52 protein-coding genes and 13 pseudogenes (1 of these 65 only partly in view) are annotated in these 56,221 nt (G+C 58.0%); 41 read left to right on the forward strand and 24 right to left on the reverse strand.

Going from position 1 to position 56,221, the window contains the following annotated elements; all coding sequences use genetic code 11:
- The 8 genes and pseudogenes from istA to trbB all read right to left on the reverse strand — a co-directional run.
- Nucleotides 1–775, reverse strand: partial view of an IS21 family transposase gene (gene istA / locus WGT02_RS38910; protein WP_208180357.1) — the 5' portion only. 746 nt of this gene lie to the left of the window's left edge; only the first 775 of its 1,521 coding nucleotides appear in the window; it begins with the start codon at nt 773–775; its stop codon lies off the left edge, out of view.
- 112 nt (nt 776–887) lie between these two features.
- Nucleotides 888–1,301: pseudogene (locus WGT02_RS38915) on the reverse strand (type IV secretion system protein); the annotation flags it as partial.
- Entirely contained in the window at nt 1,295–1,498 is a 204-nt protein-coding gene (gene trbK / locus WGT02_RS38920) for an entry exclusion protein TrbK (protein WP_208245058.1), read from the reverse strand. The pseudogene WGT02_RS38915 and the gene trbK, both read right to left, overlap by 7 nt.
- On the reverse strand, nt 1,495–2,304 hold the full coding sequence (gene trbJ / locus WGT02_RS38925) for a P-type conjugative transfer protein TrbJ (RefSeq protein WP_208245055.1): 810 nt from the start codon (nt 2,302–2,304) through the stop codon (nt 1,495–1,497). The genes trbK and trbJ overlap by 4 nt, the downstream gene beginning before the upstream one ends.
- Entirely contained in the window at nt 2,297–4,732 is a 2,436-nt protein-coding gene (locus tag WGT02_RS38930; RefSeq protein ID WP_208245053.1) for a conjugal transfer protein TrbE, read from the reverse strand. The genes trbJ and WGT02_RS38930 overlap by 8 nt, the downstream gene beginning before the upstream one ends.
- A gap of 10 nt (nt 4,733–4,742) precedes the next feature.
- Nucleotides 4,743–5,042, reverse strand: a complete 300-nt coding sequence (locus WGT02_RS38935) for a conjugal transfer protein TrbD (RefSeq protein ID WP_208245051.1) — start codon at nt 5,040–5,042, stop codon at nt 4,743–4,745.
- The gene (locus tag WGT02_RS38940) at nt 5,035–5,427 is read right to left on the reverse strand and encodes a TrbC/VirB2 family protein (RefSeq protein ID WP_011654762.1); all 393 of its coding nucleotides are present in this window, start codon (nt 5,425–5,427) and stop codon (nt 5,035–5,037) included. Before WGT02_RS38940 ends, WGT02_RS38935 begins: the two co-directional genes overlap by 8 nt.
- Nucleotides 5,417–6,382 carry a P-type conjugative transfer ATPase TrbB gene (gene trbB, locus WGT02_RS38945; protein WP_208245049.1) on the reverse strand — a complete coding sequence of 322 codons (966 nt, stop codon included), beginning with the start codon at nt 6,380–6,382 and terminating at the stop codon, nt 5,417–5,419. Before trbB ends, WGT02_RS38940 begins: the two co-directional genes overlap by 11 nt.
- A gap of 379 nt (nt 6,383–6,761) precedes the next feature.
- Between trbB and repA the strand changes: the two genes are divergently transcribed.
- The 4 genes from repA (at nt 6,762) to serA (ending at nt 11,951) form a co-directional block, all read left to right on the forward strand.
- Nucleotides 6,762–7,952, forward strand: a complete 1,191-nt coding sequence (repA, locus tag WGT02_RS38950) for a plasmid partitioning protein RepA (RefSeq protein WP_018009855.1) — start codon at nt 6,762–6,764, stop codon at nt 7,950–7,952.
- Nucleotides 7,953–8,033: 81 nt separating this feature from the next.
- Nucleotides 8,034–9,026 (forward strand): plasmid partitioning protein RepB, encoded by a 993-nt coding sequence (repB, locus tag WGT02_RS38955; RefSeq protein ID WP_028744193.1) that lies wholly within the window; start codon nt 8,034–8,036, stop codon nt 9,024–9,026.
- Between the two features lie 157 nt (nt 9,027–9,183).
- On the forward strand, nt 9,184–10,428 hold the full coding sequence (repC, locus tag WGT02_RS38960) for a plasmid replication protein RepC (protein WP_208245040.1): 1,245 nt from the start codon (nt 9,184–9,186) through the stop codon (nt 10,426–10,428).
- Between the two features lie 284 nt (nt 10,429–10,712).
- Nucleotides 10,713–11,951, forward strand: coding sequence for a phosphoglycerate dehydrogenase (gene serA / locus WGT02_RS38965; protein WP_208245038.1), 1,239 nt, complete (start codon nt 10,713–10,715; stop codon nt 11,949–11,951).
- A gap of 100 nt (nt 11,952–12,051) precedes the next feature.
- Here serA and WGT02_RS38970 read toward each other — a convergent pair whose 3' ends face one another.
- A complete protein-coding gene (locus WGT02_RS38970) occupies nt 12,052–12,294 on the reverse strand; it encodes a hypothetical protein (protein ID WP_065284714.1) in 243 nt (80 codons plus the stop codon).
- Nucleotides 12,295–12,429: 135 nt separating this feature from the next.
- Nucleotides 12,430–13,581, reverse strand: coding sequence for a site-specific integrase (locus tag WGT02_RS38975; protein WP_208245036.1), 1,152 nt, complete (start codon nt 13,579–13,581; stop codon nt 12,430–12,432).
- 190 nt (nt 13,582–13,771) lie between these two features.
- Between WGT02_RS38975 and WGT02_RS38980 the strand changes: the two genes are divergently transcribed.
- On the forward strand, nt 13,772–14,902 hold the full coding sequence (locus WGT02_RS38980; protein ID WP_208245035.1) for an RHE_PE00001 family protein: 1,131 nt from the start codon (nt 13,772–13,774) through the stop codon (nt 14,900–14,902).
- Between the two features lie 285 nt (nt 14,903–15,187).
- Nucleotides 15,188–16,429: a hypothetical protein gene (locus tag WGT02_RS38985; RefSeq protein WP_208245034.1), complete on the forward strand. Its 1,242-nt coding sequence runs from the start codon at nt 15,188–15,190 to the stop codon at nt 16,427–16,429.
- Nucleotides 16,430–16,612: 183 nt separating this feature from the next.
- Here the strand turns inward: WGT02_RS38985 and WGT02_RS38990 are convergent, their stop codons facing one another.
- From WGT02_RS38990 to WGT02_RS39000, 3 genes are read right to left on the reverse strand one after another with little or no spacing between them, the layout of a single operon-like run.
- Nucleotides 16,613–17,230, reverse strand: coding sequence for a hypothetical protein (locus WGT02_RS38990; RefSeq protein ID WP_225040632.1), 618 nt, complete (start codon nt 17,228–17,230; stop codon nt 16,613–16,615).
- Nucleotides 17,227–17,409 carry a hypothetical protein gene (locus tag WGT02_RS38995; RefSeq protein ID WP_208245033.1) on the reverse strand — a complete coding sequence of 61 codons (183 nt, stop codon included), beginning with the start codon at nt 17,407–17,409 and terminating at the stop codon, nt 17,227–17,229. The genes WGT02_RS38990 and WGT02_RS38995 overlap by 4 nt, the downstream gene beginning before the upstream one ends.
- Nucleotides 17,410–17,424: 15 nt before the next feature.
- On the reverse strand, nt 17,425–17,790 hold the full coding sequence (locus WGT02_RS39000; protein WP_208245032.1) for a helix-turn-helix domain-containing protein: 366 nt from the start codon (nt 17,788–17,790) through the stop codon (nt 17,425–17,427).
- A 95-nt stretch (nt 17,791–17,885) separates the two neighbouring features.
- On the opposite strand from WGT02_RS39000, the gene WGT02_RS39005 reads away from it, so the two are divergent.
- The 5 genes from WGT02_RS39005 (at nt 17,886) to WGT02_RS39025 (ending at nt 21,671) form a co-directional block, all read left to right on the forward strand.
- Nucleotides 17,886–18,986, forward strand: coding sequence for a multiubiquitin domain-containing protein (locus WGT02_RS39005; protein WP_208245031.1), 1,101 nt, complete (start codon nt 17,886–17,888; stop codon nt 18,984–18,986).
- Nucleotides 18,983–20,374 (forward strand): ThiF family adenylyltransferase, encoded by a 1,392-nt coding sequence (locus WGT02_RS39010; protein ID WP_208245030.1) that lies wholly within the window; start codon nt 18,983–18,985, stop codon nt 20,372–20,374. Before WGT02_RS39005 ends, WGT02_RS39010 begins: the two co-directional genes overlap by 4 nt.
- A gap of 1 nt (nt 20,375) precedes the next feature.
- Nucleotides 20,376–20,711 carry a DUF6527 family protein gene (locus WGT02_RS39015; protein ID WP_225040635.1) on the forward strand — a complete coding sequence of 112 codons (336 nt, stop codon included), beginning with the start codon at nt 20,376–20,378 and terminating at the stop codon, nt 20,709–20,711.
- Between the two features lie 77 nt (nt 20,712–20,788).
- Nucleotides 20,789–21,397 carry an ATP-dependent Clp protease proteolytic subunit gene (locus WGT02_RS39020; RefSeq protein ID WP_208245029.1) on the forward strand — a complete coding sequence of 203 codons (609 nt, stop codon included), beginning with the start codon at nt 20,789–20,791 and terminating at the stop codon, nt 21,395–21,397.
- Nucleotides 21,390–21,671, forward strand: coding sequence for a hypothetical protein (locus WGT02_RS39025; protein ID WP_375680031.1), 282 nt, complete (start codon nt 21,390–21,392; stop codon nt 21,669–21,671). Before WGT02_RS39020 ends, WGT02_RS39025 begins: the two co-directional genes overlap by 8 nt.
- Nucleotides 21,672–22,007: 336 nt before the next feature.
- Here the strand turns inward: WGT02_RS39025 and WGT02_RS39030 are convergent, their stop codons facing one another.
- Nucleotides 22,008–23,636 carry a DUF4158 domain-containing protein gene (locus tag WGT02_RS39030; RefSeq protein WP_225040636.1) on the reverse strand — a complete coding sequence of 543 codons (1,629 nt, stop codon included), beginning with the start codon at nt 23,634–23,636 and terminating at the stop codon, nt 22,008–22,010.
- 364 nt (nt 23,637–24,000) lie between these two features.
- Nucleotides 24,001–25,033: pseudogene (locus tag WGT02_RS39035) on the reverse strand (IS110 family transposase).
- A 317-nt stretch (nt 25,034–25,350) separates the two neighbouring features.
- Here WGT02_RS39035 and WGT02_RS39040 point away from each other — a divergent pair.
- Nucleotides 25,351–26,460, forward strand: coding sequence for a calcium:proton antiporter (locus WGT02_RS39040; RefSeq protein ID WP_208245025.1), 1,110 nt, complete (start codon nt 25,351–25,353; stop codon nt 26,458–26,460).
- Nucleotides 26,461–26,507: 47 nt separating this feature from the next.
- Here the strand turns inward: WGT02_RS39040 and WGT02_RS39045 are convergent.
- A pseudogene (locus tag WGT02_RS39045) lies at nt 26,508–26,585 on the reverse strand (YecA family protein); the annotation flags it as partial.
- A 367-nt stretch (nt 26,586–26,952) separates the two neighbouring features.
- Here WGT02_RS39045 and WGT02_RS39050 point away from each other — a divergent pair.
- The gene (locus WGT02_RS39050; protein ID WP_208245023.1) at nt 26,953–27,978 is read left to right on the forward strand and encodes an IS110 family transposase; all 1,026 of its coding nucleotides are present in this window, start codon (nt 26,953–26,955) and stop codon (nt 27,976–27,978) included.
- 363 nt (nt 27,979–28,341) lie between these two features.
- Here WGT02_RS39050 and WGT02_RS39055 read toward each other — a convergent pair whose 3' ends face one another.
- On the reverse strand, nt 28,342–28,479 hold the full coding sequence (locus WGT02_RS39055) for a hypothetical protein (protein WP_225040695.1): 138 nt from the start codon (nt 28,477–28,479) through the stop codon (nt 28,342–28,344).
- Between WGT02_RS39055 and WGT02_RS39060 the strand changes: the two genes are divergently transcribed.
- The 4 genes and pseudogenes from WGT02_RS39060 to WGT02_RS39075 form a co-directional block, all read left to right on the forward strand.
- Nucleotides 28,441–28,659 carry a transposase gene (locus WGT02_RS39060; RefSeq protein ID WP_375680035.1) on the forward strand — a complete coding sequence of 73 codons (219 nt, stop codon included), beginning with the start codon at nt 28,441–28,443 and terminating at the stop codon, nt 28,657–28,659. The two genes, WGT02_RS39055 and WGT02_RS39060, sit on opposite strands and share 39 nt — an antisense overlap.
- A 29-nt stretch (nt 28,660–28,688) precedes the next feature.
- Nucleotides 28,689–29,081 (forward strand): annotated as a pseudogene (locus WGT02_RS39065) (sigma factor-like helix-turn-helix DNA-binding protein); the annotation flags it as partial.
- Between the two features lie 114 nt (nt 29,082–29,195).
- Entirely contained in the window at nt 29,196–30,692 is a 1,497-nt protein-coding gene (locus tag WGT02_RS39070) for a DDE-type integrase/transposase/recombinase (RefSeq protein ID WP_208245018.1), read from the forward strand.
- Between the two features lie 94 nt (nt 30,693–30,786).
- Nucleotides 30,787–31,194: pseudogene (locus WGT02_RS39075) on the forward strand (IS21 family transposase); the annotation flags it as partial.
- Here WGT02_RS39075 and WGT02_RS39080 read toward each other — a convergent pair.
- The gene (locus WGT02_RS39080; protein ID WP_225040638.1) at nt 31,195–31,713 is read right to left on the reverse strand and encodes a hypothetical protein; all 519 of its coding nucleotides are present in this window, start codon (nt 31,711–31,713) and stop codon (nt 31,195–31,197) included.
- Nucleotides 31,714–32,045: 332 nt separating this feature from the next.
- Here WGT02_RS39080 and WGT02_RS39085 point away from each other — a divergent pair.
- A protein-coding gene (locus WGT02_RS39085; RefSeq protein ID WP_112334086.1) for an IS630 family transposase occupies nt 32,046–33,003 on the forward strand; the annotation gives its coding sequence in 2 pieces (ribosomal slippage) (nt 32,046–32,396 and nt 32,398–33,003; 957 coding nt in all).
- Between the two features lie 58 nt (nt 33,004–33,061).
- Here the strand turns inward: WGT02_RS39085 and WGT02_RS39090 are convergent.
- Nucleotides 33,062–33,718, reverse strand: coding sequence for a hypothetical protein (locus WGT02_RS39090; RefSeq protein ID WP_208245175.1), 657 nt, complete (start codon nt 33,716–33,718; stop codon nt 33,062–33,064).
- 833 nt (nt 33,719–34,551) lie between these two features.
- Here WGT02_RS39090 and WGT02_RS39095 point away from each other — a divergent pair.
- The 3 genes and pseudogenes from WGT02_RS39095 to WGT02_RS39105 all read left to right on the forward strand — a co-directional run.
- Nucleotides 34,552–35,101, forward strand: a pseudogene (locus WGT02_RS39095) (IS5 family transposase); the annotation flags it as partial.
- 154 nt (nt 35,102–35,255) lie between these two features.
- Entirely contained in the window at nt 35,256–36,335 is a 1,080-nt protein-coding gene (locus tag WGT02_RS39100; protein ID WP_037069542.1) for an IS630 family transposase, read from the forward strand.
- A 123-nt stretch (nt 36,336–36,458) separates the two neighbouring features.
- Nucleotides 36,459–36,746: pseudogene (locus WGT02_RS39105) on the forward strand (adenine deaminase C-terminal domain-containing protein); the annotation flags it as partial.
- A gap of 94 nt (nt 36,747–36,840) precedes the next feature.
- Here the strand turns inward: WGT02_RS39105 and WGT02_RS39110 are convergent.
- Entirely contained in the window at nt 36,841–37,095 is a 255-nt protein-coding gene (locus tag WGT02_RS39110) for a CrpP-related protein (RefSeq protein ID WP_208245017.1), read from the reverse strand.
- Nucleotides 37,096–37,361: 266 nt separating this feature from the next.
- Nucleotides 37,362–37,541, reverse strand: a pseudogene (locus tag WGT02_RS39115) (hypothetical protein); the annotation flags it as partial.
- Between the two features lie 239 nt (nt 37,542–37,780).
- Between WGT02_RS39115 and WGT02_RS39120 the strand changes: the two are divergent.
- The 15 genes and pseudogenes from WGT02_RS39120 to WGT02_RS39190 all read left to right on the forward strand — a co-directional run bounded on the left by WGT02_RS39120 (nt 37,781) and on the right by WGT02_RS39190 (nt 51,596).
- A complete protein-coding gene (locus WGT02_RS39120) occupies nt 37,781–38,512 on the forward strand; it encodes a LuxR family transcriptional regulator (protein ID WP_208245016.1) in 732 nt (243 codons plus the stop codon).
- 99 nt (nt 38,513–38,611) lie between these two features.
- A complete protein-coding gene (locus WGT02_RS39125; protein ID WP_024318969.1) occupies nt 38,612–39,277 on the forward strand; it encodes an acyl-homoserine-lactone synthase in 666 nt (221 codons plus the stop codon).
- A 37-nt stretch (nt 39,278–39,314) separates the two neighbouring features.
- Entirely contained in the window at nt 39,315–39,578 is a 264-nt protein-coding gene (locus WGT02_RS39130) for a hypothetical protein (RefSeq protein WP_024318968.1), read from the forward strand.
- Between the two features lie 256 nt (nt 39,579–39,834).
- Nucleotides 39,835–40,260: a lipocalin-like domain-containing protein gene (locus WGT02_RS39135; RefSeq protein ID WP_208245015.1), complete on the forward strand. Its 426-nt coding sequence runs from the start codon at nt 39,835–39,837 to the stop codon at nt 40,258–40,260.
- A gap of 69 nt (nt 40,261–40,329) precedes the next feature.
- Nucleotides 40,330–41,753, forward strand: a pseudogene (locus tag WGT02_RS39140) (glycoside hydrolase family 15 protein).
- On the forward strand, nt 41,750–42,205 hold the full coding sequence (locus WGT02_RS39145; RefSeq protein ID WP_208245014.1) for a hypothetical protein: 456 nt from the start codon (nt 41,750–41,752) through the stop codon (nt 42,203–42,205). The pseudogene WGT02_RS39140 and the gene WGT02_RS39145 overlap by 4 nt, the downstream one beginning before the upstream one ends.
- Nucleotides 42,202–43,032: an NAD(P)-binding protein gene (locus WGT02_RS39150; RefSeq protein ID WP_208245013.1), complete on the forward strand. Its 831-nt coding sequence runs from the start codon at nt 42,202–42,204 to the stop codon at nt 43,030–43,032. Before WGT02_RS39145 ends, WGT02_RS39150 begins: the two co-directional genes overlap by 4 nt.
- On the forward strand, nt 42,975–43,991 hold the full coding sequence (locus tag WGT02_RS39155; RefSeq protein WP_208245012.1) for a GMC oxidoreductase: 1,017 nt from the start codon (nt 42,975–42,977) through the stop codon (nt 43,989–43,991). The genes WGT02_RS39150 and WGT02_RS39155 overlap by 58 nt, the downstream gene beginning before the upstream one ends.
- Nucleotides 43,992–44,179: 188 nt before the next feature.
- The gene (locus WGT02_RS39160) at nt 44,180–46,033 is read left to right on the forward strand and encodes a GMC oxidoreductase (protein ID WP_208245011.1); all 1,854 of its coding nucleotides are present in this window, start codon (nt 44,180–44,182) and stop codon (nt 46,031–46,033) included.
- A 43-nt stretch (nt 46,034–46,076) separates the two neighbouring features.
- Nucleotides 46,077–47,167, forward strand: a pseudogene (locus tag WGT02_RS39165) (ferritin-like protein).
- A 14-nt stretch (nt 47,168–47,181) separates the two neighbouring features.
- Nucleotides 47,182–47,703 (forward strand): hypothetical protein, encoded by a 522-nt coding sequence (locus WGT02_RS39170; RefSeq protein ID WP_208245009.1) that lies wholly within the window; start codon nt 47,182–47,184, stop codon nt 47,701–47,703.
- Between the two features lie 22 nt (nt 47,704–47,725).
- Complete coding sequence (iolE, locus tag WGT02_RS39175) at nt 47,726–48,664, forward strand: myo-inosose-2 dehydratase (RefSeq protein WP_208245007.1); 939 nt, start codon at nt 47,726–47,728, stop codon at nt 48,662–48,664.
- 2 nt (nt 48,665–48,666) lie between these two features.
- Nucleotides 48,667–49,689 carry a sugar phosphate isomerase/epimerase gene (locus WGT02_RS39180; protein ID WP_208245005.1) on the forward strand — a complete coding sequence of 341 codons (1,023 nt, stop codon included), beginning with the start codon at nt 48,667–48,669 and terminating at the stop codon, nt 49,687–49,689.
- A gap of 44 nt (nt 49,690–49,733) precedes the next feature.
- Nucleotides 49,734–50,294 carry a hypothetical protein gene (locus WGT02_RS39185; RefSeq protein ID WP_208245002.1) on the forward strand — a complete coding sequence of 187 codons (561 nt, stop codon included), beginning with the start codon at nt 49,734–49,736 and terminating at the stop codon, nt 50,292–50,294.
- A gap of 87 nt (nt 50,295–50,381) precedes the next feature.
- Nucleotides 50,382–51,596, forward strand: coding sequence for an IS701 family transposase (locus WGT02_RS39190; RefSeq protein ID WP_208244986.1), 1,215 nt, complete (start codon nt 50,382–50,384; stop codon nt 51,594–51,596).
- A 124-nt stretch (nt 51,597–51,720) separates the two neighbouring features.
- On the opposite strand, the gene WGT02_RS39195 is transcribed toward WGT02_RS39190, so the two are convergent.
- The 3 genes and pseudogenes from WGT02_RS39195 to WGT02_RS39205 all read right to left on the reverse strand — a co-directional run bounded on the left by WGT02_RS39195 (nt 51,721) and on the right by WGT02_RS39205 (nt 53,334).
- Complete coding sequence (locus WGT02_RS39195; RefSeq protein ID WP_339151196.1) at nt 51,721–51,909, reverse strand: hypothetical protein; 189 nt, start codon at nt 51,907–51,909, stop codon at nt 51,721–51,723.
- Nucleotides 51,910–52,179: 270 nt separating this feature from the next.
- Nucleotides 52,180–52,530 (reverse strand): annotated as a pseudogene (locus tag WGT02_RS39200) (transposase); the annotation flags it as partial.
- Between the two features lie 53 nt (nt 52,531–52,583).
- A pseudogene (locus WGT02_RS39205) lies at nt 52,584–53,334 on the reverse strand (IS6 family transposase).
- A 122-nt stretch (nt 53,335–53,456) separates the two neighbouring features.
- Between WGT02_RS39205 and WGT02_RS39210 the strand changes: the two are divergent.
- The 5 genes and pseudogenes from WGT02_RS39210 to WGT02_RS39230 all read left to right on the forward strand — a co-directional run.
- Nucleotides 53,457–53,888, forward strand: a complete 432-nt coding sequence (locus WGT02_RS39210) for an antitoxin Xre-like helix-turn-helix domain-containing protein (protein ID WP_208245000.1) — start codon at nt 53,457–53,459, stop codon at nt 53,886–53,888.
- Nucleotides 53,885–54,367 (forward strand): RES family NAD+ phosphorylase, encoded by a 483-nt coding sequence (locus WGT02_RS39215; RefSeq protein ID WP_208244998.1) that lies wholly within the window; start codon nt 53,885–53,887, stop codon nt 54,365–54,367. The genes WGT02_RS39210 and WGT02_RS39215 overlap by 4 nt, the downstream gene beginning before the upstream one ends.
- Before the next feature lie 405 nt (nt 54,368–54,772).
- The gene (locus WGT02_RS39220; protein WP_208244996.1) at nt 54,773–55,006 is read left to right on the forward strand and encodes an AbrB/MazE/SpoVT family DNA-binding domain-containing protein; all 234 of its coding nucleotides are present in this window, start codon (nt 54,773–54,775) and stop codon (nt 55,004–55,006) included.
- Nucleotides 55,003–55,407, forward strand: a complete 405-nt coding sequence (locus WGT02_RS39225; RefSeq protein ID WP_208244994.1) for a type II toxin-antitoxin system VapC family toxin — start codon at nt 55,003–55,005, stop codon at nt 55,405–55,407. The genes WGT02_RS39220 and WGT02_RS39225 overlap by 4 nt, the downstream gene beginning before the upstream one ends.
- A gap of 26 nt (nt 55,408–55,433) precedes the next feature.
- A pseudogene (locus WGT02_RS39230) lies at nt 55,434–55,722 on the forward strand (IS6 family transposase); the annotation flags it as partial.
- Nucleotides 55,723–56,221: the final 499 nt, after the last annotated feature.

Here is a 56,221-nt window from a genome sequence, read left to right on the forward strand (position 1 = left end):
CCGGGAAGTCAGGCATCTGTTGCCACAGTCGTGGGCGAGCATCCTGGACGTTCTTCTCGACCTGCCCCTTCTCCCAGCCGGCAGAGGGATTGCAGAACTCTGGCGCAAAGACGTAGTGGTTCGTCATCGCGAGGAAACGGATGTTGACCTGCCGCTCTTTGCCGCGACCGACACGATCGACCGCCGTCTTCATGTTATCGTAGATGCCGCGACCAGGTACGCCGCCGAACACACGGAAGCCGTGCCAGTGGGCGTCGAAGAGCATCTCGTGCGTTTGCAGCAGGTAGGCCCTGACCAGAAAGGCCCGACTGTGCGACAACTTGATATGTGCGACCTGAAGCTTCGTGCGCTCGCCGCCGATCACGGCATAGTCCTCACTCCAATCGAACTGGAATGCCTCGCCTGGGCGGAAAGACAGCGGAACGAATATGCCGCGGCCCGCTGTCAGCTGCTCAGCCCGCCAGTCGCGGGCGAACGCGGCGACCCGACCATAGGAGCCGGTAAAGCCGAGAACCACCAGATCCGCATGAAGCTGCTTCAGCGTTCGGCGCTGCTTGCGCGACCTCCCGGCCTCGGTCTTCAGCCAGCCAGCAAGTTTGTCGGCAAAAGGATCGAGCTTGCTCGGACGTTCCGGTACCGTGAACGTCGGCTCGATCGTACCAGCGCTCAAATACTTCGCGATCGTGTTGCGTGACAGCCCAGTGCGCCGGCTGATCTCGCGGATCGACTGCTTCTCGCGCAGCGCCATCCGACGGATGATGTTTAAAAGTCCCATGTGGATCACTCCGTGGCCCCCGTCGCTCACCGCGTTGGGGGGAAGGTTCACATGGCTCAATTCTCAATGGAAATTATGCGCCTAACCGGCTCAGTTCTGCGTGGAAACCAACAGCCACGCGAATACCAGCGTCGAAGACTTCGGCAGGCGACGCGGAGCCACCACCGCCGCCGATCTGGAAGAGGCTGTCGACGACGGCCTTGGCGAAGGTGGGCCCCTGCGTCAAAGCGAATGCGAAAAAGCCGATGAACATGATGCGACGGACGAGCTCGGCAAACCAGCTATCGAGCGATGCTGCCTGTATCGCTAGCCACACGGCGGCAATGCCAACCTCGATACCTGAGAGGATCCAGAACAGCGATTTAGCCGCATCCATGACGGCGGTCTCCCACCCTTTGGCGGCCGTCGAGACCTGATTTTCCAGCTCTGTCAGAGCTTGGCCTTGTTGGGCGAGAGCAGGCGCCACCAAAGCAAGGAAGGCGATACCCGCAACCAGGATGGTGCTTCTCCGACCGCGCTTCACCATCTCGGGCGCATCTCCTGACCCTTTTCGATCGGCGGCAGCGCCTTGCCCGTGCCAAAGAACTTCTCGCGTGTCGCTCGTTGCTCTTCACTCATCTGCGGCGCGGCGGAGCTCTCTCGGCGCATCAGAACGACTGTGGTGATCGCCGCAATCCCTGCCATCGCAACGCACGCAGAGACGATCAATACGGGGCGGGTCACCAGCGGGGCTCCATTTTCTGTCCGGAGGGAATGGCTTGGACGTCGGCATTGAAGAATTTCTCGCGACGCGCCTGTGCGAGATCCTTGTCCGTCTGTTCGCTTTGCAGCCAGGTCCCCATCATGGTGGTCTGCTGGGAGACGATACCGCGGAGCTTCTGCATCTGGGCGACCTGCTGAGCGGCGATCTGGTGACCGACCTGAAGTGCCTTCATCTGGCCGTCCGCCGATTGCGACATTGATCGCAGTTGGCCCATCGTATCCTCTTCGCTGTCGAACTGATCGGCGGTGAGGCTTGCGGCCTTGAGCGTGCTGGAAATCGTATCGCGATTCGTATTGGACCACGTCTGATAGGTGGACGAGAAGCTCTCGGCGTTCGGCAGGCTTGTCTTCAGGTCCGCATAGCTTTTGAAGCGTTGCTTCAGAAGATCGTCAGCGTTGCCCATGGAGAAGGCGATGCCCTGACCCTGATTGACGATATCGCTCAGCTGGTTCAGATCGCCTTCGACCTGGCCCCAGATATGGTTCGGAAGCTGGGCCGTATTCTGCAGCATGTTTTGATAGATATTGAGCTGGTTTTGGATCTGCTCGGCAAGCTGGGTAATCTGGGTGATCTGATTGGTGATCTGCTCGCTCGATTGCCCGACCAAAGATATCAATTCGCCGTTGTTCAAGAGCTGCGTCATCTCGGTCGCGCCGGTAACTGCGCCTCCTGCATAGGAAACAGTGGGCGTAGCGGTAAGGCCGGCGGCGACCAACCCCGTCACCAACGATTTGCCAAGCTTCAACAATTGGATTGCTTCATTCATAGCGGTTGATCCCCCTTTCGATGAGCCACTGACCCGGCCATTCGTGGCCGTGCGTCGACGAGAGCGCCCTGATGCGGGCTAGATCGGCTTTGCCAGAAGCGCCGACGAAGGAGAGTGTGACCGGCCCGAGAGACATGTCGAAAAGCCTGCGGCCATCGGGCGAGGTCACGTAATATTCGCGTTTCGGGATGGCATTTGCGACAATCTCGATCTGTCGCTCGTTGAAGCCGATCCGCTCGTAGAATTCCCGGGTGCCGATTTCCCGGGCTGCTCCGTTCGGAAGGCAAATCTTGGTCGGGCAAGATTCCTTCAGAACGTCGATAATGCCCGAGCGCTCGGCGTCGGAGATGGATTGGGTCGCGAGGATGACGGCGCAGTTCGCCTTGCGCAGCACCTTGAGCCATTCCCTGATCTTGTCGCGGAACACAGGATGGCCGAGCATCAGCCATGCCTCGTCCAGAACGATGAGGCTTGGCGAGCCATCGAGCCGCTTCTCAATCCGTCGAAAGAGATAGGTCAGAACAGGGACGAGATTACGCTCGCCCATATTCATCAGCTGCTCGATCTCAAAGCACTGGAAGCGCCCAAGCGTCAGGCCATCCTCTTCCGCATCAAGGAGCAGACCCATCGGGCCATCAACCGTGTAATGGTGCAGCGCATCTTTGATCTCCCGCATCTGGACGCCGCTGACAAAATCCGACAGCGAACGGCCGGGCGCCGACGCCATCAACCCTATTTGCCTCGAGATTGCATTGCGATGGTCCGGCGCAATCGTGACTCCTTGAAGCGAAACGAGGGTCTCGATCCACTCGGAAGCCCATGCTCGATCGGCGTCAGTCGAAAGCTCCGACAATGGGCAGAAGGCAAGACTGGCCCCCTCTCCGCTCTCGCCGCCGATCTCGTAGTGGTCACCGCCGACACCGAGCGTCAGCGTCAGCATCGAATTGCCTTTGTCGAAGGCGAAGACTTGCGCCTTCTCGTAGCGGCAGAATTGGGCGGCAATCAGCGCGAGGAGCGTGGATTTGCCGGAACCAGTCGGACCGAAAATCAAGGTATGGCCGACATCGTCGACATGCAGGTTCAGTCGGAAGGGGGTCGAGCCAGATGCAACCTGCATGAGTGGGGGCGCATCGGGAGGATAGAACGGACACGGGGCGAACGGCTGACCCGACCAGACGGAGTTGAGCGGGACGAGGTCGGCAAGATTGCGCGTGTTGATGAGCGGTTCGCGGATGTTACAATACCAGTTGCCCGGCAGGCTGCCAAGAAACGCGTCTGTCGCATTCAGCGTCTCGATGCGAGCTCCGAAGCCTTCCGCCTGGATGAGGCGACGAACCGCCTCCGCCTTCTCCTGCAGCGCCGAGCGGCTTTCGTCGAAGAGAACGATGACCGGGGTATAATAGCCGTAGGCCACCAATTGCGATGAGGCTTCGGCGATCGCATCCTCAGTCTCGGCGACCATTGCCATGGCATCCTGATCGACCGACCGGGATTGCGTCTGGAACAGCTGGTCGAAAAACGGCCGCACTTTCTGCTGCCACTTCTTGCGGGTCCTCTCAAGGCGCTGCTTTGCTTCCTCCGCATCGAGGAAGATGAAGCGCGACGACCACCGATAAGTCAGCGGCATGAGGTTCAGGCTGTTCAAAATCCCTGGCCAGCTCTCGGCCGGAAGCCCATCGATCGCGATCACACCAAGAAACCGACCCTCGACCCGCGGCGTCAGGCCATGTTCCAGCTCCGCCGTTGCGAGCCAGTCTAGGTACATGGGGATTTCTGGTAGGCGAACGGGATGGTTCTCGCCGGTGATGGCAAATCGAATGAACTGGAAAAGCTCGTCGTAGCGTGCAACGCGAGCACCATCCCGCTCGGAAACCTCTCGGGTTTGCATGCGCTGCACCGAGAGAACATTGCCGAGATACTGCTCAATCTCCCGGATCGAGCGGCGAAACGCATCAAGAGCGGTATCGGCATATTTCGCTGAGCGGCTTTCGTTGTCCGAGTAGATATAACGCGTGAGACCCGATCGCCGCCGCTCGGGCGGCCGATAGGTCAGAATGAGCGCATGACGGCTTTCGAAGTGCACGCGCTCCTGTCCAAAATGTCTACGGCGCTCGTGGTCGATCAGCAGGGTGACGGCATCGGGAAAATGGCTGCGTTCAGCAGACGGGTATTCGGTCGTCGGCACGCGCACTGCCTCGACCTGGATCATCCAGCCCGTACCCAGTCGCGAGAGGATCGAGTTGATCTGGCGGGAAAGCTCGTTTCGCTCGAAATCCGTAGCGCTTTCGGAATCCGGACCGGCAAAATACCACCCGGCCATCAGACTACCGTCCTTCAGCAGGAGAATGCCGTTATCGACAAGGCCAGCATACGGAACGAGGTCCGCGAATGACGGACCGGTCGATCGAAATGTGCGTAAAGCGACCATTGTAGCCTCCTCAGTACCGGCGCCAGGGCGCGGAGGTCGGGAGGTAGTGCGCCCGGTACCGCATATGGCGGGCATAGACTTTGCGCATCATGGGGTCCGCCTTCGCCATCATGCGGAGCGCGCCGACGACCACGATCCAGATCGCGATGCCGAAAAGTGCCGAGTAGACGGTCAGGACGACGAAGATGAGGATGATCGCGGCGAGCCCGGTCAGCAGCACGAGTTCTCGATCCGCTCCCATCAAGAGGTTCGGTCGCGAGAGAGCACGGTGAATACGGTTGCGATGGAGTCCGACGCCGGCGTCAGCCATGACGCCCCTCCCCTCCCCCTAACGGAGTTGAAGAAGGAGTTGGGGGTTGCTCGGCGACAAACGAGCTACCGATCGAGGCACCGGTCGAGCCGAAGAGGCCGACAATTGTTGTGGCACCAAGCAGGATCCCCGCGACGAGTACCACATACATCAGTCGCCGCGCGAAATCGTTGAGCTCGCCGCCGAAGATCAGCATGCCGCCGGCAATCGCGACGGCGGCCAGTGCAATATAGCCGGCGACCGGTCCCGTGATGGACTGCTGGATCTGCTCGAGCGGACCTTCCCACGGCAGGCTTCCGCCTGAACCTGCAAGTGCTGGCCCGGCAAGCGAGGCGCAAAGCAATGCGCCGATAATTCCCAAACGGAGAAAGCGATTATGCTGCATGACTGTCCTCATCGATCTGCGGATAGTGTTCTGTCTGGTAACGCGAGCCGTTGAACCCCTCGACATGGAGGACCTCCCTCACCCGGCGGCCTCGCCCGGCGCGTTCGATCGAGATGACGAGATCGACCGCTTCGCCAATCACGGCTTGCATTGGCTGTTGACTGGCTTCCGATGTCAGTTGCTCGAGGCGCCGAAGCGCCGACATTGCGGAATTGGAATGGATCGTCGTGACGCCTCCTGGGTGTCCTGTGTTCCAGGCTTTCAGCAGGGTCAGTGCCGCCCCGTCACGAACCTCGCCAACGATGATGCGGTCGGGACGCAGGCGCATCGTGCTCTTGAGAAGCCTGGCCATGTCGACAGCGTCGCTCGTGTGGAGGGAGACGGCATTTTCTGCTGCGCATTGGATTTCGGACGTGTCCTCGAGGATCACCATCCTGTCCTCAGGCGCGGAGGAAACGATTTCAGCGATGACCGCGTTCGCGAGTGTTGTCTTACCTGAGCCCGTCCCGCCAGCGATGACGATGTTCAGCCGGTTGGTGATGGCACTGCGGATGATCGAAGCCTGAGCTTCGGTCATGATCTTTGCGGTCACATAGTCATCGAGTGGAATGAGCCGTGAAGCGCGCCTGCGGATCGTAAACGTTGGCGAGTTGACGACGGGAGGCAGGAGGCCTTCGAAGCGGTGGCCGCCAATCGGTAGTTCGCCGGAGATGATCGGTCGTTCTCCGTCGGCTTCGGACTGGAGAGCGTGCGCTACCGATCCGATAACAGTCTCGGCGGCGGTCGCCTGCATTTCGCCGGCTGGCGCGACGCCGTGACCCAAGCGCTCGATGAAAAGCTTGCCGTCTGGATTGAGCATAATCTCGACGACTGTCGGGTCTTCAAGGGCAAAGCAAAGGCGCTCGCCGAGGGCGTCCTGGAGTTTGCGGACAAGGCGGGAGTGCGACTGAAGCATGGGGAAGATCGTCTCCTCGTTTGAGTGCGTGAGAGACAGACCTCGGTGGCCGCGGGAAGTCCATGTGCAATTTTGCACCTCGCGAGTCGCGGTCGATTCCGTCAGTTTCGCCTCGATTCGAGAGCCGGAGAGCCATGCTGTCTGTAATTTAGGCGGTTGAGTCACAGGAAAGATGAAAGGCCGGATACGATAAATTTGGGCCTAACGTGAGGAATTGTCACGCTTATTTGGCGAACCGAAGAAAATGCGCACGATCGACTTAAGACTTTGTTAACTTTAAATTCCTTGCCGCGCAGGCGGAATCGCATGATAGTTGCGCAAATGATGGCTATGTGGCCATGTTTTCGAAAGTGTGGCCACCAAGGAAATAGTTCGCAAAATGAGCCAGCCGCTGCCTAACCGTTTTGATCTTGAGATCGCCGAGCAGGGATCAAAGATCTCTAGCGCGTTGCATATGCTGCGCAGCCAGCAGTATCCGCCTGATGCTCGAAAGGGTTTGCGAAAATTCCAGATTGGTGAAGTCGCGGATTTCATGGGCGTCACGCAAAGTCATCTGCGACAGATCCATTCCGAAGGCAAAGGTCCAGAGATCGAATCGGTCGGTGGTCGCCGATATTATACGGCCGATCAAATGCTCGAACTGAGAGAGTATCTCGAGACCAACAAGAAATCGGACAAGCGATATTACCTTCCCAAACGCCGGCAGGGCGAACCTCTGCAGGTCGTGTCTGTCGTGAACTTCAAGGGTGGTAGCGGAAAGACAACGACGGCGGCTCATCTTGCCCAGTATCTCGCGCTAACCGGCCACCGCGTCCTTGCCGTCGACCTTGACCCGCAAGCATCGCTAACATCCTTGTTTGGTATCCAGCCAGAGCTTGACGAAACCTCGTCGCTGTACGAAGCGCTCCGCTTCGATGATGAGCGTAAGCCGATCGCTGATGTCATCCAATCGACCAACATCCCCGGCCTCGATGTCGTGCCCGCCAACCTAATTTTGCAGGAGTACGAATACGACGTGCCGCTCGCCATCTCTTCAAAGAAGGGGGGCGAGGGACGTCTATTTCATATGCGGATCGTCAATGCGCTTAAGGATGTCGATGACCGATACGATGTGGTGGTCATCGATTGCCCACCACAGCTTGGCTATCTGACGATAACCGCGCTGATGGCCTCCACCGGCATCCTGATCACCATCCATCCCCAGATGCTGGACGTCATGTCGATGAGCCAGTTCCTGATGATGCTCGGCGGTATCATGACGCCGGTTGCCGAGGCCGGCGCCGAGATCCGGGTGGAATGGTTTCGTTATTTGGTAACGCGTTTCGAACCGACGGACATACCGCAGGCGCAAATGGTCGGCTTCATGCAGTCGATGTTTGCCCAGCACATGCTTCGAAATCATGTGTTGAAGTCGACAGCGATCTCGGACGCCTCGATCAAGAAGCAGACCTTGTACGAGGTTGAGCGAGGCGACTTCGTCCGGTCAACATATGATCGCGCTATCGAAAGCCTGAATTCCGCAAATGGCGAGATCATGGAATTGATGCACAGTGCATGGGGGCGGAAATGACCTTGTCAGCCGTTTTTTTCCCGCTTTTCGCAAAGGATAGCAAGACCTTATCGAAGTTGACAGGGTATATGGAGACGAGCCATGTCGCGTGAAAACCCTTTTGCAAAGTTGGACATAGCTTCTCTCTCCGCTAGCAGAGCGCCAACCAAGCCTGGCTACGCGATGACCGGGGCTGCGAAGACGGTTGTTCGGTCCATTGAGGATCTTGCGGAGAACACCAAGAAGCTGATGGAAGGTGAAGTGATTGTGGAGTTGGATCCACAGTCGCTCGACGCCTCCTCTATCTCCGATCGTCTCTCCGATGACGGCGAGGAGTATCAGGAACTGAAGCAGGCAATCCAGGAGTCCGGGCAGTCGACTCCCATCCTGGTGCGGCCGAGTTCGGATGGGCAGCGATATACGGTCGTTTTCGGCCACCGGCGCCTGAAAGTCGCACGCGAGCTCGGAATTCCGGTTAAGGCGATCGTCAAGAAACTCGACGATATCGCCTCGGCTATTGCACAAGGCCAGGAAAACTCGGCCCGGTCCAATCTGTCGTTTATCGAGCGTGCCTACTTTGCTCAGAACCTACTTGCCACGGGACTGACCAAGGACGTAGTTCGAACATCCCTGGCCATCGATGAAGCGATGCTGTCCAAGATGCTCGGCGTTGTCGAAGTCGTCCCTGCTCCAGTCATCAAGGCGGTTGGCGCCGCGAAGAAGATAGGGCGGGATAAATGGCTGAGCCTCAGGCAACTGGTGCTTACCCCTGCCCTACTACGAGCTTCGACCGATCGCGTGGCTAACGCTGAGTTCCTTGAACTTTCCGAGGACAAGAGATTTGACGACCTCCACGATTATCTCAAGCGGTACAAGACCAAATCAGATGCAAAGAAGCCGAAAGCGACGGCATCTGCGAAAGAGTGGGTATCGCGCGATAGCTCGTTGAGTTTTTCGATGAACGCCAAGTCCAAGAAGGTGGCTATCGAGCTTTCGAACACAGAAGCCAAGCCATTTAGTGATTGGCTCTCCAGCCGAATGGACCAGCTGTACGACGAATACAGGCGTTCTAAACCTGAAGACAACGGAGATTAAACCGCAAAAGAAAAAGGCCCCCGAACGGTACCCCGTGGAAGCCTCTCTCGTTATCCGTAGCAAGATCGAGAATCGCATTTCCCGGAATCACAGTCAAGAGTCTTTGGCACCGATTTGGTGAGCGGATTTCCTTTGCCCGAAGAAAGGTGAAAGAAAAATGCAAACGGGACATGTCTCGACGCCCTTTGGGCGGCGATCGATGACGCTCGCCCTGGTGAAAGGGCAGCTCTCCGTCGCAGAATCAAAAACGGATAAGTGTGTCGATAAGTGGAAGGTCTTCCGCGACATCAGTGAGGCGCGAGAACGCTTGGCCCTCCAGGATAGAGCGCTTGCAGTGCTCGATGCTCTGTTGACGTTTTATCCTGACAATGAACTCGATAGAGAGCGCGGCCCGATCGTCTTTCCATCGAACGCCCAGCTGTCGCTCCGCGCTCATGGTATCGCGGGAACGACGCTGCGTAGGCACTTAGCTGCGCTCGTCGATGCGGGTCTTATCCAGAGACGCGACAGTCCCAACGGAAAGCGCTACGCTCATCGAGATCGCGATGGCGAGATAGAACAAGCATACGGCTTCGACTTGACTCCATTGGTCGTTCGCGCGGCCGAACTGGCTCAGCTCGCGCAGGATGTCGTTGCCGAACGAATTCGTTTCCGTAGGATCAAGGAAGCTTTGACCATCTGCCGGCGGGATGTTCGCAAGCTTATCACAGCTGCCTTCGAAGAAGGAGCCAGCGGCAATTGGGAAGCCGTTGAAGACGCCTATGTTGGCATCCTCGACCGGCTTCCGCGATATCCCTCCCGTCAGCAGGTGGAGGCTACACTCGACGAGATGGAGCTTCTTCGTGAGGAAGTGCTCAACCAGCTGGAAATTCAGATAAAAGCTGAAAAAACCGATGGCAATGCTATCCAAAATGGATGCCACATACAGAATTCAAAACCCGAATCCATCTATGAACTTGAACCTAGCTCTCGAAACGAGCAGGGCGAGAAGTTGGAGGCTGTAGCTGAAACGAGGGCGGAGGGTCAGGTAAGCGGCCAACGCACCACCCAACATATCAAGGCGTTCCCGCTTGGCATGGTACTTCGAGCCTGCCCTCAGATTAGCGATTACGGGCCGGGAGGTAGAGTAGGCCATTGGCGCGAGCTGATGAGCGCGGCAGTCGTCGTTCGGTCGATGCTGGGGGTCAGCCCGTCCGCATACGAGGAAGCTTGTGACGTTATGGGACCGGAGAATGCCGCGGCGGCCATGGCGTGTATCCTGGAAAGGTCGAACATGATTAGTTCGGCCGGTGGCTATCTACGAGATCTCACAAAGCGATCGGAGCGCGGCGAGTTTTCGCTTGGCCCGATGCTGATGGCACTTCTCAAGGCCAATGGGGCAGGGGGAAAGCTCGCGGGATGAGAAATCGACCGTTACCGCTAGGTCAATTGTCAGCCGTTTTTTTGGGCCGTTAGTATCGCTAAATCAATGGCTTATTGCTCTTGAACCTCGATTTTCAGTCGGTTGGGAGGGACGGCGAAGCCGATGTCATCGTTTCCTATCCTTGGGTGAGGAGGCATTCGCAACCGTGCTACGTTGAGATCTATTCGCGCTACCAAGGTATTGGTATTAGCTCTCGTGCGGCCGCTTAGAGATTCATAAGCGACTGAAACCATATCGGCCTTTCGGAAATCGGAGCAACATCTATGACCCGTCAACTTTCTCTCCCACGCGACCGAATTTCCGTGCTTCTGCTGGAAGGCATCAGCCAGACCGCCGCGGACTATTTTTTGTCATCTGGCTACACCAACCTTGTCCATCTACCGAAAGCGCTCGATCATAGCGATCTCAAAAGCCATATCGCCGACGCCCATATCATCGGCATTCGTTCCCGCACGCAGTTAACGGAGGAGATTTTCGAATCCGCCAAGAAGCTGATCGCCGTCGGCTGTTTTTCTGTCGGTACGAATCAGGTCGATCTGGATGCGGCGCGGCGTCGTGGCATTCCGGTCTTCAACGCACCCTATTCGAATACGCGCTCAGTGGCGGAACTCGTGATCGGCGAAATCATCATGCTGACTCGGCAGATATTTCCCCGTTCGGCTTCCGCCCATGAGGGCGGCTGGGAGAAGTCCGCTGTCGGCAGCCGCGAAGTCCGCGGCAAAACGCTCGGCATTGTCGGCTACGGCAATATCGGATCGCAGCTCAGCGCGCTTGCCGAAAGCATGGGCATGGTGGTGCGCTATTTCGATCTTTCCGACAGACTGCGCCGGGGCAATTCGGAATCGATGGCTTCGCTCGGCGAGCTTCTCGAAATCTCCGACTATGTGACGATGCACGTCCCCGAAACGCCTTCGACGCATAACATGATCACCGAAGCCGAGCTGCGCCGCATGAAGAAGGGAGCCATCTTCATCAACAATTCCCGCGGCACAGTGGTCGATCTCGATGCGCTTGCGAAAGTCCTGAAAGAAGGCCATCTGGCGGGCGCCGCCATCGACGTGTTCCCCAAAGAGCCGGCTTCGAACAACGAGCGTTTTGAGACGCCGTTGCAGGGCTTGAGCAATGTAATTCTGACGCCGCATATCGGCGGCTCGACGGAAGAAGCGCAGGAGCGCATCGGCGGAGAAGTCTCTAGAAAGCTGGTCGAATATTCCGATATCGGATCGACCATGGGCGCCGTCAACTTTCCGCAGGTTCAGCTGCCCGAGCGCCCGAACGGCACGCGTTTCATCCACGTGCATGAAAACCGCCCTGGCATGCTCATCCAACTCAACGAGATCTTCTCGTCGCGCGGGCTGAACATCGTCGCTGAGTTCCTTCAGACCCACGGCGATACGGGCTATGTGGTGGTCGAGGCCGAAGGGATTTCCGCAAATGCCGACGAGATCCTTCAGGCGTTACGCGAAATTCCGGGAACGATACGCACGCGATTGGTCTACTGACACCTGACCAGGGCTTAGCGCACCAGGGAATGATCACATTTGGTTCGGACGACCTGGGAACGTGCTTCACGTTCTCGATGCCTGTATCGCAATAGAGGTGCTACCTCGCTGGAATGGGCAATGGGTCCTTGAGGTCTGCCAAGCCCCTGTGCATAGCCGCGGCGGCCGTCAGGGACTCGTGAGTGTCGTGTCCTTCGCGGAAGAGATTGATCACAGCCCGCGCGGCAAGCTCGGCCTCCGGCATCTCTTTCGTGATGCCACTTTCCGCAAGCCACGCTTTGAAAACAGCATCGACGACCGACAACTCTGCTGGCCCGAACGTCTTCTCGAAAAACTCGCGCATACTCTCCTCACCGGTTGTGCGGCGGGGATGTGGGGAATGAGGTAGAGGCATTCAAGAGCCAAAGTCGCAAGTGGGCCTGCGCGCCAAACGGCTGCGGCTGCGCCCTCATGCGCCGTTCATAGCGGCGGCATAAGCTCAAGAGAGCAACCGCGCGGCCTTCCCACTGCGCCGCGTGGCATTGTTGTAATAACTCGAGGCTTGCTGAACCGAGCGATGCCGCGATTGCTCCATCGCTTCGGGGAGGGGAATGCCGCGGTTTGCGGCCTCCGTCAGGTAGCCAGATCGCAGCCCATGTGCGGAAAACTCCCCAGGCTCCAGCCCGGCCATCTCCGCCCGCTGCTTGAGGATCGCATTGACCGACTGCGCATCGATCGCACGTCGCGAAACAGTCCCCCATCGCCCGATCCCCCGAAACACGCTGCCGCTGTCGATCTTGGCGGCCACCATCCAGGCGTTGAGCGCCTCGACCGGTCGGCCGGTGAGGTAGACGATATCGTCCTGCTCGCCACTGCCGGTTTTGGTGCGACCGAGATGAATGGCGAGAGAGGGGAGGGGGCTTCCGCCTTCGACCGGGATCGGCGGTTCGGCGGTCAGTTGCTCGCGGCGCAGCCCAGCGATCTCGCTGCGCCGGCGGCCGCCGGAGGCGAAGGCGACCATCAGGATCGCCCGGTCGCGCCGATCGCGCAGACTGTCGGTCGCGCAGGTCGCGAGCAGTTTTGCCAGCACGTCTGATGTGACCGCCTCGGCGCTCTTGCGGCGACGCGTCCGAGGGACGGCGCGCACCGCCAGCCGGATCGCCGACTTCAGGGCAGGGGAGGCGAAGGTGCCGTCGAGGCCACGCCACTGCGTCAACGTCGACCAGTTAGCCAGCCGCCGGCGCACCGTTGATGGCGCGTGCGGGCCGACGGATTTCAGAAAACCCTGGCTCCGAAGGCTTTCGTCGACGTCTACAGGCATGCCGTGATCGGGATCGGCCGCCCGCCGTTCTGGGTCCCAAAGGTGATGGGCGACGAATTTGAGCAGTAGCGCCTCGGGTGCCGGCCAGGGCAGCGATTTTCCGGTCGCCGCCAATCCCCAGGCTTCCAGATAGGTCAGATCCGAGGTCAGTGCCCTGAGCGTGTTATCGCCCATGCCCTGGTTGACCAGGTGGCGCAGCGTCTCGACGTCGTGGTCGGTGAGCAGCTCGGCGAGCTCGTCGCGGCGCTCGATCGGCAGCACGGCGGCGATCGTGTCGAGCTCTTCGGCGCGCCGCTCCACGGCGGTCAGTGATGTCTTCGCTTTGGCCACTGGCGCTCCAAAATGGCGTGTTTCGGCGGCCGTGTCGGCCGTGATTTGCCCCGATTCTTGCTGATTTGCGCCTCCAGATCAATCTACCATCGATAACCAGTACTTATCGATGGCCAGCGGTGCGCTGGGGCATCATAGGAAGTGGCGAACCGCAATCCAGAGATAGATTTCCTTTCACAAATCATTTACCATGATTTCAATGCCTTACGATCTCGCCAGATTGCCAATTTCGACCCTGATGGACCCGGCTTTCCGCGCCGCCACCGAACTGGTGCGTCTCGACGAGCGCATCGCCCGCTCAACCGTCGGTGAAGGTTGGATCGAGCGCGCCCATTTCGCCGACGCTTGCGCCTCTTTGTGGATCGACGGCGAACTCGTCCACCTCGAAGACCTCGTCCTCCACGACGCCACCCGCGATATCCGCACCCCGACCCACGAACTGACCATCGCCCACGATGTGCTGCGCACCCGCCGGCGCATTGCCGGCCAACCACCGGGATGGGCGCTCTCTGCCGACGGCATCCGCTCGCTGCGGAAAACCTCGGAGATCGGGTCAGGCGGCGGGGACGAGGCGACGACGGCCGGAGTTATTCGGGCGGCGGTCGCGATCGACGCGGAAGGGGAGGAGGATGATGGTGACGACGTCAGAGATCTGCCCGGCGTCGACTATGCCGCGATCGATGCGATCCTCGCGCGCTCTGACGCCGCGATCGAACGAGCCCAAAAGCCGGGCCGGGCTCCGGCCGATCCGCTGGTCTATGATCTCGACTGGGACGAGGACGAGCGGCTGGAGGAATGGCGCGGCGTCCTGCGGCAGGCGCAGGATTTGCCGGCGATGTTTTGGGCGATCGTCGCCCTCGATGCCTGGAACGAGTTGTCCGTGCTTCAGCACGCGCCGTGGCTCGGCCGGCTGTTTTGCGCCGCGATCCTGCGCCAGGCCGGCATCACCACCGGCGCACACCTTGTTGCCATCAATCTGGGCCTCAAAACCATTCCCGTCGACCGGCGCCGGAACCGCGATCGCGAGACCCGGCTGCTGGCCATCGCCGACGGGTTTTTGGCGGCCGCCGAAATCGGGTTGAAGGAGCATGACCGGCTCGCCCTCGCGAAAACGATGATGGATAGAAAACTGGAGGGGCGCCGGACATCGTCAAAGCTGCCGGAGCTCGTCGAGCTGGTGATGGCGAAGCCATTGGTGTCGGCGGGGATGGTGGCCAAGACGCTCGACATGACGCCGCAGGCGGCGCGGCGGATCGTTTTGGAACTGGGCTTGAGGGAGATGACCGGGAGGGGGAGGTTTCGGGCATGGGGGACGATGTGATGATGTGCGACCGGAGCGGGGCATCGCCCGTTTCGCGACAAAGGGCGTAGCAACTGCTGCCGTAGTGATTGGCTACTGCCCCGACGTCATTTTTCAGACCCACCATTGGGTTTCGGAGGTTGCGCAAGTTTCGTGCGGGCTTTGATCTATAGGGATTCCTACGGACCGCTTAAAAGGTTGTGTGCAGGCGAATCGAGGCTTGCCTGTCCCCATGATATTCGCGATGGTCAAGACACCTGCAATCCAAGGGTCGAAAATGAGCTACCCCATCTGTGTCGTTGAGCCATGACTGCCGAGATTGCGATACTGAATCGAACCGCGGTAGCGCTCGCCGCGGATAGCGTTGTCACGTTAAGCGATGGACGTCGGCACAAGACCTACGATTCTGCCGAAAAGATTTTCGAGTTTTCGCGTTATCAACCGATCGCGCTGATGATCTACAATAACGCGCAATTTATGAACACGCCACTCGAAGTCATCATCAGAGAGTATCGCGAAAAGCTTACGACAAATACCTTCAAATCTCTGGTCCAGGTGTGGCCTGAGTTCGAGAAATACCTTCTTTCGTTCAAGCGCGGCCAAGAAGACGAACTTGACCACTTTCGCGGAATGGTTCTGCGTGAGGTCAAGGAAATAAAGTCACAAGTGCTGACCCACGTGCTTTCTTCCATGGGGAAGCGCAGCCGGAAGCCTCGGGAATCCGTGCAGGACTTCATTGTGAGGCAATGCGGTCTTCGCAAGGCGGAGGCGGAGCAGTCGCCGCTCAAAGACTTTCTGGCGACGGTAAAACCGGAGCAGTTTCGGGAGATTTACGGTGCAGCGGTGATTGACGTTGCCAAGGGTACCAAGCTCGAAATTTCGCCGGATATCGAGACGGCCCTGTGCGACATGATGTTTGCAGTCATCAAGTCCAACCAGAAGTCTGCCGCGTTTACCGGGTTGGTGTTCACCGGCTTTGGGACCGACGAGCTGTTTCCAACACTCAGTTCCGTTGAGATCGATGGCGTCTACTTCAACCAGTTCCGCGTCCTTGCCACCAATCTGATCGATATTGATCGGAGGGGAGAAACCGCGGCAATCGTCCCGTTTGCACAGCAGGATATGCCTGAGAGGTTCATGCAGGGTATCGATGGAGAGTTCGAGGCGGCGCTTGAAAATCTTTGTCTGAGCATGGTCGGTCAGATTGTTGACCAAAACAAGCGTGCATTCCGTAATGGAAAGGCCGACCTCATCAAGGCGGCAGTCGCTGAGGAGTTTCGCGACGGTCTGGAGCGGCTGAAAAAGAAGAATTCAGACGACCTTCTGTCGGTCGTAAACCACCTCTCCAAGAAGGAGCTCGGCGAGGTCGCGTACTCGTTGGTGGAACTTACGTCGCGCAAACGTCGTTACTCGAATGATCTTGAGACGGTTGGCGGCCCTATCGATGTGGCAATCTTGACCAAAAACGAAGGTTTTATCTGGGTTCGCCGCAAGCATTACTTCGATATAGCCCTCAATCCCAGATATGATCCCAAGCGCAATAGATGAGGAATTGACTCATGGACAATCACCGAATCCGACGCTCAATCAACCAACCGCGTACAGACGACGACGATCTGAGATCTTATATTGAAGGCGACTCTGCAGACGAGATCGTGCGCCAGGTATCCGACGCATTCGCTTTGCGACTATCGGAAATCTTGAAAAAGGGGAGGGCTGCGCCGAAGCGTCCTAGCGATTCCGGGGACGAAAGACGCCGATGATGCTCGCCTCTGAGCGAACGGCAATTTGCGTGTGGGTCTTTTGATAGAACCCGCCACCCGGATAGACGTTATCTCCTTCGACGAAAAGACCCCGTACGGTGTCGAAGGGAAATATAGCAGGCGTTGCACCTGCGGCTTGCGCATGCCGGACTTCGTCTTCAATGTTTTCATGCAAGTGCTTAATTACGGCGCAGTCAAGATACCTGAGAAGCTTGTCTCCGACCTTGGCTCCGCGAATATCCTTATTTTCCGGAAGGGCCAACTTCGCCTTCGCTCTCGCTGCTTCAAAGCTGCGATACGCATCGGCGAGGAGATCAAGGTTCTCACGCACCGTAAGATCCAGACAGTTTCCAAGATCGATGACTGCGCCGACAACCGCCGCACTTTTATACGATCCGCGTTTCACTCTCTCTTGCGCCCACTCCAACGCTCTCCCAGGGTCGCCTTCCCAGAAATAAGCGCCGGATCCCAGCCAGTCAAAATCCTCGGTGCTCTGCCGAAATGGTCCACCTTGCAAGAGAGCTTCTGCTGTTTGCCCATCACAACCATGGAAGCCGAGTACGAAGCTCGTATGGAATGAAGTCACTTCTGGCCACGCTTCTCGTGTTTTTCGGGCCGGCCGCCATACTGTGGTTTTAGCTCTCCGTCGCCATCGTAAAGGCCCTCATCGATGAGCCATTGCCGGGCCATTTCCTGCGTCTGTGTCTTTTCGTCGAATCGGCGCTTCAACATGGCGCGGATCGCTTGTCTTTCAGCTTCGTTCATTTTCCGCTCCTGTTCCTACTTCCGACTGCTGTTCTTTCGGAGCCGCGTGTAGGCGGCAGTAATCATATCTATCATCGCATCACGGCCATCATCAGGCAAACTCGGATCAGACTGAAGTACAGCAGTAATTTGGGTGAGAGGCTCAGCTTCGTATGCCATCTCTGATGGTTCTCTAACGAATGTATCTGCACTCAACCCCGCCCAGCGAACGAGCGCAGTCAGGCTATCGACATCAGGGCGTTTGCCTTGAGCCATGCGCGTCAATGTTGATGCGCTGACACCAGACTCTTCGGCGACCTGCTTCCAGTTCAGTTGCCGTGAAGCGCGAGCGCTGTCGAGGGCCTGATAAAACGCGCCACCTCTAAATTCTGACTTCGGCATTGAATTTCACTCTTGCAATTTCGTTTTCTTTCGCCATATTGGCATTGTGATTGCAAGAATGCAATTGAAATCTACATCGGAAATAGGAGGCCTAAATGAGCGCCGAACTCACGATAGCGAAAACAAAGGGCCTCTTTATCGAGGTAGCTGGTACCGATCTGGCATTTCGGCCGGTAAGCGTCGCCGACCGCTCACCTACGGGTCGTCAGATCCTGGGATATTGCGATGTCGCACCACGTGACGAGTATGTCGTCCTACAGTGGATGCCGGAGGGCGATATCGAGGAAGTCCGATCGGACGAGCTTGTCAGCCTCGACTCCGATGTTGCGGCAAAGTTCATCGTAGCGAAAGCCGACCGGTTGTATCGCCTGTTCCTCAATGATCGGTCGTTGAGCTGGCCGGACCGCAGCATCTCAGAAGCCGCGCTGCGAATCCTTGGGAAAATCCCGGAAACCGAGCTTCTGTATGTACGTCGTGAGGCCGAGCCCGATCGACCCATCGAAGTCGGTGGGAGCCTATCGCTGGCTGAAGTCGGCGTCGAGAGCGTCTATTCACGCCACGCAGAGTGGGAACTCAACGTTCAGGGTGTAACGATCAAGTTCGACAGGCCCGATGTCGTTGTCCGCGATGCGTTGACAAAGGCAGGCTTCAACCCTGACCAGGGTTGGATCATTGTTCTCAAGGCGCGCGACGGAAAACGCCAAGTCACCGTCGACGACACGATCGATCTGCGCTCACCCGGGATTGAGAAGCTCCGGCTGACACCGCGCGAGATCAACAATGGAGAACTTCCTCAGTCGCGCCGGCAGTTTCGGTTGCTGCCGGTCGACGAGGCGGGGCTGACCGCACGTGGCTTTCATTGGGAAACAATCGTTGATGGCGCCAGACGGTGGCTGTTGCTTCACGGGATGGAATTACCGGCCGGGTATACCGTCGCATCGACGTCTGTCGCGATCGAGGTTCCCAGCAGCTATCCCACCGCGGAACTTGATATGTTCTACTGCTATCCGCAGCTGAACCGACAGGACGGAGTTGCCATACCGCAGACGCAAGTAACCGAAGCGATCGAGGGGAGGGGGTTTCAGCGCTGGTCCCGTCACCGCGGCGCGATCGCACCATGGCGGCCTGGCCTCGACAACGTCATCACCCATCTCGCCCTTGTCGAGGCTGCCCTGTTGCGTGAGGTCGAAGTATGACAATCGATCCGCGTACACTATTGACGATGACAGGGGGGCAGCATCGGCAGCTCCATTCGCATCTATTCCCTGGTGACGGCCTTGAGGCAGCGGCGGTTCTTCTATGCCGCGATGCAGGCCTGAGCGATCGTAAGCTGATGGTGTTGGATTTGACACTGGTTCCCCACGATCAGTGCCGAAGGTCCCCGTATCTTCTTGTTTGGCCCGGCCAGTTCATCGCTGACGCGATCAATGTGGCCGAGGAAGATGGCCTATCGATTATTCTCCTGCACTCCCATCCTGGTGGCTTTCGGCAGTTTTCGGATCTCGACAACGAAAGCGATGCGCAGGTTATTGCGTCCATTTTTGCGGGGTGGGCTGGCGCTTCACCACGAGGTGGCCACGGCTCTGCCATCATGATGCCGGACGGAGAGGTGATTGGACGCATCTATGATGATCGGCATCAATGTAGGGCAATCGACACAATTTCTGTCGTCGGCGACGAGATGAGGTTTTGGCGAAACGGTTGCGAAAGCAGCGAGGCGCCGATGGCGTTTGGCGCCGACATGACCTGTGAGCTTGGCAAGCTACATACCTGCATCATTGGTGTTTCCGGCACTGGCTCGATTGTTGCGGAGCAACTCGCCCGGATGGGCTTTGGGAAGATGACCCTGATCGACTACGATCGCGTGGAAGGCAAGAATCTCAATCGAATTTTGAATTCGACATTGTCGGATGCCAGCAGCAATGCACGCAAGGTGGACATGTTTGCTAAGGCCATTCGCGGCTATCGCGCCGATATCGAGGTCGTGATTGTCGGCCAGACGATAGCCTCTCGCGATGCGGTCCTTACCGCCGCTGAGGCTGACGTCATTTTCTCCTGCGTCGACTCATCAGAAGGTCGACACATTGCTGACCGGATCGCTCAGGCCTTCATGATCCCGCTTTTTGATGTGGGGGTCTCAATACCGACTCGAAAGCGTCCCGATGGCCATACGGCTATCGCTGAGGTTATTGGCAGGGTTGACTATATCCAACCGTCCGGCTCTACGCTGGGTGACCGTGGCGTCTACACGGCGGCATCCTTGCGCGCTGAATATCTCGCCCGCGTGGCTCCGGAAACCTACGCTTCACAACTGGATGACGGCTACATAAAGGGTGCGGTCGAGGAGGCGCCGTCGGTCATTGCTCTCAATATGCGTGCCGCCAGTGCCGCTGTCCTTGAGTTCGTCGCGCGCGCCTTCCCATTCCGCCATGGTCGTAATTCGGAACAGGCCCGAAGCATATTCGCCCTGGCGGATGGCGACGAAGACCGTTTCGGGGAAGCCGATTTTCCAAGGGGCGGGATCTTGGAGGTCGCAGTAGGAGCGCGGGAGCCATTGCTCGGCCTGCCGGATCTCGGAGCTTGAAATGAAATTCTTTCAGAAACTGGTCTCATGGATACGCGGTCTTTTTGCGGAGAGGCCGCGCGGGGTCGAATTTATTGAAGGCGATGAGCTTCCGGCGCATTTCGCAACACTAAATCTATATGTGGCGCGCGAGGATGGCGAGTTGTGGAGCGCCGGCCTGACTTGCCCCTGCCGGTGTGGGCGTAGGTTGGAGGTCATGCTGCTTAAGGATGTGAAACCACGATGGGACCTCTCGGTCGACAGAGACGGCCTTCCGTCCCTTCACCCATCGGTTTGGGTCGCCGATGGCTGCCGCTCGCACTTCTGGCTACGCCATGGGAAAATACATTGGTGCTGAGCTTTTGCAGCAGCCGAAACTATAGCGTAAAGCCGAAATTCATCTTATGATTGTCGAATCAAGACCATTCGGGGGCGATGGAGGAAGTCGACGAGCTTACGCATACAACAAAATACGTCGAGTCCGAATTGACGCGACGTCTGAAGTCCATCGAAGACGCATTGGACTGTGATGTCATCACCTGCATTCATCCGATCAGCCAGCCGATGGATGATCTGATACGAGATTATATCGAAGACATACAGGATAAGCGCAAGAAGCTCCTTGTCATCATCGAAACCAATGGCGGATCGATTGAGACGGCAGAGCGGATCGCTGACGTGTTCCGTTACCACTATCCTGGCGAAGTGAATTTCTTGGTCCCCAACTTTGCTATGTCGGCCGGTACAGTCCTGGTGATGTCTGGTGACAATATCTACATGGATTACTATTCGATCCTGGGTCCGATCGATCCCCAGGTGCGCAATCGGGACGGGCAATTCGTGCCGGCCTTGGGGTACCTGGAAAAATATGATGAGCTGATGAAGCGATCCAGCAAAGGAAGCTTGTCGTCGGCAGAACTCGCTTTCCTTATTCAGAAGTTTGATCCAGCTCAAATTCATCGCTTCGAGCAGGCTCGCGATCACGGTCGATCTTCTGAAAAAGTGGCTGGTGCAGTACAAGTTCAAGACTTGGGCCGTGACTGAAACCAATCGAAAGTCGGTTTCCGGCAAGATGCGTGAGGCACGCGCATCAGAGATCGCGAAGAAGCTGAACGATACGAAGCGCTGGCGATCGCATGGACGCGGGTTGTCAATGGACGTCCTGAAAGGTGATTTAAATCTCTTGATCGAGAACTTTGGTGCGAATCCAGAGTTGAACAGGAAGGTCCGTTCGTACTATCGACTGCTGCAGGATCACATGACCGGAATTGGGGTCACCGTGGCGCTGCAGACACGCGAACGCTTCGTGGCAATGTGAAGGACGAAAGAGATGGACAAGTTCGAAGCTCACATGAAAGCAAATCCAAAGGCCGAACGTGATGCCGACACGATCCGTGAAGCCTTTGAGTTGGTTGAGCAACTGCGCAATGCCTGATTCGGATCTGGCGAATACGACCTTGCCCCGTCCTTCGGTGGAAAGCCGTCAACCAGCCAGCGGCAGGGGAGCACTGAGTTAGAATGACCTACTCCCGTTAGACCGGCCACGTCCAGTTGCATACCGGGCTGATCGGCTCCGCTGGTGCATGCCGGCCAATCTCCGAACCAGTCACCCGCCTACCAAGGGATAGGTTTGACGATCGCTGCCGTATTTGAATCAGCGGGGCCCCGAAGCATCTCTTCCGTCGCTCCTCACCGCACGATTTGGCCGTTGTGAAGGACGGCTGTCCGACCGGCAATGGAACGGACAGCGACAAAATTCATACTCAAGCTCCTGACGGATGCCGGCCGTGAACGCTCGCGCGTCCGGGGTCAGGTTCAGGCCTGTGTAATAGGCGTCACGGCGGATTTCGAAGTCTTTGGGTAGATCGTCATCCGGGTTCCGGTAGCGGTCCGCGCCGACAACCCAGATCTCCTTGGAACGGATGCGGTCACGCAACTGGGTGAGGACGCAAAGCTCGTAGCTGATCCGGTTCACACGGCCATCGTCATCGATGACGGAACTGCGCCACCTGGCAGGAATAACCTCGTCAATCGGCACATCCTCCATCGGCACAAAACGGCAGCCATCATCCACCTTGCTCCTGATCCAATCCAGCGCCACTAGCACCGGACGCCACACGGTGTTGTTTGACGGGAATTCCAGAACCGAAAGCAGGCTGGGCAGCATACGCCGGTAATGATTGGCCCAGGATGAGCGCATCACCTTATATATGCGCCGGTCGAGAGCCCCTTTTGCCTGGCTCTCCTTGACGATCGCCTCCAGCTTGTCCTTGCCGACGATCGGGAAAATGACATCGCAGACGCGCCCTGCGGGCTCGTCGATCGAAGCGCTGGCAATCTCGACCAGCAACCGTTCCTTGCCATAGACCCGCTCGATATCCTTGGCGATATCGCCGACCACCTTGCGTTTCGAACGCGTCCCGATCTTGTGGACCGTCTCGATCAGCAGGTCGACCATGGCGTCCGTGAGTTGCGCTTCCCGCGACAAGAGATAAATCGCATAGAGGCCGATTTGTCTGGCCGGCGCGTGCCGCCGCATCTCCCAGGCCTTTTCGCCGGCGACACGGCGGACAATCTGTTCCACCCATGCCTTGCCGGTCGTCGACAAGATATCCCGTGGCAGATCAAGCTTCTGAATGAAGGCAAGTTTCGCCGTCATGCTGAGGATGTTGTCGAGCGACGCCTGGCCAACATCACCCCTCATCGTGTTGAAGCCGGTCTGGCCGTCTGCCTCGGCAATAGAAGCATCCAGCAATGCGAGCGTGCTTGATGAAAGGCGAGCGCTCACCCCGGTCAACCAGTCATCGAGATAGTGTTGCCGTTGCGAACGCACCAGGCGTTCCAGTTCCTTGTGCGACGGGCCGTATATACTACGGTCCCGGCACCAAAGAAAAACCTGCTCGAGCATGGCGCCAACCGATCGCCCGGTCGGACACAGTTCGCCAGCGATCCACAATGTCAGCTCTTCCCGATCGGGCCGTTTCAGGCGCCGAAAGCCGAGATACTGCAAAATCTCGGCACAATGCCGGCGCGCAGTCCGGCCGGAGAAATCATACTGGTTCACGGCGTCACATTCGACGTCAAGCTGCTCAGCCAGCCAGCAAACGCTGTCGGTCGGGATCGAGGCGTCGTCCTGTACAAAAAAGCCGTGTGCGGCGAAGAACTTAAGCTGAACCGCCAATCCCAGTCGCGCCGGGGCCGGCTTGCCGTTCACAAAATCCATGTCGGAAAAGCTCAGGCTCCAGCGCCCGATAAAATCCTCATTCGAAATACTCAAACCCATCAGCCTACTCCATAATTCGGAGCAGACTGTCATTCCCCGCAAATCACTCGTCAATTAGCGAGACAATGTTCCCACAACGTTCTTCAACTTGGCCAAAATCCCATATGTGGAACGGCCCGCTTGGCAAGATATTTCCTCATGTATTTCCCCAATAAGGACGGTGCGGTCATATGTCCGGCCTATTTTCTGGCCTTTCAGCCATGGCCACGATGAGATCCGCGGAGCAAATCGCCTAATCAGCTTCTCGCGCTGTAACACGCTTGCGATTTTACGGTCTGATTTGCTTCGGGATGTCGTCCCGTTGGGTCATCACAATTGGCACCTTGCCTCTCTCCCCGACTGGTTGGCCGGAAAGCTGGTATGTCTAAGCCTGGACGATCATCTTCGCTCCCCGATAGGTATCGTCACGAACGAGAAGAGCCCATATGATGCGCGCGATCTTGTTTGCGAGTGCGACAGCGACAACCTTGAACGGGCGGCGCAACATCATGGCCGCTATCCATGGTGATGCCTGGAGGCCACGACGAGCGAGCTTGAGGATCGACGTCGCTCCAGCGACAAGTAGCGTTCGCAGTTGCTGGTTTCCGCGCTTTTTGAGATCGAACCTATCCGTTCTTTTCCTCCGCTGGAATGCGCGCGTGGGGTCAACCCAATCCAGGCAGCGAAATCTCGACCGGTTCGGAAGCCAGCGGGATCCGGTACAACTGCTCGAATGGTTGCGGCAATGATCGGCCCCACACCGGGAATCGCTGTCAGGCGTCGAGCGCTTACGTCTTTTCTCACCGCTTCAAGGATTTTTCGATCGAGCCTTTCAATGCGTGCCGTCACGGTCTCGATTTGCTCGACGAGCTCCTCCAAAGCCATTCGCGCTTCACCCGGCAATCTCAGGTCGCTGTCGTCGCGCACTATGGCGGCAAGGCTGATGATTCCGACCAGACCGGTCGCCCTGACAATGCCCAGTTCGGTAAGATGAGCTCTCAAGGCATTGATCGCTTGAGTGCGCTGACGGATGAGCAGATCTCGTGCTTTGAGCACCATTCCGGCAGCCTGCTCGTCCTGTGTTTTTGTCGGCACGTAGCGCATGGTCGGCCGCGTGACTGCCTCGCAAATAGCCTCGGCGTCTGCGGCGTCAGTTTTATTGCGTTTGACGTAGGCCTTCACGTATGCGGGTGGCATCATCCGAACCGTATGCCCCAGGGCCTGAATTTCCCGAGCCCAATAATGCCGCTACCACAGGCTTCCATCCCTACGAGGCAAGGCTGCAATGTGCGAAAGAAGTCCAGCACCTGCGATCGACGCAGCGCGCGACGTACGATCACGACTCCTTCTTCGGCTATGCCATGAACCTGAAAAACGGATTTGGCCAGATCGAGCCCGACTGTGGTAATCTTCTTCATGGAGCGGTCCTTCTTCTTTGTGGCGTTTCAACACGACCACGTTAGGCACTTGATGCCGTTTGAGAAGGGCCGTTCCACCTCATCAGCTTCGACCGACAGGGCCGTATTGCCGGCCGATCCGCCGCACGGAACGCCTGGCTCCGAAGCGAATTTAAAGCTGTACGACTTCGCTATACACCTTGTGCGAGAATGTGCTCTCGACTATCAAGGACTGTGGAGGCGCGGTTTGGCGATTTCGCGTCTCCTCTGTTCCGGAGCGCCGGCGAGATTAGAGCGGCGTATTTTCGTTAACAGCTGACGGGGAAGATGAAGCCGACATGCAAGATAGCACCTCCACACACGTGCCGCTGTGGTCCTGGATCATTCCGCTGCTCGGTGGCGTGATTGCGACTCTGGCACTAGCGCAGTTGCTGCCTGAAGGCTCTGTCCTGATACTGCTGACGTCCGCGGCCCTGCTTGCAGGTGCTGTTTTTGCAGCGGTGCATCACGCCGAAGTTCTTGCCGAGCGGGTGGGCGAGCCTTTTGGAGCGATCCTCCTCGCCATCTGCGTGACAATCATCGAAGTGGCGGTCATCGTCTCTATAATGTTATCGGGCGCAGAGGGAAACGAAGAGGTCGCGAGAGATACGGTTTTTTCCGCGGTGATGATCGTGCTCAACGGTGTCATCGGCCTTTGTCTAGTGGTTGGCGGCCGACGCCACCACGAGCAGTCGTTTCAGTTGAATGCGGCCTCGGCGGCTCTGGCGGTGCTTGGCACACTCGCGACACTGTCTCTCGTGCTGCCGAATTTCGTCATCGCAGGACAACCGCAGCAGTTCGCTCGAATACAGCTTGCCATCATTGGACTTGTGTCGCTGGTCCTCTACGGCGTGTTTCTATACGTGCAGACGGTCCGCCATTGCGACTATTTCATGGATCACACGGGTGCCATCGATGACGGCAAGGCGCTTCCGGCCGAGCATGAACGCCCGAAGGGCAATATGCCGGTAACTGGAGGCCTGCTCGTGCTGGCCCTCGTGTCAGTCGTCTTGCTGGCCAAGCTGCTTTCTCATCCCCTCGACAGCGCAGTTGACGCGGTGGGGCTACCACAAGCCGTGGTTGGCGTGGTCATCGCGGGTGTCGTTCTCCTGCCGGAGGGCATAGCCTCGATCAAAGCAGCATTGCTGAACCGCCTTCAAAACAGCGTAAATCTTGTTCTCGGGTCAGCGCTTGCAAGCATAGGCATGACAGTGCCGGTGGTCGCTGCGATCTCCGTCACACTTGGGCAGAACATTACGTTGGGGCTCCGCCCGGAGAACCTCGTAATGCTCATCTTGACACTCTTTGTCAGCACGATCACCCTCGGCACGGGCAGAACCACCGTGCTCCAAGGTGCCGTTCACCTCTCGATATTTGTTGTTTTTCTCCTGCTTTCCGCCGTGCCCTAATTCGGCGAACCGATTGTGGCCGATTGGCCCCTCGATCGTCCCGCGGAGTCGCCAACGATGATCTGCACGGCCTGATGCTCGGTTGTTTCCATTGGCAGGTTTAGGGCCTCCGGGCCAGTCAGCTCCAGGCGGAAGGCCAAATCAACCGCCTGAAGACAATCAAGCACCCTCGTCATCAACGTCGTACTCTGCGTATCGCGAGACGACCAGGCTCCGGCGTCGCCTGAGGAGACGCTTCTTGATCTCGTCGAGGTGCCCTCGCCTCGACAGTCAGAGGCGTGTCGCCGGTCCGCGTTCGACCGACGACGGCGGCGCTCAAGGCCGGACAGCACTTCTACCTTTGGGTGGTGACCGGGGTTGTGTGCGTCACGTTCTGCAGAATTGGGCGGTCATGAGTGCTGGTCATGCGTGAGCGATGGGGTGGACGCTCCCACTCAACGGCATCTTCGTGCCAGAATGGTTGTGTTGGGACCATTACAAGGGAGAGCGTCCATGGAAAAGGTTAGCATAATCGGCTTGGATTTGGCCAAGAGCATAATTCAAGTTCACGCAGCCAGCGTAGATGGATCGGTGCTTTTTCGGCGGAAGATTTCAAGCAAGAAGTTGCTTGCCTTCCTGTCGGGGCTTGATCCGTGCATTGTAGCAATGGAGGCGTGTGCCGGGAGCCACCATTGGGGCCGCGAGATTGCCAAGCTTGGGCATCGAGTGAAGTTGATCGCGCCAATTTACGTCAAGCCGTTCGTAAAGCGCCAGAAGAACGATGCGGCCGATGCGGAAGCGATCTGCGAGGCGGCTATGCGACCAACTATGCGTTTCGTAGCAGTTAAAAGCGAGGAAAAGCAGGCTGCGGCGACGGTATTCAAGGTACGTGACCTTCTCGTTCGACAAAAGACCCAAATCATCAATGCTTTGCGTGGTCTAATGGCAGAGTTCGGAATTACCGTTCCCCAAGGCCCTTCGCATGTCGGTATTCTGATCAGTCACGTTGAAGACGATGGCTCCAGCTTGACCGAGGCGGCACGCGCACCCTGCTTAGCATTGGTTTTAACATTGCGGGCACTCGTTGATAAGGTTCGGGAACTTGACCTGGAAATTGGTCGGAGGGCGCGGCAGGATGACGTTGCCAAGCGGCTCATGAGCATTCCAGGAATTGGGCCTGTCATCGCGACGGCGCTCGAAGCTTTAGCGCCGCCTGCAGAGACGTTTACACGAGGTCGAGATTTCTCCGCTTGGATGGGTTTGACACCGCGGCAGCATTCTTCTGGCGGCAAACCCCGACTCGGCAAGACCTCGAAGATGGGGCAGCGTGATCTTCGTCGATTGTTGATAATTGGGGCATCAGCGGTTGTTCGCTGGGCATCGAGGCGCGGAGCGTTAGATGGATCCTGGTTATCGCGAATGATCGGCAAAAAGCCGCCGATGCTGATCACTGTTGCACTCGCCAATAGGATGGGGCGGATTGCTTGGGCGCTTATGACAAACGGAGGTCGCTACGAGGAACAACGGCTAGCAGCATAAGATCAGCTCTGGCGGAGAGGATTTCTAACCGCCATTGCGAGTGTAAGCAGGTCAAACGAAGGATATGGACAAACGGTCAAGAGACGGGATTAGGAAAACCAGTTCTGCCGGACGGCACCTCGAGTGCGCGTGAGCGTTTTGGACCTGATCTGCGAACTCCCATATGGGCCCGCGACGTATTAAGGTCGCAACTAGAGGCCGGACACACGTCAGCACCCGACCACCGTTCAAGACTGAGTGAAGATTTTGCTTGCATTCTAGGGAGCGTCCACACACGTCCGGTGAACGGATTTTGATGAACGAGCCAGTTAAGCGATGATCCGGCGTTAGAACCAGCATTAGTGCTGACATTAATACCAGATCTCAGAGGTTGGCATGGCTCGCATGGAGATTATTTCCGGCGTTGAACGAAGGCGGCGATGGTCGAAAGAAGTTAAACTGGCGATATTGGCGGAAGCGGATTTGCCCGGCGTCCGCATTGGTGATGTCGCGCGTCGCCATGACATTTATCCTGCGCAGATCCGTTTATGGCGGAAAGCGCTTAGCCACTTCGATGCGTCAGCACCGTCCCTTCCGGTCCATCTGGTTGACGAAGTACGCCTTGGGCAGACGCCCCCGGCTCGGGCGACGCCAGTGCTTATCAAGATCCTGCTACGAAACGGTCGCCGTCTTGTTGGTTAAGCCTCTCGCGACAACGTTGAGAGGGGCCGATGCCGAGGCGGAAGCAAGCAAGACGAACGACAGTGAGGGATATCCGGACCATTCTGCGCCTGACCCACGAAGAGGGTCTTTCGGTGCGCGAGATTGCCGAGCGGCTGAAGATCGGCAAGAGCTCGGTATCGACCTATTTACTGCGAGCTCGGGAGGCCGGGCTTTCGTGGCCGTTGCCAGTCGGCGCGGACGAGGATGCAAAGCTGGAGCGGCGACTGTTCGGCCGAGCCGGTCGACCGCCGCGCGATCTCAGCGAGCCGGACTGGGCGGTGGTGGTTCGGGAGCTGAAGCGCAAAGGGGTGACGCTGACGCTTCTATGGCAGGAATACCGCGCCAACCATCCCGATGGTTACGGCTTCACGTGCTTCTGCGAGCAGGTTGCCGCCTTTCGTATAGCGCGGCGATCTGGATGAGAGGCCGCATTGCCTCGCCAAAAATGCTCCTTGATTATTGGCCGTTGCCTCATCTGATTTGCTCCCAGCATTTGTGGGTGCGGAGCAAATCAGATGAGGCACATCAGCGTGACGACCAAGAAAGAATTGATTGCAGCTTTAGCAAAGCGCTACCTCCAAGGCAGCCGAGAGGAAAAATCGCGCATTCTCGATCAGTTCGTTGCGATCAGCGGCATGCACCGGAAACATGCGATGCGGTTACTCCGCGGCACACATAATCAAGTCGCGTCTCGACCACGTCCTCGGATCTATGACGAAGCCGCCCGCCAAGCGCTTATCGTGTTGTGGGAGTCGTCCGACCGTGTTTGTGGAAAGCGGCTAAAGGCGCTGCTCCCGACGCTGGTCATCTCCATGGAGCGGCACGGACACCTCAACCTGGATGACCGGGTTCGGGCTCTGTTATTGCAGATGAGCGCCGCGACGATTGATCGCGCTCTGAAAGACATTCGCGAAACAGCGGGCGGCCGGCGACGCCGGCATTCGGTGGCTTCGTCTGCGTTAAGGCGTAGCGTCCCCGTCCGGACATTCTCTGACTGGGATGATCCCGCGCCTGGGTTTGTTGAAGCAGATCTTGTCTCCCACTCCGGCCCCGTTGCGCGGGGCAGCTTCGTCCAAACGCTAGTCCTCACCGATATTGCCAGTGGCTGGACGGAATGTGCGCCTCTGCTTGTGCGTGAGCAGAAGCTTCTGACGGAAGTGTTGAGTGAGTTGCGGCGTCTGATGCCGTTTCCGCTGCTCGGCTTCGATACGGACAATGACAGCGTGTTCATCAACGAAACGATCAGGGATTACTGCCTTGATTCCAATATCGAGTTCACGCGTTGCCGTCCCTACCGCAAGAATGATCAGGCTTTCGTCGAGCAGAAGAATGGGTCGATCGTTCGCCGCATTGTTGGTTATCATCGCTATGAGGGGGTCGAGGCCGCTGCGACCCTGGCCGATCTATACCGATCGGTGCGCTTGTTCATAAACTTCTTTCAGCCATCCTTTAAGCTGCGGGAGAAGCGTCGCGATGGCGCGGTGGTCAAAAAGATCTATCATCCTCCTGCGACACCCTATCAGAGGCTCTTGGCAGATCCGAGAACACCGACCGAAGTCCGAAATCGGCTATCGCACATCGGCGATCAGTTGGATCCTGTGAAACTATTGCGCGATATTCGAACAGCGCAGCAGCGTCTTGTCGAGGTTGCCAGCAATGCCTCGCTGTCAACAGCCACGCCGGATATCGAAACGTTCTTGCAGAACCTGCGCCACGCCTGGACGGAAGGCGAAGTCCGTCCGACGGCCAAAGCGAAACCAAAACTGCGCCGAGAGCGACGTAGACCAGACCCGCTCATCCGCGTGACCGACGATCTCCGCTCTTGGTTTGAGGAGGAACCTTGGCGGACAGGCCGCGAGTTGCTCGAGCGGCTTCAAGAGCGTTATCCGAATGAGTACCCCGACGGACTCCTGCGAACAGTGCAACGGCGCGTCAAAGAGTGGCGTCGAAATAAAGCCCATGCCATGATCTTCGGCGCAAATTCCGAAACAGCTCAACTCTCCGCGACTTGAACGCTCGCAGCAGAAAGGAGCAATCTTGTGAGGCAATGATCAAGTGCATCAGGAACATTCACAGGCGAGGCAATACGATTCTCATCCTGATTGTCGCGCCGCAGCCTTTCGGCAGCGCACGAGTGTAGCGTTCCGCAATCGGCACGCGGCGGGCGCCGTGATGCAGACCGACTATGCCGGGCCGACGGTGCCGGTGATCGATCCGGCGACCGGTGTCATCCATCCGGCCCAAATTTGTCGCGGTGCTGGGCGCCTCCAACCTGACTTCGCCCATGCCAGCTTTAGCCAGCAGTTGCCGGATTGGATCGACGGCCAGGTGCGTGCTCTGACGTTCTATGGTGGGGTCACCAAGGCAATCGTGTGCGACAACCTCAAATCAGGGGTGGCCAAGGCCCTTTGGTTCGAGCCGACGTTGACTGCGACGTTCGCCGCCATGGCGGAGCATTACGACACGACGATCCTGCCGAGACGCAGCGGGAAACCGCGCGACAAGGCGAATGTTTCATAATGAGTCCTGTTTGGTTGATGGCACGGTAATTGAGATACGGCGGGCGGGAACGGCGTTGGGGCCCGGGCGGCCTTTGATAATCTCGAGGCCGGAAGGAATATCCCACAAACCACGGTTGCGGTTATCGCTGCAGACTTTGGTGATGAGCCCCTGGCGCCCCCATTGATGCACGGTGGTCTCGGCGATATCGAAGCGCTCGGCGACTTCCTTGGTGGTGAGCATACCATGATCCCGGAGTCGCTGGCGACGGCTGGGTAGGTTATAGGCTCCACGGATGAAGCTGATCTTCTTGAGATTGAACGGCTTGCCTTCCCAGGTCCGCAGACCTCGTTCATTGAAGATATTGGCGATCTCGCGATCGCAATGATGGTCGAGCAAGCGGTCGACCTCGGCGACGAGCTCAGGCTTGAACTTGCGTATCTGTGCGATGGGCAAAGGCCGGTCGAGCGTCAAGGTGCGGGTCGCCCCGCCGGATAGTCGCACGTTCACGCAAATCGTCTCGGCCTTGATCAAGGTGAGGTTCCTCCCAGATCGCCGCTCTGTAGTCAGATCAACCGCCTGAAGACGATCAAGCGCGCAATGTATGGCCGAGCGGGCGCAGAGCTTCTCAGAGCGCGGAGATGCCAATCAAATCGTCCGATCTCCACACAAAGTGAGGAAGACCCTCTTTAAATGCCAAACCAAGTCGAAACAGTCGCAGTCTCACATTTAACTGCCAAGCGACACGGCGAGTTCATCTCCGCCGAATTATCCATCAACCGTTAGAGCATCGCACTTGAATTGAGAATCGAGTGGGGTTTTCACGAGGGTATTGGTGTGATTCACTGCGGTTGGAGGTGAATCACATGGGTAAATCTCATTCTGTTGATCTTCGTCAGCGTGTTGTTTCCATGGTCGCTAGCGGCCAATCACGGCGAGCCGCTGCCCGTCATTTCGCAATCAGCGACAGCAGTGCGATCAAGCTGCTGCAACGCCGGGAGCGGACTGGGCTGATAACCCCCGCGCGTCAAGGAAGGCCACCAGGTGCAGGGAAACTGTCGGCGTTTCGCGATTTCCTGGTCGCACAGGTCGAAGGCAAACCGGATATCACCATGCCAGAGCTTGCCCGTCGCCTTGAGGATGAACATGGATTGGTTATTCCACCATCGTCCCTGTCGCGGTTTTTGATAACGCAGGGATACACATATAAAAAAACAGATAATGGCGTCGGAACGCGCTCGCGCTGATATCCGAAAGGATCGTGATGTCTGGATTTCGAAACGCCAACCCCGGATGCGATTTGAACCGCATCGACTTGTTTTCTTGGACGAAACCTCGGTGAACACAAAGATGGTGAGACTGCGTGGGCGCTCCCCGCGCGGCGAGCGTCTCATCACGGATGCGCCCTTTGGCCACTGGGGGACACAGACATTCATTGCAGGCTTGCGCTGTTTCGGTCTTACTGCGCCCTGGATTATTGACAGGCCGATGAACCGGGAAATCTTCGACACCTACATCGAGACCCAGCTTGCGCCGACACTCGAACCAGGCAATGTCGTCATCCTGGATAATCTTCGCGTTCACAAGAGCGATAAAGCCAAAGCCTGCCTCAAGGAAGTTGGTGCGTGGCTCCTGTTTCTGCCGTCTTATTCGCCAGATTTGAACCCGATCGAAATGGCCTTCGCCAAAATTAAGGCCCATCTCCGAGCCGCCGCCGCTCGCACGTTTGACGCACTCTCAAATGCGCTCGGATCCATCTGCAACCTCTTCAACAGCCAAGAATGTCGAAACTATTTTACAGCCGCAGGCTATGGGTTCGATTAAAGGTACGGCGCTCTAAGCTGCTGATAACGTGACATCGCTGTACCGAGATTCTGAAGCGCTATTGAGAAAGCAGGCGCGGAACTGGAAAGTCTAGTACTTTGTCCGTGTAGCTTTCGACCAAGGCGCTAAACGGCGTGCCATCTTGAAGTTTCAGTACGGCACGATGTTCGAGCAGGAACGGCGGCAGGCTGAGGGAACTTGTTTCATGCGTTATTAAGCTGTCCATGTCCCAGCCTTCGGATAGAGGGGACCAGAGCAACTTGGCAGACAGGTTTGTGCGAGTGAAATTGAGGGCCTGAACGGCTCTGCCAAACGCGATATCGCTGGTATTCAACGCCTGATTCATCTCTGCAGTTAATTTTGCAGGTACATACCAGTTGTCGGCTTCGGACAAGACGCGGTCTCCGCAGACCAGGCGGACGCGGCGATAAGCGATCAGCTCACCGGGTCCGACGGTCAGAAGTTCACGGATGTGCTCATCGGCCGGTTTGTCTTGCCCGCCCACACGCTGAGCTACGATCTTGGAACCTTCCGGTGCGAGCTTATGCGCGGCGCACCAGCGGTCAAGGGTCAACGTAGCACTGGCATTACTCAGGAGATCGGCATTCAAGGTCTGGAGGACCGCAAGCGCTTCCACTCGAGATGCCGGCGTGTTCAGCCACTGAGACCCTATAGACGGTTCTTGCGCAATTGCGATCTGGGTGCCCAGCACGATGGCGGTCGCTGCAAGTGCGGCGAGGCAAATGCATTTCGAAGAACATAATGACCTTTGCTTGCGTCGCCTCGATGTCGTCCATGATATCCTCCATCCGCTCGCCGACCTGTTGTTGGAGTTTGCAAGCGTTGGCGCCAGAGCCGGCGCTTCCATCCTGGAATCTGGAAACCCGATAGACGTGGATTTCAAATGAGGAACGTGGCGGCCGGTCCGAATTCTCCCAATTCTATACTCGTAACTCTCACTTAACGGTTTAGCGCCTTTGTCGTCGCCCTCGCTCGTTGCGAGATGTTCATATAGCTGGATCGGATAATATAGCTCGCAACCGAAAGCAAAATCCAGGAGCCATTGTTGGAAGAAGGTCTTCTTCGTCGACACAGGGCCCTCCTGCCGGTCGAGTGACAATTGTAGACCAGGCAGCAACACGCCGTCGATGGTTGCCGACCGCAGATGCGAGTAGCCAAGGCGCTTGTCTGATTTCTTTGGGCGCTCCATGTCATCGTGCTCCTTGTGTACGCCTACCGACGATGATGTCCCGGCAAGACTTCAGCTCTCATAGAGAAAGAATTTTCTCTGTTGCACTATCGCAAATCCTCATAACAGGTAACCAGTGAGTTACAGAATATATTCTTACATATATCGCACTTCATGGCTTTGGCGATCTCGGATAGTTAGGCAGATTTCCTCAATATCTGTCTCTCGCCAAGGACTCTGCTTTCCACGATCCTCAAGCGGCACCGTCAGGTTAACTGACGGGTGAGGCGTTGGTGCACGGATCGTTTAGCGATCTGAGTTAGGCAGGACGGAACCGCAACAGCCCTTGTCGTTTAGCCATGCCTTTCAAACTCAATTGGCGCCCGCCGTCATCGCATCCAGAGGAATAAATTCTGGGTGGCGAACTGGCCGGAGTATGAGGCGGGACTTCGTCGGAGTGGCAGTCTGACTTTGTGGCTGACACCAGATGCCCTGTCCGGATGGCAAGCACCAAGACGCAAGACCCGGTGCCAGCACCGTTATTCCGATCTGGCGATCGAGACCGCCTTGACGCTAGGGCTGGTGTTTGGTCTGCGGCTGCGCCAAGGAGAGGGCTTGTTGGAATCTGTGCTGCAATTGATGGGGCTGGCGCTTGCCGTCCCCGATCATACCACCCTGAGCCGTCGCGCGCGGACATGGCGATCGCCCAAGGAATGGCGTGACCACCGGGGTCTTTCGACCGGAGCGTTGCATGTTCTTATCGACAGCACTGGTCTACAGGTTTACGGCGCGGGCCAGTGGCTGGAGGAAAAGCATGGCGCCAGATCCCCTCGCGGCTGGCGCAAGTTGCATCTGGCGTTGGATGCCGATAGTGGCGAGATCGTTGCGCATACCCTGACTGATCAGGACATGCCACACGAGAGGATTTCGGATTGTGCAAATGAAAGCAGCAAAACGACTGCCATCCGTCCCGCCAGGGAATCGGCAATAGCTAGTGGTTTGATCGAGACAAAAGAGTCCGATTTAGGATTCCAATTTTTGCGCGCATATGCGACGATCTGGCATGCGCACAGGTATCACATTTGAGGTTTCCGCTGACGACCGGGTTCGTCTCAACGCAATCGTTTCGGCGGGCAGTTCGCCGCAAAAGCATGTGTGGCGGGCGAAGTTTATTTTGATGAGCGACGCGGGTCTCGGAACCGTCGCGATCATGGAGGCGACGGGCAAGTCGAAGACCTGCGTCTGGCGTTGGCAGGAGCGCTTTATGACGGAAGGCGTAGACGGCCTTTTGCGCGACAAGAGCCGGCCGCCCGGCACTGCGCCGCTTGAGCTTGACCTTGTCGACCGGGTTGTGGCCCTGACGCAGGAGCCGCCCACGCAGGAAGCCACACACTGGACTGTTCGTGCGATGGCAAAGGCTGTGGGGATTGCGGCATCCTCAGTCGTCAAGATCTGGCACGAGCATGGTCTCGCACCGCATCGGTGGCGCAGCTTCAAACTATCGAACGACAAGGCTTTCGCCGAGAAGCTTCACGATGTGGTCGGTCTCTACGTCTCGCCGCCGGCCCATGCGATTGTCCTTTCCGTCGATGAGAAAAGTCAGATCCAGGCGCTGGATAGGACGCAGCCGGGTCTTCCCATGAAGAAGGGTCGTGCCGGCACGATGACCCATGATTACAAGCGCCACGGCACCACGACACTTTTCGCTGCCCTGAATGTTCTCGACGGCTCCGTCATCGGCCGCAACATGCAGCGCCACCGGCATCAGGAGTTCATCCGCTTCCTCAACACGATTGAGGCTCAGTTGCCGAAGGACAAGGCGGTTCACGTCATCCTGGACAACTACGCCACACACAAACAGCCCAAAGTCCGGGCCTGGTTGGCGCGGCACCCACGCTGGACCTTCCACTTCGTTCCGACATCCTGTTCCTGGTTGAACGCCGTCGAGGGGTTCTTCGCTAAGCTCACCCGGCGACGACTGAAAAACGGTGTCTTCCATTCCGTTGTTGATCTTCAGGCAGCCATCAACCGCTTTATCAAAGAGCACAACGAACAGCCCAAGCCGTTCATCTGGAAGGCAGACCCTGACGACATCATCGCAGCCGTCAGACGAGGGCACCAAGTGTTGGAATCAATCGACTAGCACAGTTGCAAGGTTGGGGAGATCCAGTCAGCAAGAATCGGCCGGGCTTTTTGTCACGACCCGCACTCTTCCTAATGGCTAGCATCAGATCAGGATGACGTTGGACTTCGTCTATCAGGTGGCCTCGACGCGCTCGAGGAAAAGCAGGGTGGCGTCTGCGTTGTCATGGACGGCAAGGTGACGGCCATGGTGCCCCTGCCGATCGCCGGGCTTTTGTCCGACAAGTGGGTGCACGAGGTCGCCGACGAGGTAAAGGCCTTGAAGCTCGAATGGGAAAAGGCAGGCTGCACCATCGCCTCTATGGGCTTCAACCTCATCCCGCTGTCGGTCATCCCGGAAATCCGGATAACCGACAAGGGTCTGGTACTGGTGCCGGAAATGGTGATCTCGCCGCTCTTCGAAAAGACCTGAACGCTGGCAATCCGATGGTGAAAGAGGTGCGGATCCTTCGCTGCGACGGGGCATGAAAACCTAACTCGTCGCTAGCGAACCACCATCAATAACGTTACGCATCGAGCGCACGTCGTTGGGCAGAGATCAGTTCCCTGAAGTGCTCAGCAATCCTACCTTCGCGGCTAGCGTCCTCCGCTTCCCAACCGAACTTCCACGCGTCGTGACGCGCAAGCCAATCCCCGAGGGCGCTGGTATCACCAGCAGGCATCCTATGGGCGGCGAGGTATGGGTTCTCGTGAGCCTTCAGGCCGAGCAACCGTGCCCTTGAGCCTGCTTCCTGTAAATCGATCAGCTCTTCAATCGTCATACGCGATCCCCCACGATGTCGGCGAAGGTAGCATCGCAGTCCGCGCATGCAAGAGAATGCTTCTGTAATGGGCCTTTGTTCGTCAAGTCCCTCTGAATGATTATCTCGTCGCTGAGGCCATGCTTCTGTCCGGTCAGCACGAAGACTGCCACACTATGCCATCAGATCAACAAGCCGACAGGTCAATCTAGGAAGCGTGCTTCGCCGAAGCCGTCACAGCACTACACACGACCTTGCCAAGCCTGCGTCCCAGCGACGGGACCTCATCAGACGCAAGCCTGATACTTGCCCGCGTCAATCACGTAGCTCTCTTCATGCCGCCATAGGGTTTGCGCTCCAGCGAAAGTCCGTCGGTGAAGAACGACACCCAGTTTGCGTGCAAGGGCAACCTTCGCGCGCTTCATTCCGCGACGCCTAGCCACATCGAGCGCCCAGCGCTTTAGACCGCCGAGGCTCCAACCGCCGCTGGATGAAAGTTTAGTGGCAGGTCAGGCCTTACAATTAGCGAAATTGAAAATATCGAAAGCAATGTCGATTGGCCGCTCGAATTTGTGAAACGGCTGGCAACAGTGCTTGGGGTGGCACCAAACGAGCTCTAGTGGGAGGATGCCCAACTATACGTGGGATCTTCTTGTGTGTGAAACCCATCTCGCGGTAGGATTGAAACGAGGCTGGGTCGTTTGCGATGCAAGGAACTTCTAATAGCTCAAAGTTCGAGCGCGCCTTCAATGAGATTAGGGCAGCGTCCAATGTCGATGCCGCAATTCGATCCCTACAGACGGCATACGACGTCGACCACGTGACGTACCATCTCGCACAAACCATCTCGCATAGGGTTGACGCGCCATTTGTCCGTACCACTTATCCTGATGCCTGGGTCTCCCGATACCTTCTCAACGGCTACGTCAAAATTGATCCCGTCGTTAGGGAAGGCTTTCTCCGCCAGCTTCCGTTCGACTGGAGCGAAGTGGAGCCAACGCTAGAAGCCTATGCGTTGTTGGTCGACGCCCAAAAACATGGTCTGGGCGGCAATGGCTATTCCATCCCGGTCGCCGACAAGGCGAGACGACGGTCGTTGTTTTCGATAAATTCCGGCTTGCCGGCCCATAAGTGGCAAGAGTTGATCGCGAGTTACCGGGAGGAGTGGACTGAACTCGCGAACCTGATCCATAGCAAAGCCGTGCTAGAACTCTATGGCGAGCATGATCCCGTACCGCCTTTGAGTCCAAGGGAAATCGAGTGTCTTCATTGGACAGCACTTGGCAAGGACTACAAAAGCATCGCGCTAATCCTCGAAATTTCCGAGCATACGACGCGGGATTATCTGAAGACAGCGCGGTTCAAGCTGGGCTGTCCAACCCTTTCGGCCGCCACAACCAAAGCCGTCCAGCTCCGCGTCATCAACCCCAAATCATAACCCCTCCAAATGGGGGGCCCCAACTGCGGTCATCCATCTGCGGGAATTTCCGATTGAGGTTTTCCGAGCCATTCTTGCCTTGCGACAGAAGAGGCAAGAATGTTCATAACGATTCAAGCACATGAATATCATAGATATGCGAACATCCTCAATCAGATGTTCCGCCTTCGTAAGACGATCTTTGCAGATACGCTCGGCTGGGACGTAAACGTCATTGGGCGTTACGAACGCGATAGTTATGATGCTCTCGGCCCGGCCTATCTTGTTTGGTGCGATGAGCGCTGCATGCGGCTCTACGGCGGAATGCGCCTGATGCCGACGACGGGGCCAACGCTTCTCTATGACGTCTTCAGAGCAACTTTCCCTGCTGCGACTGACCTCGTAGCACCCGGCATCTGGGAAGGCACCCGCATGTGCATCGACGAAGCTGCGATAGAAGACGATTTTCCGGATGTCGATGCTAACCGTGCATTCAGCCTGTTATTGCTCGCTCTTTGCGAATGCGCTCTCAGCCATGGTATCCATACCATGATTTCCAATTACGAACCGCATCTCAAGCGGGTGTACAATCGGGCAGGTGCCGAAGTCGATGAACTTGGCCGCGCGGACGGATATGGAAGATATCCTGTTTGCTGTGGTTCATTTGAGGTGTCGCAGCATGTCCTCGAGAAGATGCGGCAGGTGCTCAACGTGTCGGCCCCGCTTTACGTTTGCCCTAAATCCGAACAATCTTTCGCAACCCGACTTTTGGCCAATGCGGCATGAGAAACCGAATCTTCGACTCCGGAAACAGGAGGACCGCATGCCCGAAGGCGCTAGTCTGAACATCCATGATTTTGCCAGAATATTTCGACTGATTGCCGCAGCAAAAGAAGGAGCAGAAGCGTTAGAGCTTCGGAACCTCGTTCACCTGACGAATATGGCGCTGCTGCAGGTCGCACTGGACTGGGACGGTCTGGACCCTGAGTCTGTACCCGACACTGACCTCGGACGGCTTGTTGGCGAGAAAGCCCGGATCGCGACGAGTGGAGGGCGAGAGAATCTGCTCGTTCTCCATCATCCTTGAACTCGGGAACGTCGCTAACCCTCGATGCCCCGTGCAGATCCCCCGAAACGGGCCACTTTGACGCTAAGCGGCCTACTTACCCATCAGCCCGTTGATCCGACAATGTATTGTCCCGCCCATTTTAGCGTCTCGTGCAGGACCTGCTGCAAGAATGGAATCAGAAGTTGTTGTTTTTTCACTACCTAAAGATTCACATCAACTGCCGCGGAACTGATTGCAAGAGCAATTACTTCAGGGGCGAGCATCGGAGCGAGCGATGAATCATCTTCAAGTTCAAGGACGGTGGCGGTTGTCAGCGTGGAGAAGGACGACGAGCGAGGGGGATGTCGTCTACCCGCTTGGTGAGGATGCGTCCGGTTTGCTTGTCTATACCTCGAGCGGCCGCATGATGGTGCAAATGACGGCTGCGCATCGTTCGCTGGTTGCAACCAGTGATCCGCTCGGCGGGGGCGTAGACGAGCGGGCCGCAGCCTACTCAACCTGCCTTGCATATTTCGGTAGCTACAAGGTTACAGACGGCAAGGTCATTCACAATATTGAAGGCAGCTCCTTCCCCAATTGGTCCGGAACAGAGCAGGTCCGCCCCTACGAGCTCAGCGGCGATGAGCTTGTGCTGCGCACGCCACCCTCCAAAACCGACGGCATTTCCGTCGTCAACGAAATTTCCTGGATCCGCGACTAGCGTCTGGCTGACAGGTGACACCCTCAACTACTGAAATTTTGCCTCTTCAATCAACGAGCGGAGCAACAGATGAACACCACGCACTCCATCGACGTTCAGGCAGCGGTACCGCTTGTCCTGGGACGGCAAAGTCCGAAGGCGTCCTACCAGCAAACCGACCTGTCGGCCCTCGCCAATTACCTACTGTTGTTGATGCTGCGCAACGTCACCAGCGATGGCTACGTCATTGAGGACCCGGCCGATCCTGGCCAATATTCCGCTCCAGGATGCGTCATCGCCGCCCCGTCCTTCCCAGCCAACACGCCGGGCGTCGACCAGGACTATGTCTATAACTGGGTTCGCGACGGCGCGATCACCGCCATGGAGATCGCCGCTGCCGGCCTGCCCCCAACGCCTGGCGGCGGCGTCGCGACACTGATGGAGTACGTCACCTTCGCCCAGCTCTGCCAAACAAACGCCCATCCCACTCTGGGACATGCCTGCTTTACCGTTGCAGGGCAACGCCGTCCCTGGACCGAACAAAACGATGGGCCGGCCATTCAGACCGTTGCGATCCTGCGGGCTTACGGCCAGTTGGACGCGCCAACCCAAGCCATTGCCAAGCAGGTTATCGAAACAAATGTCAGCTATCTTCTCGGCGTCTACCGGGAGGCGACAACCAATCTGTGGGAGGAACACGAAGGTCTGTCCTTCTTCGCGCGCTCGGTCCAGCTGCGCTGTTTCCAGGAGGTCGTCGCCAACGGCTATGGCATTGTCGTGCCTGCCGAGACACCAGCGGCAATTGCTTGGCTTGAGAACGCCCTTCAAGACCACTGGAATGGATCGTACTACGTGTCAATGCTGAAGCCTGGAGCAGGGGCTGGCATATCGGCTATCGCAGCCGAGCTTGGCTACGATCCGAACATCGACATTGTCTTAGCCAGCATGTACGGCGCGGTGCCGGCAACCGACACCAGGTTGTTGGCGAGTGCTGCCCGTCTGCGCAGCCAGTGGGCCGATATTGGCTCAGAGGCACTCTATCCAGTCAATGCTGCAGACCAGGCGCGCGGGATCGGCCCCTTGATGGGCCGCTACCCCGGCGATCTCTATGACGGCGATGTCGTTTATCCGGTGCGCGGCGGACATCCCTGGGCGTTGTGCACGTGCAACTTCGCGGAACTATACTTTCGTCTCGCCAACGGCATCGATCGGACGCAAACCGTTCCGTTCGATAACCTATCTGAAGCGTTTTTCGCGCAGGTCGGCGTGACAAGTGCCATATCCGCCTCCGATGCCGCTGTGGCGACGCCATGCTGCGCGCTGTCGTCTATCACAGCGATCATTACGAACTCAGCGAACAGTTTGACGGCACGACCGGCTATGAGAAGAGCGTACGCAATCTGACATGGAGCTACGCGTCGTTTCTGTCGGCCGTACGCGCCAGAACTACCCAGAGCCCGCTATTTAGCAAAGCCACCGGCAAGCCTGTGCGACGGGCCGGGGCCAGACAATGAGCGATCGATTGGCAAGCTTCATTGCGCTCTCGGCCTTGCTAACCGGCTTCAACGCCGTGAAGCTGCGCGGTACCGGCATGGGTGAGGATTACCAGAGCCTGCTGGACCAGATCGTCAGTATCGGCACGGTGGACGATCTGCTGAGTAGTATTGAGCCCTTGCCATCAGGACATGAAGGCAAGCGCCCGACAACAGAAGAGATCCTTGAGGACCCACGGCTTGGACCGATCGCTCGCAACCTGATCATTCTTTGGTACAGCGGCAGTTGGCCTCAACTGCCTGCGGCGTGGCGGGTGGCATTTGGAGCATCGCCGATGGACACGACCCATGTGGTATCGGGCGCGGCCTATCAGGCCGGCCTGCAATGGGCAGCAGCAGGAGCCCACCCGGCTGGCGCCAAGCCGCAAGGTTTCGGCGCCTGGTCCTTGGAGCCGCAGGGGAGGAGGGCATGACGAACGAGATGTCCTTTGATGCGGTGATCGTCGGAGCCGGTGTCGCCGGAGCGCTGATCGCAAAGCGCTTGAGCAAAGCCAACCTGCGCGTGCTGCTGCTTGAGGCTGGACCCGATACGACACGTAGTTTTAAGGGCTACACAGAGCACCTGGAACACTTCTACGCGGCAAACAGCAAAGGGCCGGAATCGCCCTGGCCGCCGTCCGTCGGCGCACCGCAACCAGACACCGCCGACTTGCGGTCGAATAACGGCTATTTCGTTCAGCGCGGCCCCGACCTCTACGGCAGCAGCTATACGCGGCTGTTGGGCGGGTCAACCCTGCACTGGCTTGGCGTGTCGCTGCGCATGCTGCCTGAGGATTTCCGCATGAGATCGCTGCACGGTGTCGGCCGGGACTGGCCGCTCGACTATGCAACACTCGCCCCCTACTACGAGCAGGCAGAGCACGAGATCGGTGTTTCCGCGGACGCCGCCGAACAGCACTATCTCGGACTTACCTTCTCTAAGGGGTATGACTACCCGATGCGGCGCCTACCACCCAGTTTCTCGGATCGCGTGCTCGCCGCGGCGGTCGACGGGATGGAAATTCGGCTTGAAGACCAGCCTTTCGGGCTCAAGGTTCGCAGCTATCCAGCGCCCGCAATTCGCTCCCACGCAAATCCTATCGGCCGGTCGGCGCCGTCGATAGCCAGACCGGCGGAGCATTGGGGTTTGGCTATCTCGGAGAACGCTGCGAGGGCAATACGTCCTGTACGCCGATCTGCCCGGTGCAGGCAAAGTACAACGCCGGCAAAACGCTGGCGCAGGCGGATCCGAAACACCTGACCGTTCTAACGCAAGCCGTCGCCTCGAAGGTCCATGTCGATCCGACAAGCGGTGAGGTGAAGGGGATTGAATATCAACGCTATGACAATCCGAACTCGACCAGTTCGACGATGCATGTCGCAACGGCGCGTGTCTATGTGCTAGCGGCGCACGCCATCGAAAATGCCAAGCTCATGCTGGCCTCCGGGCTCGCCGGACGGCACCATCAAGTCGGCAAAACCCTTATGGACCATCCGACGCTTTATGCCTGGGGGCTTGCGCCACGTCCGATCGGCGCCTACCGGGGCCCTCAGTCGACGGCGGGCATCGAGGATCTGAGGGGCGGCGCGTTTCGCTCACGACACGCAGCATTCCGCTTCGACGTCGGCAATGACGGTTGGCGGGCAAGCACGGGTGCTCCTGATACGGTCGTGTCTCAAGCCGTGATGACGAACCGCCTCTATGGCTCGGCGCTACGCAAGCAACTTGAGGCGACGCTATCGCGCCATGTCCGCTTCTCGGTGGCGGTCGAGCAGCTTCCAGATCCGGCCAACAGCGTCAGTATTGACCCGCGCTATCGCGATCCGATGGGCAATCCGCGCCCCGTGATCGACTACAGGATCGATGACTACACCCTTGAAGGAATGGTAGCCGCTGCGAACGTCGCCAAAGCCATATTTCGTCGGGCCGGTATAACGGACTGCACCGATGCGGATCAAGGAAGCTGGTTCCCGACAACCTTTTATCAAGGTCGCGCAATCCATTACCACGGAATGGGGCATTTCGCCGGCACGCATGTCATGGGCGAGGATCCGAGCGGATCCGTCGTTGACGCGGACCAGCGCGCGTGGGAGCACAGGAACCTGTTTGTGGTCGGCTCCGGCAGCTTTCCCACCCTAGGTACATCCAATCCGACGCTGACTCTATCGGCATTGGCCTTGCGGACAGCAGATCGGCTGATCGCGACCTTCGCACACTGACCACATCTGGCGCGAGCAGAGGCGGAAGAGCCCACCCGTTCGCCCCGATCATTCGAGCAGAGCGGTCATTCGATCGCGCTATGTAGAGGGAGCAAGCAGGATGCATCTATCATTTCGGTTGCCGGCCAGCCAGGGAAGAGGTCGAGGGACCGGCATTCGTTTTTCACCCCTTATGATGGAGGTGCGCCGTGTTGCTTTCCATTGACGCTGCACGAAGGACGGACATCCAGGCCGTTTCGGCGGATAGTGACTACGATGCGGTCATTATCGGTTCGGGCATATCGGGCGCAATCATTGCCAGTGAGCTTAGCAAGGCGGGCAAGCGCGTTCTCGTCCTTGAAGCAGGATCCGCAACTGATCGGACGCTTCGCGGCTATCAAGAATATGTCACCAACTTCTACGGTGCGGCAACCAAGGACAACCAGTCACCCTATCCCGTCAATCTCAACGCGCCGATGCCCCGCAGTCCAGAGTTGCGCAAGCTCCAGCCGGGCGAAACCAATGCCTCGGCCTACATGGTGCAATCAGGCCCCTACGTGACCGACACGACCTATACCCGGGTTTTCGGCGGCACGACCATGCATTGGGAGGCGAAGACGCCGCGCATGCTACAGGAAGACTTCAAGGCAAAGTCGCTGTTCGGTCAGGGCGTCGACTGGCCCCTGAACTACACGGACATCGAGGCGGATTATCAGATCGCTGAGCGGGAGATCGGCGTATCCGCCGACGTCGACGATCAAACCTATCTCGATGTCACATTTCCCAAGGACTATGTCTTTCCGATGCAGGGCCTGCCGCTGTCCTACTTGGACCAGATGGTGGCAAAAGGCATCAATGGTACCGATGTCAAGCTTTACGGAGAGACATATCCGATCAAGGTTCGACCCTATCCGCAGGGACGCAATGGCATCCCAAATCCTGCGTATGACGGGGGCAAGGGCTATGTGCCGATCGGGGCGGTGAGCACCCATGAGGTTGAGGAGGGCGGACGATGTCAGGGCAACACAAACTGCGTTCCGATCTGCCCAGTGCAGGCGCGCTACCATTCCGGGAAGACCCTTGCAAAGGCTTTCCAAACCGGCATAGTCGAGCTTCTCGATCAGGCGGTTGCCTCGCGGGTCGTAATTGATTCCGTCAGCGGCAGGGTGACCGCGCTTGAGGTGAAGGTCTATAAGGATGCGACCTCGCCCGAACACGAAACGATCACCGTCAAGGGCAAGATCTTCGTGTTGGCTGCGGGCGCCATTGAAACGCCCCGGCTAATGCTTGCCTCCGGCCTGCGCAGCACCAGCGGGCTGATCGGCCGCAACCTGATGGACCACGCATATTTATTGAGCTGGGCGCTGATGCCGGAGATTTGCGGCACCATGCGCGGAACGAGTTGTACCGGCGGCATCGTGGATTTGCGCGGCGGCGCCTTTAGACGGCATCAGGCGGCCTTCGCCGTCGATATCCACAATGATGGCTGGGGTTGGGCGGTCGGTTCACCCTATTCCGACATCATCGAACTCGTCGACCAGCACAACCAGTTCGGAGGCGACCTGCGGCGAGCCTTGATCGAGCGCGTTTCGCGCCAATTGTTGCTCGCCTTCATGATCGAGGTGATGCCGGTCGAGAGCAACCGTGTGACCGTTGATCCGCAATACACCGACCGACTTGGCAATATGCGGCCGGTAGTCTCATTCACGGTGCCTGAGTACAGCCTTCGTGGCGCGGCCTATGCCCGGGAATTCGCAAAGACCATGTTTGCCCGGCTGGGTGCGGTCGACCGCACCCGCTACGACCCGAGCGACTACGGCTATGTCAACTATGGAGGTGAGGGCTACGCCATCCGCGGCGGCAACCACCTTGCCGGCACCCATATTATGGGACGCGACAAGCATTGTTCCGCAGTCGACAGCGACCAGCGGTCCTGGGACCACGACAATCTTTATCTAGTCGGCGGTGGCAGCATGCCCTCGGTCGGCACGGCCAATGTCACCTTGACGCTCGCCGCGCTCAACTACCGGAGCGCGCGCGCCATGCTGAAGCAGTTGCACTGATTGGGCGCGTGTCGCTCGCCACACACAACGATCGGAGAAACCCATGACGTCCAACACGATCAAGACGATTGGTGATCTAAAAGCGCATCTCCACATTGCGATGCAATTGGAGATGCGACAATCCCGCCGTATCTGACGGCGCTTTATTCAATCAAGCCCGGCACCAACCCGAACGCCGTCCAGGTGATCCGTGTGGTCGCGGTGGAGGAAATGCTGCATCTGACGGTCGCGGCAAACCTATTGAACGCCATTGGTGGGATACCGGACCTCACCGTTGCCGGCTTTGTACCGTCCTACCCTACCTATCTTCCAGACGGCGAGGCCGATTTCAAGGTCCATCTTGCGCCGTTCAGCAAGGAAACGCTCGAGATCTTCAAGAAGATAGAGCGTCCTCGCCTCGCCCCCGGACCGCAGAAACTCGTCAAACGATCCTACCGTGCCGGTGTGACGGTGCTCGGAACTTACCCGGGTGCCAGCGATATGCAATACTACAGCATCGGCGAGTTTTACGCCGCCATCGAAGCAGGGTTCGACCTCCTTGAAAGGGAAGCCAAAGACGCAGGCGAAACGATCTTCGTCGGAGATCCGCAGCGCCAGGTTACCTCGGAATACTACTACTCCGGCGGCGGAGAGCTCTTCGCGATCAAGGATATTAACAGCGCGGGCGCGGCAGTCCAACTGGTGATGGAGCAGGGCGAAGGTGCCGGCGGCGGCATCTACGACCGTGAGAAAGAGCTGTCGCACTACTACCGCTTCGACGAACTCAGCCAGGGGCGCTACTACCGGAGTGGTGACAGTCCAGGCAATCCGACCGGCCCGACCTTCAGTGTCGACTGGCAGGCGGCCTTCCCGATCAAATCCGATCTGAAATTAGCAGAGATTCCGGCAGGCTCGGAACTTCACGAGGCGGCCCTATCGTTCAATCACGCCTACGCGGCATTCCTAAAGCAACTGACGCATGCCTTCAACGGTCAACCGCAGCTGCTTCTGGAAGCGGTGCCAAGGATGTTCGAGTTCAGGAACCTGATGGGGGAACTGATCCGCAATCCCTTGCCCGGCAGCGGTGGCCTACATGCCATGGCGACGTTCGAGATTGCTGGCCGCGGCGCCGTCCCAACCTACTGGCGACAGTGAAAGAGGAGGCAGGAATGAATACCGAAGACCGTCTACACAACTTTCTTGCCTTCTCCACCGAGGTTACCGCGTTCACCACCTTCGAACTGTGGGGCACGGGGCAGGCCGAGGCCTATCTTGTGGCGGGCGGCACCGTCCTCGGTGCCGCGGTCCTGGACGATCTCCTTGCTACCTACAAAAAAATTCTGATGGAGACGGAAGGCGAACCACTCTCCGAGCGCAAGACACGTCTCCGTCGGGAGATATTCGGTAGCGAGAAGCTGGGGCCGATCGCCCGCAACATTGTCAAGCTCTGGTACGTCGGCACCTGGTACGAACTGCCGACGGCTTGGACCGAGGCTTTCGGTCCGGCATTGAACGATGTCACCTTCGTTGTGTCGGCCTCCGCTTACATTGAGGGTCTGATGTGGAAGGCAATCGGTGCCCATCCAGCAGGTGCAAAGGCTCCGGGCTACGGGTCGTGGGCATCCCCGCCGCAGATACCTGCCTTTGCAGGCGACCCCGCAAACGCGCAAGCTATTGATATAAAAGTGTAACCACCGACAGAGGACCAATTACATGAGCATTCAGACCTCTCAGCTCTCCCCAGAAAAAGTATGGCTTGGTATCACGCCGACGCTCTGGTGGAATGACGACTTCATCAACATCGACATCGGTATTCCCTTCGAGCAATGCATCAGCGAGATGGCGCTCGCCGGCTATGTTGGTTGCAGTGTTGGCCATAAGTATCCGACCGACCTGAAAACCCTTAAGGCGGCCCTCGATCTGCGTGGTTTGCGCATTTCAGAACCATGGGTCAGCACCTACTTCACGATCCAGGCCATGCGGGAACAAACAATCCAGAAGGTACGCCAGCAACTGGCCTTTTTGCGGGAGATGGAGAACGGCGGCGAAGGCCCCAGGAAGGCCGACCTCGTCGTGGCCGAGTTCGGTCACGCCGTGAACCCGCTGCCAGTCGCGCTGTTCCCAAACTGTCCGACGTTAACCGACGCCCAGTGGGATCTGCTGATCGACGGTCTGCACGCGATTGGTAGGATTGCCAGGGATGAGGGGAGGCACCTTTGCTATCATCCGCATCTCGGCACCGGCGTGATGACCAGTGAGGCGGTCGATCGCCTGATGAACAGGACCGACGCCAATTTGGTCCATCTGCTGCTGGATACGGCCCATCTCGCCGCCGCCGGTGCTGATCCGTTGACCGTTACCAGAAAATACGCCGCCCGGATCAAGCATATCCATTTGAAAGATTTCCGCGCCAGCGTGGTGGCCCGCGTTCATGCGGACGGCCTATCCTTCGAAGCGGCCATCGAAGCAGGGATATTTACGGTTCCCGGAGATGGCTCACTCAAGACCTTCCCGGAAATTCTCGCGGCGCTCGCAGAAGCCGACTTCGCCGGTTGGCTGGTGATTGAGGCCGAGCAGGACCCGGCCAAGGCGAACCCACTCCAATACGCCAAGATGGCACGAGCCTATTTGCGCGAGACGCTGGGGTGGTAACGATGGATAGGCCCGCGAAAAGAGACATCTATCTTAGCCTGTTCCTGTTCACTGCCGACCTCCGGCCGAAAGATGAAGCATATACCCAGGTTCTGATCGATCATATCAGGACCCTACGGGCCATGGGTTATGATGGCTTCGACCTGCCAATCGCCGCCCAACAAACCGCCGACCACAAGGCTGAGATCGAAAGCTATCGCCGCTTCAAAGAGGCTTTGGACGCTGCCGGTTTTGAGGCCGTGGGCTTCACCACCAATGTCGGCACCACACGGACGTTCGATCCCACCTCGTTCTACAAGGAGCAACGGGAAGGCGCCTTGGCCTACTTGAAGTCCCGCGTCGACATCACCTCGATCCTAGGCGGCAACACGGTCATGGCAGGACCGATCCTCTTTCCTTACGGCGTTTTTCCAACCCTTGATTCCGGCGCACCGCTTTGGAGCGATGCCCTGCAGGATTGGCTCCGACCCCGCTACGAGCTGGCGCGCCCGGTTATCGAGGAGCTGGCCGATTACGCCGAGAAGAAGGCCATCAAGCTCGCGATTGAGCCGGTGGACCATTGGGAAACACCGGCACCGAACATGGTTTCTGACGTGCTTGGCTTCCTAAGGGGTGTTCGCAGCCCACAGGCCGGCCTTACTATCGACAGCGCCCATGTGGTGCTCGGAAGCAAGGGTCCCGCAGCCTTTAAGGACAGTCTGCGCGCCACGGTCGAGGAGGGCCGCCTGCACTATATTCACATCTCAGCACCCGATCGCGGCGCGCTGAAAGACAGTTGGATCCCATGGAAAACCTTCCTCGGGCCGGTCCTCCCGGTCTATGACGGCCCGTTCCTGATAGAAGTGTTCAATGCGGTGGCGCCTTTTCTCGACGGTCTCCGCTTGACCCGCCGCAAGTTCTGGATCCCTGGCGAGGACAGGCCCGTGCCGGGCCAGCCCAGCGCCTACGACGTTGCCCGCGACGGTTTGGAAACCTTGCTGCAACAATTCGCCCTGCCTGAAGGCCATCTGGTGCAATCGGCCTAGACACTTGGCAAGGCCGAAACAGGCCGCTCGCCAAACAGCGAGGTGTGGCGTCCTTACGTCACTGCAGAGCACCTTGGGCCCTGAGGGATCTCCCGGGCTTCTGGGAAGGTTCCGGCTTCAGCCTGATCGCTCGCCCCGACCATTCGGGACGAAACAAGAGCGGCTTTTACCTGCAACTCAATCTTTTGCATGAAACTATCGAATTCACCACGATCGGATCGCCGGTCTTCAATCGCGGCAGTGCACAGGAGGATATTGCCATTTATGGCGTCACATATGTGCATCGCGTCACAGACGGCGTTAACGGTGGCGCCCTGCACATCGAACCCGGCATGTGGCTGAATATACCGGCAACCACTGCCCCAAAGGCCGACGTAAGTATCGCGCGGTTGGGCACCGTTCCCCATGGCAATGCTTTCTGTACGGTAGGTTTCGCGCAGCACGCCGTATTCAACAAGGGCCCGGACATTCCACCTGCCAACACCATCCCGTTCGATATTACCGGCCAGCAGCCGGCACCAGGTAGCAAGAATCCCTATCCCGAATACGACCTCGACATTCCGAACAAGCCCCATCCCCGCCGCCATAATGATCGACGATCCTAACCAGATGCTGCGGGACACTTGAAACAGCAGGTAATGGATTAGCATTACAGTTGCATATCTATCTGTGGTCTGAATCTATGGGTCTCCATGATTCGGAGGTCATGGATGACAGGTGCATCAATCGAGACTACGCTTGAGCTTTGGGCATCATCGTTGCGCGACGTGAAGGCTCGCATGCGCAGACTGTTTACGCAGGAGCGAGTTGCAGCCTCTGCGAACCTTTTCCTGGACGGCTTGCTGGGTGACGAGCGGCGTAAGACAGGTTGGATGCGTGCTGAGGCGGCCGGTGATCCCGGCCCGTGGCGGCAACAAGCCATTCTGGGGCGCGGGCGCTGGGACGCGGACGCACTTCGCGACATCGTGCGAGAGTATGTCGTAGAAAACCTCGCCACGGATGATGCGGTCCTGGTCATCGACGAGACGGGCTTCCTCAAGCAGGGCAAGACATCGTGCGGTGTTGCACGTCAATATACAGGTTCGGCTGGCAAGATAACGAACTGCCAGATCGGTGTGTTCGCCGCCTATGTGTCCGTTCGCGGTCATGCCTTTATCGATCGGGCCCTGTACTTGCCCAAAAGCTGGACCGGCGATCCGGCAAGGCTGGCAGCAGCTCATGTTCCTCAGGCTACAGCCTTCGCTACCAAGCCAGGCCTGGCTGTCGAGATGATACGGCGTGCGCTGGCAGCCGATGTGCCGTTTTCATGGGTGGCCGCAGATGCGGTCTATGGCGTCGGGGACGTTGAAGGGACCCTGCGTCGAGCCTGCAAAGGCTACGTTCTTGGGGTTAAATCGGACCACCATTTCGGCTCCTGGTCGGGTAAGCCTCCGGTCGCCGGCACAGCGCAGGAGATCGCCCGTGATCTCGATCCAAGTGCATGGCAACGTCTTTCCGCCGGTGAGGGCACCAAAGGCGCGCGGCTTCATGACTGGGCCTATTGCGAACTCGCCGACCTCGATGCCGACGAATACAACGAGACGACATCTGGGCTTTGGACCCGTGGCCTCCTGATCCGGCGCAATATCAGCGACGGTGATCTCGCATTCTTCACCACATGGTGCCTGGCCGGGACGGACATCCAGACGCTCGTTTCCGTTGAAGGCCATCGCTGGGCGATCGAAGACAGCTTCGAGACCGCCAAGAACGAGCTCGGACTCGATCACAATGAAACCCGGTCATGGCATGGCTGGCATCGCCACGTCTCCCTCGTCATGCTTGCCTTCGCCATGATGGCGGTGATCCGGTACCGCGCCAATGACGCGACGCCCCAAAAAAGACCGCGGATGCCGACCATCAGGACTTGATCCGCTGGTCTATCCAGGAAGTCCGGCGCATCGCCATAAGACTCGCTCAGCGTCGCATAAGCCCCGCCTACGTCATCGCATGGTCATGCTGGAGGCGCGCCCATCAGGCGGCCGCTCGACGAGCTCACCTCAAAACTAAAATGCACTGTAATGCTAGGGCCGGAACCTCAAGCAGATTACACGGCTGATAACCGCCACGACCGACGGCATCGCGAATATTCCGTTCATTGCCACCAATGCCAACACGCTCGATCTCAATTCCGTCTTTGCCATCGAAACGGTCGTGGACGCGCAGGGTAACGAGTTCCTGCAATTGCAATATTCGCAGACCAGCCTGCTAAATTTTGCGGGCAAGAGCTTCCCGCATGTGACCGTCGGAACTTTAATCAAGGCGTTTTAGGTTGACCTCGGGGCAGCGGCCGCAGTCTAGAACCTTGGGGCGCCGTATCGGCTGCGGCCTATGAGGAGCACGGATAAGTGGTTGGGCGCGGCGACTCCCCTCCCCTCTGCCGAAGGCGAGCGCCAGCCTGCCAGCGCATCTGGGGTCAGGACAAGAGCAGTTCAAAATGCTGCGTGGCCTTTATCAACCAAAGACAGCGACTGCCGATTTGACGATGATCCCACCGTCCGGGCTTCTGCGCATTTGACGGCCGGTAGCAGCGCGAAAGACTTGTAGCAATTGCAGCGCCGGCGGCACCCGCGACCAAAGGGTTTTCATGCTTTCCCTGCCATTTCGGCTTTTCCGGACAACCTGGCCAGTAACGATGCGCTGCGACCAACGGAAGCCGATCTCGTGAAAATACAGGTCGGCATGTTGTGGGCTGATGTGATGAAAGACGCCGGCGATGGTGCGGCGGACGCGGGAATTGAAACCTTCGACCGAATTGACGTGGACGGCGTCCCGAACGTATTCGCGGCTAGAGTGCTTCACGGTCGGGCGATGTCACGTTGTTCGCTTAATCCCCGACAAGGCGTTTGCCGATGAACTTACGCAGTTGCGCCGGTCACGGCTTTCCAATGCGCTATTGCGCGGATGCGATGAATGTGAGTGGCGAGGGCTGAGCGTTTCTGGTGCGACGGGACGAAAAGATTTCTGATTGCTGAAAAGACCGAGATGAAGCGTTGCAAGCCGCCGACGGATCGGAAGCACTGCATCATTCTTTCTCGTTTTCGTAGTGGTAGATGAGAATTCTCCGCGCGATTGTTCAGGCCCTTGTGGGATCGATGTTCGACGCCGGGCATGACATCGCGCCTTGCCGCTCCGTATGAGCGCAGTTTGTCGCTGACGATGCGCTTCGGCGACAGGCCTTGCTTCTTCAGCAGCCTGACCAGCGATCGCTTGGCAGCCTTGGTATCGCGGCGGGCCTGGACGATCTCGTCGAGAACGTAGCCGTCCTGGTCAACCGCGCGCCAAAGCCAATGTTTCCGGCCGCCGATGGACATCACCACCTCGTCCAAATGCCAGATATCCTTTTGCGACGGCTTCTTTCTGCGCAACTGCTTGGCATAAGCCGCCCCAAATTTACGGCCCCATCGCCGGATCGTTTCGTACGATACGACAATGCCACGCTCCAACAGCATTTCCTCGACCAACCGCAGGCTCAAGGAAACCGGAAGTACAGCCACATCGCATGGGCGATGATCTGCGGTGGAAAGCGGTGGTTCTTGTAACTGATCGTCGTCGAGCTCATCCTCGCCCAATTATCCCTCAACCGTTAAGCTGCAGACAACGTGACATCGCCAACGGCGCGACTGCAAAGATGACAGGGTAACCGTTGGCGGATCGGTTCGCGCGATGCAGGGGCTTGTATCGCGCATCATATGAGGCTATATTTTGCCTCATATGGAATGGAGAGCGAAATGCTAGCGTTCGGAAATGTCGCCGACGTGTTGGGGCTGCCTCTCAAAGAGGTAGCGGCGCGGTCCCCTTTCGGGCTGATCTCCCGGATCGAGAATGGACTTCCCATCGGGGCGCTTGAGCGCGTTGCGCATCTTCTAGCGCCTGGCGATGCTCAGTTCAAATACCGGCTGATCCCCAAGGCAACCTATGAGCGGCGCAAGACGGCACATCGTCTCTCGTCGGACGAGGGCACACGATTGGCCCGCGTGGCGCGCGTCTGGGGTCTTGCTGTCGATGTCTGGCAGAACGAAGAGGAAGCGCGCGATTTCTTGTTTCGGCCGCACGCGATGATTGAGGACAAGCGACCGATCGACGTCGTTATCCTCAGCGAGTTCGGCGCCGAAATGGTGGTCGATATTCTCGGAGGTCTGAAGTACGGCAGTGCTGCGTGACGGCGCAGACTCTCGATCGCACGCTATCGTCCTTTCGTATCGGCGATCCGGCCGGCACCTACCCGATTTTCGATGCGACCGGCTCGACAATCGCGCCGGGGCGATGGAACATGCCCGGAAGTCCTATCATCTATACCAGCGAGCACTATTCGACGGCCCTGTTGGAAAAGTTGGTGCATGGCAGCGGTCGACTGCCGCCGAACCAGCATTACATCGAAATTACAATTCCGCGCGGACTGAGCTACGAGGTTTTTTCCCAACCCTCACTGCCCGGTTGGGACACGATGCCGGCGACGGTGAGCAAGGGATTTGGCGAAACCTGGTGTTTAGAACGGCGCAGCGTCATCCTGCTTGTGCCGAGTGTCGTGGCGCGTCTCGATTGCAATGTGCTGATCAATCCGGCCCATCCGGAGTTTTCAATGATCCAGATAAGTCTGCACCAGCCCGTCTACTGGGACCGGCGGCTGTTTGGCGCGTAACGGGGAGGGGCTTTCTGTCACCTACAGCCCCGAGGCCCTGGTGAGATTGACACGGAACCGGGTGCCGCCATTGCTCGGATGGCATCGGGACGCCACTCGAGCAGTCCCAGATTGCCGACCCAGCCGGCCACGCGTCTTGGCGGCCTTCATCCTGCCGGCGGCCTATAGCGCGTCGATCTGGGCGTCGTTGAGCTGATCCTTGAGGAAACGCGCATAGCCGATGAGGCGCCGCGACCGGGCGGGGAGAGAGCAGGGGCCGATTCTGGTTTCCAAAAATGCAATATGTGAGCAAGGAAGGGGTGCCGGCGTCTCACGCGTCGTTTGGTGAAATTCGACCACCCGGGGATTGAAATTTGACCTGTCGAGTAATACCTTCTGGAAAACTGGTATTACCGAGGTGGGAACATGACGACTACAGTCACGGCCAAGGGACAGGTGACCATCCCAAAGCCGGTCCGCGATCTTCTCGGGATCGTTCCGGGCAGTAAGGTCGATTTTCGCCGCGCCGCCGATGGTAGCGTGGTGATTGCACGCACTGACAAGAAGCAGCCCATGAGCCGATTTGCGAAGCTGCGTGCCCATGCCGGCAAGGGGCTCGATACCGACGCGATCATGGCACTGACGCGCGGCGAAGGGTGACGCTCGTCGACACCAACGTTCTGCTCGACCTCGTAACTGACGATCCGAAGTGGGCGGATTGGTCGATCGCTCAGCTTGAGGCGGCAAGCCTCAATGGGCCGTTATCGATCAACGACGCTGTCTATGCCGAGCTTGCCGTACGATATGACCGCATCGAGGATCTCGACGCGTTTCTTGACGAAGCCGGTCTCGAAATCGCTCCGATGCCACGAGCTGCCCTGTTTCTCGCCGGAAAGGTATTTAAGCAGTACCGCAAGGCGGGCGGATCGCGCACCGGCGTGCTGCCCGATTTCTTCATCGGAGCCCATGCCGCCGTCAACGGGCTGCCGCTGCTCACCCGCGATGTTGGCCGCTACCGCACCTATTTTCCAACATTGAAGCTGATCACACCGAATACCTGAGCGACTCGTCAGAAACATGATCGGCGATGTCACGTTGTCTGCAGCTTAACGGTTGAGGGATAATTGGGCGAGGATGAGCTCGACGACGATCAGTTACACGAACCACCGCTTTCCACCGCAGATCATCGCCCATGCGATGTGGCTGTACTTCCGGTTTCCTTGAGCCTGCGGTTGGTCGAGGAAATGCTGTTGGAGCGTGGCATTGTCGTATCGTACGAAACGATCCGGCGATGGGGCCGTAAATTTGGGGCGGCTTATGCCAAGCAGTTGCGCAGAAAGAAGCCGTCGCAAAAGGATATCTGGCATTTGGACGAGGGTGCGCCACGAAGGCGCGAAGGAGGAGCTATGATTTAGGCACTTCCCAAGCAGCCATGCTGCACAGGAGATGAGGGCTGGCCCCTCGAAGCCGGCTTGCAGGAGCGGGTTTCAAACCACCTCAAGCTGCTGTCGTAAAGAGCGATGGTGGTGAGCGTTGAGGAAAAGGCCGGACTTGATCCGGTCAGGTAAGATGCAAGGAGACGAGCGTGAGCGAACCGCTGACGACGTGTCGAAAAGTGCATAGATGGCGTCAAAACCGGGTGGGCTTCGTTAACCCGGGAGAAGTCTGGGAGATACCTGTCTACTGCCCAGATGGCGTCCGGCATGAAGGCGGCGTGACCTTGCTTCAGGCTCTTGTGTGGAACGTGGGAACCTGTCGCCCCGATGCGAAGGGAGACATCCAAGTGGAAGCACCATGAGGATCCGAGTACCGATGCGGGGCACAGGGACGGAGTTGCGTGTAGTAGTGAAGAAGGTGCTGTAATGGCGTTGGAGC

This window comes from Rhizobium sp. T1470 (assembly GCF_042140505.1).
GTDB lineage: Bacteria > Pseudomonadota > Alphaproteobacteria > Rhizobiales > Rhizobiaceae > Rhizobium > Rhizobium favelukesii.

What these genes read in the sequence shown, in the direction of transcription:
- WGT02_RS39050 (WP_208245023.1), top strand. Translation starts at nt 26,953, where the DNA reads ATGGAAAAGGTTAGCATAATCGGCTTGGATTTGGCCAAGAGCATAATT.
- WGT02_RS38980 (WP_208245035.1), top strand. Translation starts at nt 13,772, where the DNA reads ATGATTTCAATGCCTTACGATCTCGCCAGATTGCCAATTTCGACCCTG.
- WGT02_RS39005 (WP_208245031.1), top strand. Translation starts at nt 17,886, where the DNA reads ATGAGCGCCGAACTCACGATAGCGAAAACAAAGGGCCTCTTTATCGAG.
- repB (WP_028744193.1), top strand. Translation starts at nt 8,034, where the DNA reads ATGTCGCGTGAAAACCCTTTTGCAAAGTTGGACATAGCTTCTCTCTCC.
- serA (WP_208245038.1), top strand. Translation starts at nt 10,713, where the DNA reads ATGACCCGTCAACTTTCTCTCCCACGCGACCGAATTTCCGTGCTTCTG.
- WGT02_RS38930 (WP_208245053.1), bottom strand. Translation starts at nt 4,732, where the DNA reads ATGGTCGCTTTACGCACATTTCGATCGACCGGTCCGTCATTCGCGGAC.
- WGT02_RS38970 (WP_065284714.1), bottom strand. Translation starts at nt 12,294, where the DNA reads ATGCGCGAGTTTTTCGAGAAGACGTTCGGGCCAGCAGAGTTGTCGGTC.
- WGT02_RS39070 (WP_208245018.1), top strand. Translation starts at nt 29,196, where the DNA reads ATGAGGCACATCAGCGTGACGACCAAGAAAGAATTGATTGCAGCTTTA.
- WGT02_RS39010 (WP_208245030.1), top strand. Translation starts at nt 18,983, where the DNA reads ATGACAATCGATCCGCGTACACTATTGACGATGACAGGGGGGCAGCAT.
- WGT02_RS39190 (WP_208244986.1), top strand. Translation starts at nt 50,382, where the DNA reads ATGATTCGGAGGTCATGGATGACAGGTGCATCAATCGAGACTACGCTT.
- WGT02_RS39120 (WP_208245016.1), top strand. Translation starts at nt 37,781, where the DNA reads ATGCAAGGAACTTCTAATAGCTCAAAGTTCGAGCGCGCCTTCAATGAG.
- WGT02_RS39150 (WP_208245013.1), top strand. Translation starts at nt 42,202, where the DNA reads ATGACGAACGAGATGTCCTTTGATGCGGTGATCGTCGGAGCCGGTGTC.
- WGT02_RS39020 (WP_208245029.1), top strand. Translation starts at nt 20,789, where the DNA reads ATGGAGGAAGTCGACGAGCTTACGCATACAACAAAATACGTCGAGTCC.
- WGT02_RS39015 (WP_225040635.1), top strand. Translation starts at nt 20,376, where the DNA reads ATGAAATTCTTTCAGAAACTGGTCTCATGGATACGCGGTCTTTTTGCG.
- WGT02_RS39030 (WP_225040636.1), bottom strand. Translation starts at nt 23,636, where the DNA reads ATGGGTTTGAGTATTTCGAATGAGGATTTTATCGGGCGCTGGAGCCTG.
- trbB (WP_208245049.1), bottom strand. Translation starts at nt 6,382, where the DNA reads ATGCTTCAGTCGCACTCCCGCCTTGTCCGCAAACTCCAGGACGCCCTC.
- WGT02_RS38940 (WP_011654762.1), bottom strand. Translation starts at nt 5,427, where the DNA reads ATGCAGCATAATCGCTTTCTCCGTTTGGGAATTATCGGCGCATTGCTT.
- WGT02_RS39100 (WP_037069542.1), top strand. Translation starts at nt 35,256, where the DNA reads ATGCGCACAGGTATCACATTTGAGGTTTCCGCTGACGACCGGGTTCGT.
- repA (WP_018009855.1), top strand. Translation starts at nt 6,762, where the DNA reads ATGAGCCAGCCGCTGCCTAACCGTTTTGATCTTGAGATCGCCGAGCAG.
- WGT02_RS38995 (WP_208245033.1), bottom strand. Translation starts at nt 17,409, where the DNA reads ATGAACGAAGCTGAAAGACAAGCGATCCGCGCCATGTTGAAGCGCCGA.
- WGT02_RS39125 (WP_024318969.1), top strand. Translation starts at nt 38,612, where the DNA reads ATGTTCATAACGATTCAAGCACATGAATATCATAGATATGCGAACATC.
- WGT02_RS39000 (WP_208245032.1), bottom strand. Translation starts at nt 17,790, where the DNA reads ATGCCGAAGTCAGAATTTAGAGGTGGCGCGTTTTATCAGGCCCTCGAC.
- WGT02_RS39180 (WP_208245005.1), top strand. Translation starts at nt 48,667, where the DNA reads ATGGATAGGCCCGCGAAAAGAGACATCTATCTTAGCCTGTTCCTGTTC.
- WGT02_RS39220 (WP_208244996.1), top strand. Translation starts at nt 54,773, where the DNA reads ATGACGACTACAGTCACGGCCAAGGGACAGGTGACCATCCCAAAGCCG.
- WGT02_RS39110 (WP_208245017.1), bottom strand. Translation starts at nt 37,095, where the DNA reads ATGACGATTGAAGAGCTGATCGATTTACAGGAAGCAGGCTCAAGGGCA.
- trbJ (WP_208245055.1), bottom strand. Translation starts at nt 2,304, where the DNA reads ATGAATGAAGCAATCCAATTGTTGAAGCTTGGCAAATCGTTGGTGACG.
- WGT02_RS39055 (WP_225040695.1), bottom strand. Translation starts at nt 28,479, where the DNA reads ATGGCGACGCGCGACATCACCAATGCGGACGCCGGGCAAATCCGCTTC.
- WGT02_RS38935 (WP_208245051.1), bottom strand. Translation starts at nt 5,042, where the DNA reads ATGGCTGACGCCGGCGTCGGACTCCATCGCAACCGTATTCACCGTGCT.
- iolE (WP_208245007.1), top strand. Translation starts at nt 47,726, where the DNA reads ATGAGCATTCAGACCTCTCAGCTCTCCCCAGAAAAAGTATGGCTTGGT.
- WGT02_RS39040 (WP_208245025.1), top strand. Translation starts at nt 25,351, where the DNA reads ATGCAAGATAGCACCTCCACACACGTGCCGCTGTGGTCCTGGATCATT.
- WGT02_RS39130 (WP_024318968.1), top strand. Translation starts at nt 39,315, where the DNA reads ATGCCCGAAGGCGCTAGTCTGAACATCCATGATTTTGCCAGAATATTT.
- WGT02_RS38985 (WP_208245034.1), top strand. Translation starts at nt 15,188, where the DNA reads ATGACTGCCGAGATTGCGATACTGAATCGAACCGCGGTAGCGCTCGCC.
- WGT02_RS39145 (WP_208245014.1), top strand. Translation starts at nt 41,750, where the DNA reads ATGAGCGATCGATTGGCAAGCTTCATTGCGCTCTCGGCCTTGCTAACC.
- WGT02_RS39170 (WP_208245009.1), top strand. Translation starts at nt 47,182, where the DNA reads ATGAATACCGAAGACCGTCTACACAACTTTCTTGCCTTCTCCACCGAG.
- repC (WP_208245040.1), top strand. Translation starts at nt 9,184, where the DNA reads ATGCAAACGGGACATGTCTCGACGCCCTTTGGGCGGCGATCGATGACG.
- WGT02_RS39135 (WP_208245015.1), top strand. Translation starts at nt 39,835, where the DNA reads ATGAATCATCTTCAAGTTCAAGGACGGTGGCGGTTGTCAGCGTGGAGA.
- WGT02_RS39210 (WP_208245000.1), top strand. Translation starts at nt 53,457, where the DNA reads ATGCTAGCGTTCGGAAATGTCGCCGACGTGTTGGGGCTGCCTCTCAAA.